Source organism: Microcoleus sp. D2_18a_B4, from assembly GCF_036702475.1.
In the GTDB taxonomy this organism is placed as follows: Bacteria; Cyanobacteriota; Cyanobacteriia; order Cyanobacteriales; family Microcoleaceae; genus Microcoleus.
The window spans coordinates 17950-67631 of sequence record NZ_JAUBTL010000040.1; the positions used below are offsets into that span (position 1 = coordinate 17950).

40 protein-coding genes are annotated in these 49682 nt (G+C 47.0%); 21 read left to right on the top strand and 19 right to left on the bottom strand.

Features of this window, described 5'->3' with window-relative positions:
- Window positions 1-134 precede the first annotated feature (134 nt).
- The 5 genes from QUB04_RS21245 to QUB04_RS21265 all read left to right on the top strand — a co-directional run bounded on the left by QUB04_RS21245 (window position 135) and on the right by QUB04_RS21265 (window position 7978).
- On the top strand, window positions 135-923 hold the full coding sequence (locus QUB04_RS21245) for an ABC-2 family transporter protein (protein ID WP_333287362.1): 789 nt from the start codon (window positions 135-137) through the stop codon (window positions 921-923).
- A 387-nt stretch (window positions 924-1310) separates the two neighbouring features.
- Window positions 1311-3875, top strand: a complete 2565-nt coding sequence (gene nirB / locus QUB04_RS21250) for a nitrite reductase large subunit NirB (RefSeq protein WP_333287364.1) — start codon at window positions 1311-1313, stop codon at window positions 3873-3875.
- Window positions 3876-4057: 182 nt separating this feature from the next.
- Complete coding sequence (gene nirD / locus QUB04_RS21255) at window positions 4058-4417, top strand: nitrite reductase small subunit NirD (protein ID WP_333057424.1); 360 nt, start codon at window positions 4058-4060, stop codon at window positions 4415-4417.
- Between the two features lie 185 nt (window positions 4418-4602).
- Window positions 4603-6729, top strand: a complete 2127-nt coding sequence (locus tag QUB04_RS21260; protein ID WP_333287366.1) for a HEAT repeat domain-containing protein — start codon at window positions 4603-4605, stop codon at window positions 6727-6729.
- Between the two features lie 166 nt (window positions 6730-6895).
- Entirely contained in the window at window positions 6896-7978 is a 1083-nt protein-coding gene (locus tag QUB04_RS21265) for a patatin-like phospholipase family protein (RefSeq protein WP_333287368.1), read from the top strand.
- 247 nt (window positions 7979-8225) lie between these two features.
- Here the strand turns inward: QUB04_RS21265 and QUB04_RS21270 are convergent, their stop codons facing one another.
- Both QUB04_RS21270 and QUB04_RS21275 read right to left on the bottom strand, forming a co-directional pair.
- Window positions 8226-9926, bottom strand: a complete 1701-nt coding sequence (locus QUB04_RS21270) for a pentapeptide repeat-containing protein (RefSeq protein WP_333287370.1) — start codon at window positions 9924-9926, stop codon at window positions 8226-8228.
- Between the two features lie 437 nt (window positions 9927-10363).
- Window positions 10364-10780, bottom strand: coding sequence for a hypothetical protein (locus tag QUB04_RS21275; RefSeq protein WP_333287438.1), 417 nt, complete (start codon window positions 10778-10780; stop codon window positions 10364-10366).
- 50 nt (window positions 10781-10830) lie between these two features.
- Here QUB04_RS21275 and QUB04_RS21280 point away from each other — a divergent pair, with 50 nt between their 5' ends.
- The 3 genes from QUB04_RS21280 to QUB04_RS21290 are packed head-to-tail and all read left to right on the top strand — an operon-like array spanning window position 10831 to window position 13023.
- Window positions 10831-10986, top strand: a complete 156-nt coding sequence (locus QUB04_RS21280) for a hypothetical protein (RefSeq protein WP_333107640.1) — start codon at window positions 10831-10833, stop codon at window positions 10984-10986.
- 49 nt (window positions 10987-11035) lie between these two features.
- The gene (locus QUB04_RS21285; RefSeq protein WP_333287440.1) at window positions 11036-12805 is read left to right on the top strand and encodes a S8 family peptidase; all 1770 of its coding nucleotides are present in this window, start codon (window positions 11036-11038) and stop codon (window positions 12803-12805) included.
- Window positions 12802-13023 carry a hypothetical protein gene (locus QUB04_RS21290; protein WP_333287372.1) on the top strand — a complete coding sequence of 74 codons (222 nt, stop codon included), beginning with the start codon at window positions 12802-12804 and terminating at the stop codon, window positions 13021-13023. The genes QUB04_RS21285 and QUB04_RS21290 overlap by 4 nt, the downstream gene beginning before the upstream one ends.
- A gap of 1373 nt (window positions 13024-14396) precedes the next feature.
- Here the strand turns inward: QUB04_RS21290 and QUB04_RS21295 are convergent.
- Together QUB04_RS21295 and QUB04_RS21300 are read right to left on the bottom strand one after the other, a co-directional pair.
- The gene (locus tag QUB04_RS21295; protein ID WP_333287374.1) at window positions 14397-15185 is read right to left on the bottom strand and encodes an SDR family oxidoreductase; all 789 of its coding nucleotides are present in this window, start codon (window positions 15183-15185) and stop codon (window positions 14397-14399) included.
- A 447-nt stretch (window positions 15186-15632) separates the two neighbouring features.
- Window positions 15633-16559 carry a nuclear transport factor 2 family protein gene (locus tag QUB04_RS21300; protein ID WP_333287376.1) on the bottom strand — a complete coding sequence of 309 codons (927 nt, stop codon included), beginning with the start codon at window positions 16557-16559 and terminating at the stop codon, window positions 15633-15635.
- Window positions 16560-16744: 185 nt separating this feature from the next.
- On the opposite strand from QUB04_RS21300, the gene murG reads away from it, so the two are divergent.
- Entirely contained in the window at window positions 16745-17842 is a 1098-nt protein-coding gene (gene murG / locus QUB04_RS21305) for an undecaprenyldiphospho-muramoylpentapeptide beta-N-acetylglucosaminyltransferase (RefSeq protein WP_445301083.1), read from the top strand.
- Between the two features lie 38 nt (window positions 17843-17880).
- On the opposite strand, the gene QUB04_RS21310 is transcribed toward murG, so the two are convergent.
- The 9 genes from QUB04_RS21310 to QUB04_RS21350 form a co-directional block, all read right to left on the bottom strand.
- The gene (locus tag QUB04_RS21310) at window positions 17881-18294 is read right to left on the bottom strand and encodes a hypothetical protein (protein WP_333287378.1); all 414 of its coding nucleotides are present in this window, start codon (window positions 18292-18294) and stop codon (window positions 17881-17883) included.
- The gene (locus tag QUB04_RS21315; RefSeq protein WP_333287380.1) at window positions 18278-18727 is read right to left on the bottom strand and encodes a type II toxin-antitoxin system antitoxin SocA domain-containing protein; all 450 of its coding nucleotides are present in this window, start codon (window positions 18725-18727) and stop codon (window positions 18278-18280) included. The genes QUB04_RS21310 and QUB04_RS21315 overlap by 17 nt, the downstream gene beginning before the upstream one ends.
- Before the next feature lie 149 nt (window positions 18728-18876).
- Entirely contained in the window at window positions 18877-19473 is a 597-nt protein-coding gene (ureG, locus tag QUB04_RS21320) for an urease accessory protein UreG (protein WP_333287382.1), read from the bottom strand.
- 2 nt (window positions 19474-19475) lie between these two features.
- Window positions 19476-19637, bottom strand: a complete 162-nt coding sequence (locus QUB04_RS21325) for a hypothetical protein (protein ID WP_333287384.1) — start codon at window positions 19635-19637, stop codon at window positions 19476-19478.
- Window positions 19634-20347, bottom strand: coding sequence for an urease accessory protein UreF (locus QUB04_RS21330; RefSeq protein WP_333287386.1), 714 nt, complete (start codon window positions 20345-20347; stop codon window positions 19634-19636). Before QUB04_RS21330 ends, QUB04_RS21325 begins: the two co-directional genes overlap by 4 nt.
- Entirely contained in the window at window positions 20344-20568 is a 225-nt protein-coding gene (locus tag QUB04_RS21335; protein WP_333287388.1) for a hypothetical protein, read from the bottom strand. The genes QUB04_RS21330 and QUB04_RS21335 overlap by 4 nt, the downstream gene beginning before the upstream one ends.
- Window positions 20552-20989, bottom strand: a complete 438-nt coding sequence (gene ureE / locus QUB04_RS21340) for an urease accessory protein UreE (protein ID WP_333287390.1) — start codon at window positions 20987-20989, stop codon at window positions 20552-20554. Before ureE ends, QUB04_RS21335 begins: the two co-directional genes overlap by 17 nt.
- A gap of 430 nt (window positions 20990-21419) precedes the next feature.
- On the bottom strand, window positions 21420-21911 hold the full coding sequence (locus QUB04_RS21345; RefSeq protein WP_333287392.1) for a DUF4168 domain-containing protein: 492 nt from the start codon (window positions 21909-21911) through the stop codon (window positions 21420-21422).
- A 282-nt stretch (window positions 21912-22193) separates the two neighbouring features.
- Window positions 22194-22451, bottom strand: coding sequence for a hypothetical protein (locus tag QUB04_RS21350; protein ID WP_333287393.1), 258 nt, complete (start codon window positions 22449-22451; stop codon window positions 22194-22196).
- Window positions 22452-22782: 331 nt separating this feature from the next.
- Here QUB04_RS21350 and QUB04_RS21355 point away from each other — a divergent pair, with 331 nt between their 5' ends.
- Window positions 22783-23208: a DoxX family protein gene (locus QUB04_RS21355; protein ID WP_333287395.1), complete on the top strand. Its 426-nt coding sequence runs from the start codon at window positions 22783-22785 to the stop codon at window positions 23206-23208.
- Window positions 23205-23720, top strand: a complete 516-nt coding sequence (locus QUB04_RS21360; protein WP_333287396.1) for a DUF4385 domain-containing protein — start codon at window positions 23205-23207, stop codon at window positions 23718-23720. The genes QUB04_RS21355 and QUB04_RS21360 overlap by 4 nt, the downstream gene beginning before the upstream one ends.
- Before the next feature lie 101 nt (window positions 23721-23821).
- Here QUB04_RS21360 and QUB04_RS21365 read toward each other — a convergent pair whose 3' ends face one another.
- The 3 genes from QUB04_RS21365 to QUB04_RS21375 all read right to left on the bottom strand — a co-directional run bounded on the left by QUB04_RS21365 (window position 23822) and on the right by QUB04_RS21375 (window position 25184).
- Window positions 23822-24289, bottom strand: coding sequence for a regulatory protein RecX (locus QUB04_RS21365; protein WP_333142865.1), 468 nt, complete (start codon window positions 24287-24289; stop codon window positions 23822-23824).
- 114 nt (window positions 24290-24403) lie between these two features.
- Window positions 24404-24814, bottom strand: coding sequence for an AbrB family transcriptional regulator (locus QUB04_RS21370; RefSeq protein WP_015177612.1), 411 nt, complete (start codon window positions 24812-24814; stop codon window positions 24404-24406).
- Window positions 24815-24905: 91 nt separating this feature from the next.
- Window positions 24906-25184 carry a hypothetical protein gene (locus QUB04_RS21375; RefSeq protein ID WP_333287398.1) on the bottom strand — a complete coding sequence of 93 codons (279 nt, stop codon included), beginning with the start codon at window positions 25182-25184 and terminating at the stop codon, window positions 24906-24908.
- A gap of 493 nt (window positions 25185-25677) precedes the next feature.
- Here QUB04_RS21375 and QUB04_RS21380 point away from each other — a divergent pair, with 493 nt between their 5' ends.
- Complete coding sequence (locus QUB04_RS21380; protein ID WP_333287400.1) at window positions 25678-25929, top strand: hypothetical protein; 252 nt, start codon at window positions 25678-25680, stop codon at window positions 25927-25929.
- A 552-nt stretch (window positions 25930-26481) separates the two neighbouring features.
- Here the strand turns inward: QUB04_RS21380 and QUB04_RS21385 are convergent.
- The 3 genes from QUB04_RS21385 to QUB04_RS21395 all read right to left on the bottom strand — a co-directional run bounded on the left by QUB04_RS21385 (window position 26482) and on the right by QUB04_RS21395 (window position 28708).
- On the bottom strand, window positions 26482-26634 hold the full coding sequence (locus QUB04_RS21385) for a hypothetical protein (RefSeq protein ID WP_333287402.1): 153 nt from the start codon (window positions 26632-26634) through the stop codon (window positions 26482-26484).
- A gap of 117 nt (window positions 26635-26751) precedes the next feature.
- The gene (locus QUB04_RS21390) at window positions 26752-28449 is read right to left on the bottom strand and encodes a CHAT domain-containing protein (RefSeq protein ID WP_333287404.1); all 1698 of its coding nucleotides are present in this window, start codon (window positions 28447-28449) and stop codon (window positions 26752-26754) included.
- A gap of 4 nt (window positions 28450-28453) precedes the next feature.
- Window positions 28454-28708 (bottom strand): hypothetical protein, encoded by a 255-nt coding sequence (locus QUB04_RS21395; protein WP_333287406.1) that lies wholly within the window; start codon window positions 28706-28708, stop codon window positions 28454-28456.
- A 1413-nt stretch (window positions 28709-30121) separates the two neighbouring features.
- On the opposite strand from QUB04_RS21395, the gene QUB04_RS21400 reads away from it, so the two are divergent.
- The 9 genes from QUB04_RS21400 to QUB04_RS21440 all read left to right on the top strand — a co-directional run bounded on the left by QUB04_RS21400 (window position 30122) and on the right by QUB04_RS21440 (window position 49269).
- Entirely contained in the window at window positions 30122-36382 is a 6261-nt protein-coding gene (locus QUB04_RS21400) for a cadherin-like domain-containing protein (RefSeq protein ID WP_333287409.1), read from the top strand.
- Window positions 36383-36489: 107 nt separating this feature from the next.
- Complete coding sequence (locus QUB04_RS21405; protein ID WP_333287411.1) at window positions 36490-36771, top strand: hypothetical protein; 282 nt, start codon at window positions 36490-36492, stop codon at window positions 36769-36771.
- Window positions 36772-37029: 258 nt separating this feature from the next.
- Window positions 37030-37983 carry a threo-3-hydroxy-L-aspartate ammonia-lyase gene (locus tag QUB04_RS21410; RefSeq protein ID WP_333287413.1) on the top strand — a complete coding sequence of 318 codons (954 nt, stop codon included), beginning with the start codon at window positions 37030-37032 and terminating at the stop codon, window positions 37981-37983.
- Window positions 37984-38102: 119 nt separating this feature from the next.
- The gene (locus tag QUB04_RS21415; RefSeq protein WP_333287415.1) at window positions 38103-41348 is read left to right on the top strand and encodes a DUF499 domain-containing protein; all 3246 of its coding nucleotides are present in this window, start codon (window positions 38103-38105) and stop codon (window positions 41346-41348) included.
- A gap of 84 nt (window positions 41349-41432) precedes the next feature.
- Window positions 41433-41858 (top strand): four helix bundle protein, encoded by a 426-nt coding sequence (locus QUB04_RS21420; protein WP_333287417.1) that lies wholly within the window; start codon window positions 41433-41435, stop codon window positions 41856-41858.
- A 306-nt stretch (window positions 41859-42164) separates the two neighbouring features.
- Entirely contained in the window at window positions 42165-42593 is a 429-nt protein-coding gene (locus QUB04_RS21425; RefSeq protein ID WP_333287418.1) for a DUF7680 family protein, read from the top strand.
- A gap of 4 nt (window positions 42594-42597) precedes the next feature.
- Entirely contained in the window at window positions 42598-42981 is a 384-nt protein-coding gene (locus QUB04_RS21430; RefSeq protein ID WP_333287420.1) for a hypothetical protein, read from the top strand.
- 245 nt (window positions 42982-43226) lie between these two features.
- The gene (locus QUB04_RS21435; RefSeq protein ID WP_333287422.1) at window positions 43227-45980 is read left to right on the top strand and encodes a DUF1156 domain-containing protein; all 2754 of its coding nucleotides are present in this window, start codon (window positions 43227-43229) and stop codon (window positions 45978-45980) included.
- Between the two features lie 151 nt (window positions 45981-46131).
- Complete coding sequence (locus QUB04_RS21440) at window positions 46132-49269, top strand: helicase-related protein (RefSeq protein WP_333287424.1); 3138 nt, start codon at window positions 46132-46134, stop codon at window positions 49267-49269.
- Window positions 49270-49682: the final 413 nt, after the last annotated feature.

Consider the following 49682-nt stretch of genomic DNA (forward strand, 5'->3'; position numbering starts at 1 on the left):
GGAACGGGCATCTTGCCCGTTGCTAACACCGAAAAATTGAACAGGCAAGATGCCTGTTCCACTAAAGTTTCAATGTTTTGTGGAACGGGCATCTTGCCCGTTGCTAACACCGAAAAATTAAATCTACAATTGATATGACAAAATCCATCAAAATTGCTAAAACTTTGCTAGTTACCTACTATGCTTATATGCTCGAATACCGGGCGGAATTGTTTTTGTGGGCGCTGTCGGGAGCTTTGCCGTTTATATTGATGGGCGTCTGGATGCAGGCGGCCGAAACTGGTCAATTTGGGCTGAATTCGATCGACTTTGCCCGTTATTTTTTAGCTGCTTTCATTGTCAGGCAAACAAATGTAGTTTGGGTGATTTGGGATTTTGAAAAGCAAGTAGTGAAAGGCGAGCTATCTAATAGATTGTTGCAGCCTCTCGATCCCGTATGGCATCACTTTGCATCTCACGTTTCCGAAAGGTTTGCGAGGCTGCCGTTTATATGCGGATTAGTGCTGCTGTTTTTTGCACTTTACCCGCAGTCTTTTTGGCTGCCGAGTTTGGGCAGGTTTTTGCTGTTTTTGTTGGTTATCGTCTTGGCTTTTTGCTTGCGGTTCTTGATACAGTATACCTTTGCGCTGTTTGCTTTTTGGCTGGAAAGGGCAAGTGCGATCGAGCAATTCTGGTTTCTAATTTACCTATTTTTATCGGGACTTGTCGCGCCCCTAGAAGTGTTTCCCGCACCCGTGCGCGAAGTAGTTTTATGGACGCCTTTTCCTTATTTGATTCATTTTCCCGCTTCAATCTTGATAGGATTACCCGTAGATGTAGGCCGCGGTTTGTTGGTGATGTTGGCTTGGGCGGCGGTATTTTTTGTGTGGAATCGCTGGCTTTGGCGGCAGGGTTTGAAGCAGTATTCGGGCATGGGAGCGTGAACTACCCAGCGCTAATGCTACAGTAATTCCTGATATGCGAGAATAGTTATAAATCAAGTGGGCATTCAACCCACTTAATTTGGGCGTTTTCATCCCCTCGCTCAACTCGTACCATTTTTGGCGCGGGACTTCCTGCTTGTTAGTTAAATAATAATTAAAAATTATAAAAGTCTAGAGTCCGTCCTAGTATAATACTAATCCTTTTGTCAAAAAGACTTAGGTGAAGCACCGTATTTACCTCGATCGCAGACCTCATGCAAAAATGCAATCGGGAGTATTCGACAATTGCATAAATCTCCATTTTTTGTATATATAAGTACAAAAGTTTACAATAAAGTCTTATATTAATTAACCCAACGACTGATAAACGGGATAAAAGAGATTCTAATGACAGCCAAAAAAAACCTCATTGTAATCGGCAATGGCATGGTAGGTCACAAGTTCCTGGAGTTAATGGTCAGCTCGGATGCTGCCAAACACTGGAATTTAATTACTTTTTGTGAAGAACCGCGCGTTGCTTACGATCGCGTAAACCTCAGCGGATTTTTCTCTGGCAAAACAGCGGGAGACTTATCTTTAGTTGCACCGGGATTTTATCAACAAAACGGCATCCAGATTCACATTGGCGACAAAGCAGTCGCCATTAACCGGGAACACAAAATAGTCTCTTCAGCCAACGGTTTAGAAGTTCCCTACGACAAAATTGTTCTCGCGACCGGTTCCTATCCATTTGTGCCATCAATTAAAGGCAAAGACGCTACAGGAACTTTTGTTTACCGAACAATTGACGACCTGGAAGCGATGTCAGATTACGCTAAAAATTGCAAAACAGGCGTAGTGATTGGCGGCGGTTTGTTAGGTCTAGAGTGTGCTAATGCTCTGCAAAATATGGGTCTAAAAACTCACGTTGTTGAGTTTGCCTCGCGGCTGATGCCCGTGCAAGTTGACGAAATTGGCGGTGCAATTCTCCGCAGCAAAATAGAAGAGTTGGGGGTTTCGGTTCACACCAGCAAATCTACAACAGAAATTGTTAGCGAAGATGGCAAAGTTACTAAAATGCTGTTTGCTGACGGTTCGGAATTGGCAACAGATATGATTGTCTTTTCTGCTGGCATTCGCCCCCGCGACGAAATTGCTAGAAGTTGCGGTATAGAAGTAGGAGAACGCGGTGGCATTTTGATTAATGATAGCTGCCAAACCTCCGATCCTGACATTTATGCGATCGGAGAATGCGCCCTGTATCAAAATCGCATCTATGGCTTAGTTGCGCCTGGGTATACAATGGCAAGCGTAGCGGCAGATATTTTGAGCCGTGTAGCGGATGACGGGCAAGATGCCCGTCCCACAAGCACTTTTACAGGTGCAGATATGTCCACTAAACTCAAATTATTGGGAGTGGATGTCGCTAGTTTTGGAGAGCCTTTTCCCAAGTCGGGCGATGCTAAAGAAATTGTTGTTGCTGACACATTCCAAGGCATTTACAAAAAATTAGTTTTAAATCAAGATGGCAGCCGGATTTTAGGCGGAATTCTCGTAGGAGATGCTTCGGCTTACGGCACTTTGCTGCAATTCATGCAAAATGAAATTGCTCTGCCGCCGCATCCCGAAGATTTGTTGATGCCACCGCGAGAAGGGGGAGCTCCGGCAGGTTTTGGAGTAGACAGTTTGCCGGATTCTGCTCAAATTTGTTCTTGCAATAATGTTACCAAAGGGCAGATTTGTGCAGCGATTCGCGAGCATAATTTAACCGATGTTGCCAGCGTCAAGAAATGCACTCAAGCGGGGACGGGCTGCGGCGGCTGCGTGCCTTTGGTGACTGATATCTTCAAGTCGGAGATGAAAAAAGCTGGGTTTGCAGTCAAAAATAATCTTTGCGAACACTTTGAATATTCTCGTCAAGAATTGTACCATTTAGTGCGTTCTCAAGAGATTAAAACCTTTGAGGAGTTGATTGAAAGACACGGCAAAGGTAAGGGTTGCGAAATTTGCAAGCCTGCTGTTAGTTCGATGTTGGCTTCTACTTGGAATGACCATATTTTAGAGAAGTCTCATGTCGGTTTACAAGATACGAACGATTACTTTTTGGCCAACATTCAACGCGATGGTACTTATTCGGTGGTGCCGCGAATACCGGGGGGAGAAATCACTCCCGATAAGTTGATTGTTTTGGGAGAAGTTGCCAGGGATTTTGGGCTTTATACTAAGATTACTGGCGGGCAACGGATTGATTTGTTTGGAGCTCGTGTGGATCAATTGCCGCATATTTGGCGTCGGTTGATTGATGCGGGATTTGAGTCTGGACACGCTTACGGTAAGGCTCTGCGTACTGTAAAATCTTGTGTTGGTAGCACTTGGTGCCGCTTTGGGGTGCAGGATTCAACGAGTTTGGCGATCGAAGTTGAATTGCGGTATCGTGGTTTGCGATCGCCCCACAAGCTCAAATCTGCTGTCTCTGGTTGTACTCGCGAATGCGCGGAAGCTCAAAGCAAGGATTTTGGGATAATTGCGACGGAAAACGGCTGGAATTTGTACGTGTGTGGCAACGGTGGCATTAAGCCACAGCACGCGGTTTTGCTGGCGACGGATATCGATAAGGAAACGCTGATTAAGTATATCGATCGATTCTTGGTTTTCTACATCCGCACGGCCGACAGATTGGAACGCACTGCTACTTGGTTGAACAAACTTGAGGGCGGGATTGAATACTTGAAACAGGTAATAATTGAGGATTCTCTGGGCATTTGTGCTGAATTAGAAGCGCAGATGGAACATTTAGTGAATACTTATCAATGTGAGTGGAAAACGACGATTGAAGACCCCCAAAAGGTGCAGCGGTTCCAGCATTTTGTGAATTCCGATTTGCCTGATCCGAGTATTGTTCGTGTTGCGGAACGGGGACAAACGCGGCCGGCTAACGAACATGAAAAGGCTCTGGCTGGAGTTTCGGAATAATCGATCCCCCCTAGCCCCCCTTAATAAGGGGGGACAAGAGTATTAATCTCGTTCCCAGGCTCTGCCTGGGAATGAATTCCGGGAGGCTCTGCCTCCTGCCGCGAGGCAAGGCAGAGCCTCGAAACCTACGTTCCCAGCCGGAGACTGGGAACGAGATTGAAGTAAAATAACAGGAAAAGAAGATGGTTCAATCATTACAAGTTTCCGATACAGTAACAACTTGGGTAGATGTGTGTTCTCTGGATGCGATCGCCCCTTATACTGGAGTTTGCGCTTTAGTTAAAGGCGAACAAGTGGCGATTTTCCGAGTGGGAAACGGAGATGAAGTTTATGCGCTTAGCAATTACGACCCGTTTAGTAAAGCTTTTGTTTTGTCGCGGGGAATTGTGGGCGATCGCAACGGCACTCTCAAAGTTGCTTCTCCCATTTACAAGCAAAACTTTAGTCTCACTACCGGGCAATGTCTGGATGATGAAACGGTAAAGATTCCTACTTTTGCGGTTCGGGTTGTAGCCGATCGCGTCCAAGTAGCTGTTAGTTAGATTCAGCGGCTTAATTGTTCGATCGCCATCCGCCACCACCTAACATTCCTGTGGGTGCTGGCGGATTTTGCGTTGGGGCCCTCCCGACTCAGTATTTTTCGTATAAAATAGAGTCGATTGGCTCCATACTCCACGCTCGCTCAAAAAAATCTCAACTAATATCCGAGCTGATGCAATGATTGTCAATGCAAACAAACTTCAGGGAGCAGGGTATCGGTATGTTGTTAAAAAAACTTGTTTCCGAAAATAATCCCCAGACTGTAGCAGAGTTAATCCATGCCCAACTCAAAATCGGTCAACTGACTTGGGGCGAACTCAACATACAAGTTTTCGGCCAGCACTGGCGGGACGAATCTTTGCACGAAGTTCTCAGAGAAATTGCAGCTAAGCTCGACAAAGAAACAGCGAGCCAAATTATAGAATATCTCACAGATCAGAACGGTCAACAAGAAAAATTTATTAATTTGTTTTTAGCAGCGCAATGCCTGTTAAAAGTTAAAAATGATGTTAATAAAAAAACAGCCAAAAAACTGTTAAACGCTTTAAAAAAGTTATCGCAATACGGTACGGGTTTCCTGATTCTTTATCAAAGCGCTCAAGAATTGCAGGAAACTTATCAAATTCGCAATCGATCGATCGCGGCGATCGCCCAAACTTGGAAAAACGACCCGCAAACCCTGCCCTGGCTGAAAATACTCGCTCACTCCACCGACTGTGGCGAAGTCCGATCCACAGCAGTCGAAGCAATAGCCCGTGGTTGGCCAGATCAGCCAGAAATTTACCTGATGCTCAAAAAACTCGCCAAATCCGATCCAAGCTGGGCAGTGCGATCGACCTGTGTGCGAGAAATGGCTTGTGGTTGGCCAGACACGAGCGATACCTGGCCGCTGCTGACTGCCCTGGCTCAGTCAGATCAAAGTCCCGCAGTTCGCACCGCAGCACTCGAACAATTGGCCTCTAATTGGCCCGATCGCACAGATACCTTGCTGCTGCTGAGAACCGCCGCCGAATCCGACGAAAATTTGGGAGTGCGAGTCGCAGCGTGGCAAGCAATAGCCAGAGGTTGGCACAGCCTTTTAGGCACGGCCTCCCTGCTCAAAAACCTTGCCCAGACAGGAAGTTCTATCCTGCGAACCGTAGCGGTGCGGGAGTTGGCAGCGGGCTGGCCCGCCGCAGCCGACGTTGGCCTGCTGCTGAAAACCCTAGCCGAATCCGACAGCAGTAAAGAAGTGCGGACAGCAGCCTTAGAAGAATTGGCTTCGCACTGGCCCGACGAACCTGACATTTACCCGCTGCTGAAGACTAAAGCCGAGTCCGACGCGAGTTCGAGCGTCCGGCGCTCAGCAGTGCAAGCAATAGCCTCTGGCTGGGCCGGGAACCCCGAAACTCTGACTTTTTTGAAAAATATAGCATTGGGCGATCGCGACGCCGACCTGCGCGAAATAGCCCTACAACAGATAGCCGCAGGTTGGCCCGACCACCCAGAAACCCTGCCCCTGCTGCAAAAAATAGCTGATTCCGAGGATTACTGGACTGTGCGGCAAGTAGTAGTGGAGGCTGTCGCCGCACTGGCGTCAGGAAGTCTCGAAGTCTTTGGCTGGTTGCAAAATCTCGCCGCGTCAGACAGACACCTCAACGTCCGAGAAACTGCGGTGGAAGAGATCGCAAAACGCTGGTCTCACCGGGGCGAAACGCTGCCTTTCCTCAAAAGCCGGGTAGAGTTGGAGCATGATTCTCACCTGCTGAGCGTGCTGGTGCGATCGATCGTGCGAGGGTGGCCCGACGACCCGGAAACCTTGTCTTGGCTGAAAATTCAGCTCGATTCTGGGGAAGCGCTGGTGCGGCAAGCAGCCGTGCTTGAACTCGCTTACAACTGGCCAGACAATCCTGAAACTTGGATGCTGCTGGAGGCTCAAGCAGAGGGCGATGAGAGTCCCGCTGTCAGGCAAATCGCTTTGCAAAAGTTAGCCCGGGGGCGAACAAATCAGTCTCAAACTTTCGAGTGGCTCAAAAGTAGAGCTCAAAAGGATGAAGATTCGCAGGTGCGGGCGATCGCCCTGGTAGAGTTAATGCGGGGATGGAAAGACGAGCCGGGAATGTTTGAGTTTTTGCGCGATCGAGCTTTGAGCGATCCTGACAATCAAAACGGTTCTTTTCCTTACAATCCCAGATTTACAGCGCTCGAAGCGATTATTGAACATTATCCCGAAAATCCGGGAGTTGTGCCGTTGTTGCGATCGCTTGCAGTTTCTGACGCAGAAGAGCAAGTGCGGGCCTTAGCGGGTCGCCGGCTACGCAGCCAAGACTGGTAATTAGAAACAATCGTCTTTTTTGATATCTGCTGCGGTTATCCGGATGATTACCTTTTTTGATGGTATATGAATTTGCTTTGGTCTAAAAGATAGTTTGCGCCGGAGCAACCAGTTCTTAGTTTCATTCGTATTGACCATTTAAGCAATATCTAAAGGAGTACGTGTAATGGGTACTAAATTTAAGAGAAGAATTCTCTCAATTGATGGTGGTGGGATTCGGGGTATTATTCCTGCGATCGTTCTCAACTACATTGAAGAGCGCACAGGAAAACGCATAGCAACAATGTTTGATTTTATTGCAGGCACTTCAACCGGAGGAATTTTAGCACTAGGTTTAACTAGAAAGAACTCAGACTCTAGCATCAATAATGAGCCAGAGTATACCGCTGCCGAACTTGTAAATTTCTATCGCAAATATGGACAAAAGGTTTTTAAGGAGAATATTATTGGGGATGTTGATGATTTGCTACAACCCACGCACAACCCAAAAGGTAAGCAAGAAGTTTTAAAGGATCTTCTAGGTGAAGCTAAGGTTGAAGATGCATTACGAGAAATTTTCATACCGAGCTATGATATCGAACTGAGAGCACCAGTTTTTTTTACAAGCAATCCGGACGCAGAGGAACCCAACAGTATTCATAGCCGCAAAGTATGTAGCGGATTCAAAATGTGGGAGGCAGCAATGGCAACTTCTGCTGCACCGACATTCTTTCCACCCTACAAACTCGAAACGGGACATAATACCGATGAGGGATATTACGCTTTGGTAGACGGTGGAGTTTTTGCAAATAATCCTTCCTCACTTGCAATGATGGAGGCGATGATTTCTTACAAGAGAAAGACTAAGGAAGAACTACACCGTAAGGATACCCTTGTTGTTTCTTTGGGTACTGGCTCAGTAACTAGGAGGTATAAGTATAAAGATGCAAAAAATTGGGGACAAATCAAATGGGCACTTCCCTTACTTAACGTTGTTTTCGATGGTCAAAGCGAATCAGTTGCGTTTCAGCTCGATCAGCTAATGGAGACTAAAGGAGACCAAGACAATAACCGAAACTACTATCGTTTTCAACTTCAATTGAGTAGGGAGAATGGTCAGGATCAAATGGACAATGCAAGTCCCAGTAATATTGATCACCTTGAGGAGCGAGCTGAAAAACTGATTGAACACAGTAAGAAAGATTTGGATAAGTTGTGTAAGCTTTTGAAGGAGGAAACTGAACTATATCCTAATCAAGCGGACAGTTAAATCGAGATACGGTGGGAGGATTTTTAATGGGGGTAAGATTTTGTGTGTATTCATTCCCACAAAAGGGCACCGCTACCCCCATTACCGAACATCGATCGCAATCCGAAGCCGTTTTCTCCCACCAAAGCAAATGTTCCCGAAAAACTTGGTATTGCTTGCCCCGCTGCACGAGGCTTGCAGTTTCCGACGCAGAAGAGCAAGTGCGGGCTTTAGCGGGCCGCCGGCTTCAAGTTTTAACAATTAACTGTTAATAATCGATCAAAAGGGTGATGGCATACCGCACCGCTTCCCCCATCATCGAACAGCGAACGCGATCGGACGCCGTTTTCTGCCACGTCAGCAACTGTTCCCGAAACACCGGGTCTTGCTTCGCCCGCTGCACGATCGCCTGACTGATGACTTTCTTTTGAATCTGCTCTGTCGGGATACCTTGCTGCTTCAAATAATCCAACAGCCGCTGCACGCTTTCGGAGAATTTATCCGGCGTCTGAGACATCAAAATAAACGAAATTTGGCGCACCATTCGCTGGTAGATTTCCTGTCTTCTGAGCAACGCCTCCTTGTGAGTCGGCTCCGCATTGTTACTAGGAACAGCCAAGTCGAGCAAACTCAAAATTTGAGCGCCCTTGGCTAAAACCTTTTCCAACATATCTGGATAAAGCTCCAAAATGCGATCGCCCAAAATCTTGCCGTTGACCAAACGGTTCGCGCTCAGCCTCAGTAAATTTTGTTCTCCTGCAGACTCAAAAAATTGAACATTCAATTTGAGTTCACGGCTTTCCAACTCCACCCGACGCAGCGTAAAAACCAAAGCCTCCCAATTAGGAGATTCAGCAAAGAACACCTTCACAGTAGAACTGTCCTCTTGATGCTGTCGCCCCAATTCCCCCGACTCAAAATCGCGATCGACCGGAAAGCGATTTGCCGCAACTTTCGCAGTATAATCAAACTCAGTAAAAACATAGCTGCAGTCAACTCTCGACAGATCGACATCTTGAACTTGCCAATTTTGAATGCAGCAACCCGTAAGCTGCGCCCCCTCCAAATTAGTCCGAATCAAACGGCACTCAATCAAACAAGCTTCTCTTAAATCTGCCTCACCCAACATCGCATCCATCAAATAAGCGCCGCTCAAATCAGCTTTCCGCAAATCAGCACTTCGCAAATTAGCTTCGCTCAAATCTGCCCGCAGCAAATACACTCCTTGCAGGTTAGCTCGCAGCAAAAGTGCCTTCTTAAAACTCGCTTTCAATAAATAAGAACCCGCCAGATTAGCTCGACTCAAATCAGCGTTATCCAGCACCGCCTCAGTCAAATCCGCCCCCGCCAGCACAGCTCGGTGCAAGTCAGCGCCTGTCAGATTTGTCGATCGCATTTGAGCGCCATTCAAGTCAGCTTCAATCAAATTTACACCGATTAAAATTGCCGATCGCAAATTCGCTTCCACCAAATGCGCTTCCCGCAAATTAGCACCCGTTAAATTAGCACCAACAAGACTGGCGCGGTTGAGATTCGCCTCCATCAATTCCGCCTCCATCAACTTCGCGCCGTCGAGTTTAGCCCCAGCAAAATTAATCTGGTCAGATTTAACTGCTTGAAGATTAGCACCGCCCAAATCCGCTTCGGGGAACGTGGCCCAATTGAGTTCTGCCGCTTCCAAACAAGCAAGGCGCAAATCGGCTTTAGCAAGATTTGCCCCGCTCAAATTTGCCCCGCTCAGATTCGCCCCAGCCAGCCCCGCACTGCGGAGATCCGCGCGCCGCAAACAAGCCCCTATCAACTTGGCATTGCTCAAAAAAGACCAGCTCAAATTAGCACCGGTCAAGTTAGCACCAGTGAGGTCTATTTCTCGCAGGTTAACACCGCTTAAACTAGCGCCACTGAGGTCTATGTGACCAAAGTTGCGCTCTCCCTGTTGATAGCGCTGTAAAAATTCTTGTGTTTGCATTCCGCAGATTGGGGGGCTGGCAATTTAGCTGTTTTAGGACGCGCGGGTCAATCGATTTTAGATTTTAGATTTTAGATTTTAGATTTTAGATTAAAGCATTGACCCCACAGATAAATTCGGGGGGCAAGTTTCATCGGATAAAGGTTTTTTATTTCTGGACGGATGAATCCGGGGGCTTGTATCCTGGATGCTTACGGTCAATAACTTGAACTGTAAGGTACGCACGGAACACGAGCGGGCTAAGCACGGGAACACTACTCCTATTACTTACTGCAATAACTCATGTCCTCCGGGTGATCCGTGCGTACTTTACTCCTATAGATGGCAGTTCAAAGGAGTTGTTGCCTAAGTTCTATTTCTACTACCAGTTTTACAGACTTTTGTAATTTCAAGTAGCCGAGTTCCTATCTGATACGCTGCCCAGCCGGAGAGTGTTTTTACCTAAAGCGCTGCAATTCTTGCTGCAAGTGTTTTCCCCATTTAGTCGCTAGAGGAATTTCTGTAAAAGGAACCTGCACCGCAGCAGCATCTTTCAACAAAAATTCAAGGGCGATTGGATTTCCCGAATTCGGCGGTGACTCTAAATCAACTGCCTGAGAGTTGACTAACAACCGCAGCGACTGCACGTCTTTTAAAGAAAAAGTTTGCAAATTTACCGGCCCGCTGCGAGTAGGTTTTCCCCAAGTTAAACTGTCTTCTTGCTGACCGAGTACAGCATAAATATCGTACTTGGCTTTAGCGAATTGTTCGGCCCAGACGCGATACGCTTCCAGCTTTTGATACTCGTTCCATCCAGCCCAAGCTAGCCCAATAAAAATTGCCAGCAGCGGCAGCCACATTAAACCTCTTTCCATGCAATACCCTTGTTGAAAATAGTCGCTTGTTCTGTTTCTCATCTTCTCTAATGATACAATTAATTGAACTCCTAAAACTTGCTCTGCAATTTCAACTAGAAATTAGAGCAATTTTTGATCTAGCAACAGCCACCGCCGAAAACTACCAAACGCCCGCGTGCGAGAACCCCACAAGTCGCAGCAAGGAAAACTGGCGCTGGCGGTGAAATTTGGGTTATTGTGGTGAACACGCCTTCCCTAAACGGACGATCGGCAATGAAAAAGTTTTTCCTTCTGTGCTTATTTTTAATCGGTCTCGGCTGGGCGATTTCTAATTTCCCAGGACTTGCTACTCAAGGCACTTACGACTCGATTGTGCTGGATTTCCGCGAAGATGTCGGTAATGCCAACATCGCCCAGCAAGTAAAGGCGATCGCCCAACAGTACCAAGTCGCACCGCAACTCAACAGCGAATTCTCAGCGGGCGACAATGTATATGTAGTTAAGGGCGATCGCACTTTGCTAAACGCCCTGAGAAAATCAAATTTGGCTAAAGATACCGAATACATTGAACCGAACTTTGTCTACAGCGCTTTCGAGATTCCCAACGACCCCATGTATACCAAGCAGTGGAATCTCCGCAGCATCAATGTAGAATCTGCCTGGAACGAAACCAAAGGCAGCGGCACAACAGTAGCGATAATTGACACGGGTATTACTCCAGTCGCTGACTTAAAAGAAACCAAATTTGTACCGGGCTACGACTTTGTAAACGATCGCGCCCAAGCCTACGATGACAACGGCCACGGTACTCACGTCGCAGGTACTGTCGCCCAATCAACTAACAACAATTACGGCGTTGCGGGCATCGCCTACGAAGCAGCTTTAATGCCGCTAAAAGTGTTAAGCGGCAGCGGTGGTGGCACGGTTTCCGACATCGCCGAAGCAATTAAATTTGCTGCTGACAACGGCGCAGATGTCATCAACATGAGTTTAGGTGGCGGCGGTGAAAGTCAGTTAATGGAAGAGGCGATCGACTACGCCCACTCTAAAGGCGTTGTCATCATCGCAGCCGCCGGCAACTCCGGCGACAGTTCCGCTTCCTATCCCGCCCGCTATCCCCACGTCATCGGCGTTTCCGCCCTCGGCCCCGACGAGGAAAAAGCCTCTTACTCCAATTTCGGCGCAGGGGTTGACATTGCAGCCCCCGGCGGTTCTGAAATGGGCAAAATCCTGCAAAGTACGATCGACCCGGAAACCGGCGCCGAAGTCTTTGAGGGCTACCAAGGCACTAGCATGGCTTCTCCCCACGTTGCCGCCGTTGCAGCCCTTGTCAAGGCTTCCGGCATCACAGAACCAGACGAAATTCGCAGCGTACTCTTGCAATCCTCGCGAACTGTCACTGAAGATCCGTTAAACCATTTTGGTTCAGGACACCTAGACGCAGCCGCAGCAGTTCAGCTAGCCCAACGCGGACAAATCAACTTCCGCGATTTCTTCCGCTGGCTGCGCGATAACGGCTATCTCAACCCCCGCTTTTGGATTGACGGCGGTGCAGTCGCCCTGTTGCCTAAAATTGCAATGGTGCTCGGTTCTTACCTGCTGGCTTTCTTTTTGCGGAATTATTTTCCGTTCCAGTGGACTTGGGGCTTTTCCGGCGGCTTGATGGCTGGTAGTTCAGGGTTCTTTTTCCTGCGGAACTTGTTTGTATTTGACTTGCCGCAGTGGCCGCTGCGGGTGATGGGCAGTTCTATTCCCGAACTCGGCGGCGCAATTAATGGCAGCAGTATGCTGAATCCCTTTTTTGCTAGCGTTTTGGTTCCTGGGATTTTGATTGCTTTGCTGTTGGGACATCAACAGTGGAAGTGGATCGCGATCGCAATTTCGATCGGTTTTGCCAGCAGTTTAGCGGTGAATGCTTTTGTGTCTCCCGCAGTCTGGGGATTGGGCACAGGTTTGGTAGCACAAACATTCTTGATTGTCAATGCTTTTCTGTGTTTCGGACTGGCGCGTTTAGCAATTAAAACAGAGGTGCGATCGGCATGAGTATTACTGTCAAGGGTGTAATTGAACGCAAAGGATTTGGCCCGGGCACTTGGGCTTTGGTGGGCGAAGATGGCGAAACTTACGAACTTAAGAATGCTTCTTCTGAGTTGAAAAAAGCTGGTTTAAAAGTCAGTGTTAAAGGTGAAGTGCGTAAGGATGTGATGACTTTTGCTATGATCGGCCCGGTGCTTGAGGTGCAGTCTTTTGAAGTGTTGTAGGTCGATCGACTAATCCAGCTTTCGAGCAAAAAAAACCCCGGCCAAAATTGGCTGGGGTTTATTAATCAGGGTGCATCTACTAATTTAATGTCCCGCCTCACATCACCTCTTTCAGGACACTTTGGCAGAATTTCCTATAATTTGTGAATCAGCTTGCGATCGCTCAAAAAAAAACCCCAAACCAAAATTGGTCGGGAGTTAATTAATCAGGGTGCATCTACTAATTTAATGTCCGGCCTCAGATCACCTCTTTCAGGACAGTGTGGCAGAATTAGCGAGAATTTGTGGCTTAGCCTGCGATCGCTCAAAAAAAACCCGGCCAAAATTGGTCGGGAGTTAATTAATCAGGGTGCATCTACTAATTTAGTCTCCGGTTCGAGGTGCATCTGTTCCGGACAGTTTGGGAAAATATTTGAGAATTAGCGATTTTGGCTGTAATACGCCAAAAAAAAACCCGGCCAAAATTGGTCGGGAGTTAATTAATCAGGGTGCATCTACTAATTTAGTCTCCGGTTCAAGGTGCACCTGTTCGGGACAGTTTGGGAAAATTTGGGGAAATTCGTGGTTTGGGGTGCGATCGCCAAAAAAAAACCCCAAACCAGAATTGGCGGGGAGTTAATTAATCAGGGTGCATCTACCAATTAAGCTTCCTGAGAATTCCAGCGCAATCCGGACAACCTCAAACTTTATTCAGCATCACCGTCAATACCGCAAAAAAAAACCCCAAACCAAAATTGGTCGGGAGTTATTTAATCAGGGTGCATCTACTAATTTAGTCTCCCGTCTCACAGCACCTCTTTCAGGACACTTTGGCAGCATTTAGGATAATTGCTGGCGAGGGCGGGCGATCGCCAAAAAAAACCCGGCCAAAATTGGTCGGGAGTTATTTAATCAGGGTGCATCTACTAATTTAGTCTCCTGTCTCACAGCACCTCTTTCAGGACACTTTGGCAGAATTTAGGATAATTTGTGGCGAGGGCGGGCGATCGCCAAAAAAAACCCGGCCAAAATTGGTCGGGAGTTAATTAATCAGGGTGCATCTACCAATTTAGTCTCCCGTCTCACAGCACCTCTTTCAGGACACTTTGGCAGAATTTAGGAGAATTTCTGGCGAGGGCGGGCGATCGCAAAAAAAAACCCGGCCAAAATTGGTCGGGAGTTAATTAATCAGGGTGTATCTACTAATTTAGTCTCCGGCTTCACAGCACCTCTTTCAGGACACTTTGGCAGAATTTAGGAGAATTTGTGGCGAGGGCGGGCGATCGCAAAAAAAAACCCGGCCAAAATTGGTCGGGAGTTAATTAATCAGGGTGCATCTACCAATTAAGCTTCCTGAGAATTCCAGCGCAATCCGGACACTTACCACTAAAAACTCAAAACTCTTTTCGGTGAACCAGAGTTGCACTAGCTTGGTCTGTCGGAACTAGCAAGATTTCGCTAATATTGACGTGGGGCGATCGCGTCGCGCAAAAATACACGACATCGGCCACATCGTCCGCAGTCAGGGGTGTCAATCCTTGATAGACATTTTTTGCTTTTTCTGAATCGCCGTGAAACCGGACATTGCTAAATTCTGTTTCCACCAAACCAGGCTCTATTTCCGTCACCCGCACTGGTGTTCCCAAAAGGTCTTGTTTTAACCCTTCAGAAATAGCTCTCACTGCTGCTTTGGAAGCGCAATAAACATTACCTTTCGGATAAGCTTGGCGGCCTGCTATTGACCCGATATTCACTACGTGGCCGCGGCCTCGGCTTACCATTCCCGGCACGATCGCACGAGTCATGTAAAGCAAGCCTTTAACATTGGTATCAATCATTTCTTCCCAATCTTGAAAGTTGCCTTCGTGCAGTTTGTCTAAACCACGGCTCAATCCCGCATTGTTAATCAGAATATCGATGTTTTTCCAGGCATCGGGAAGCGCCGCTATCGCCGATTCAACTTGAGGGCGATCGCGCACGTCCAATTCTAGCAAATAAATCTCGTTCGCCGATGCGATGGATTTTGTTTCTACAAGTTCGTTTGCTAGTAGAGCGAGCTTTTCAAGACGGCGGGCTGCTAAAATTAGTTTGGCTCCACCTTTGGCGAATATCTTGGCACAGGCTGCTCCGATACCGCTACTCGCACCTGTAATGAAAACAATTTGGTTTTGGATAGAAATCATTTTTTGTCAGTTGTCAGTTGACTGTTGGCTGTTGACTGTTGGCTGTTGACGGTTGTCATTGGTTATTTGTTAGTTTTGTTATTTGTTAGTTGTTATTTGCTATAGCCTTTATGGCTATAGTGAGGTATCTTTAATTCCTTTAATGAGATTTTTTTCTTCAAATATGTATCTCCTGTGACTAATAACCGCTAAGCTAATCCGCATTTAAATTGCATAGTAAAATAAAAATTTCCTCTTGTGGGGAGTAGGGGTTGGGCAGGAGAGCCCGCCCTCAACATACAAATTAAATGCACAACAGCTTATACCACTTACTAATCACGAATCACCAATCACCCATTACCCATTACCCATTACCCATGCCCCATGCCCCATGCCCCATGCCCCATGCCCCATGCCCCATGCCCCATGCCCCATGCCCCATGCCCCATGCCCATAACACCTATTTTATTACTTGACTACCCGCAATCGCACACTAACTGTTGCAATTCCGCCTTGTCGCATCAAAACTGCTGAAACCCACCGATTTTCTGGCGTAGCCGGAGCTTTACCTACTTTAAAAATTCCCCCGGCATTTAGCAACTCTAGCTCGACTTCTGAGGGATTAAAAAAGGTTTTTTCGGTAATGGGTTCCTCCAAAACAGTCCCTATTAAAATATCATCGCCGATCGGCTCTCGTACAATGGCATCAAAATAGTAATCTTCGCCTACCTTAACTTGCTCCGGCAAATTTACTTCAATTGTGGGAGGATTATTGCCAGAACTAAGCTGAGTTTGTTCTGCTAAAATCTCTTGACTAACTATTTTTTCACCTTCAAAGCGCTGCTGGGAACGGATGGTAGCTTTGAGAGTTAATTCTCTGCCATCCTTTTTTTGAGTGCCGGCAATTGTAGTTATGGTTTCTGCGAGAATCGCGCTACCTTCGGTTTTCCAAGATTTGATCTCGGTGCGATAATTTAAACTCGGATATCTCTCCCAGAGTTGGGTGAGGGCTTTTGCCATGCTTTGGGTGTTTAAGCCATCAGAATGAGTGAAACTCGGACTGTAAAATGCCATGACTGCTTTGACATCGCGCCGATTGGCCGCTGCGTCAATTTCTGTTAGCACTTTTGTGAGTGGGGCGGGCGCATTTGCAGGGGTTTGGGCGATCGTTTGGGGAGTCGCGGCGATCGCACCGATCGCTCTTACGGCACTCGGATGCAGCACGCCAGCACTTACCACTGTTAAACATAACAACATTTGAGCGATCGACTGCCCGCAGTTAAAGCCAAAAACGATCGCCCGTTGGCGCAGCCCTCGAAGAGGATCGGCTTTTTCGTCCCGACGGCTGGAAAAATACTGAGATGCACTTGGCACTAAATTCAAAAAATTACGCATTAGGTGATAATTTGGTTATTTGTCAGGAGTCGTGGCGCGGGCAACTGTTCGCCTGCAACGAAAACTGACAACGGAAGGACGGACACAGCACAATCTAATTTTAGATTGCTGATTGAAAATTGGCTGAAACTGCCGGAATAATAAGCATAATAATCTAAAACCTCAAATATAAAATTGATCGACCTGTGGAACTTGTACTTGTAAAAGAAACAAAAACCTTGACAAAAGCCCCCCTCCGGTTGTTGGTTGCAGCTAGCGGCACTGGTGGACATTTATTTCCTGCGATCGCCACCGCTAGTCAGTTGAACGACTGTCAGATCGAATGGCTAGGAGTCCCAGACCGCATGGAAACCGAGTTAGTTTCATCCCTTTACCCCCTCCACACGATCGCCGTTGAAGGCTTTCAGCAGCGATTTGGACTCGGTACAGTGCGAATTTTGGGCGGACTCGTCGGCTCGATCCTTCATGTGCGGAAGTTGCTCAAAGCGGGAAATTTTCAGGGAGTCTTTACTACTGGCGGTTACATCGCAGCACCGGCAATTCTGGCGGCCCGTTCTTTGGGTTTGCCGGTGATTCTCCACGAATCTAATGCCATTCCGGGGAAGGTGACGCGCTGGTTTAGTCCTTTGTGCACTGCTGTGGCGATCGGATTTGAAGCAGCAGCCCAGCATTTACCCCGCGCTAAAACGGTGGTTGCTGGTACGCCGGTGCGATCGCAATTCCTGACTCGCCAACCTCTAAATTTGCCAATTCCTGACAGCGTACCTGTTATTTTAGTCATGGGTGGCTCTCAAGGTGCTGTCGCAGTCAATCAGTTAGTGCGCGAGTGTGCTCCGGCTTGGTTTGATGCCGGTGCTTGGGTGGTTCACCTCACCGGAAATAATGACCCGGATGCTGAGAGTTTGAAACACGAGCAATATTTGTCAATGCCCTTTTACGACAATGTGGCGAGTTTGTTGCAGCGAGCAAATTTAGCAATTAGTCGATCGGGCGCGAGTGCTCTGACAGAATTAGCAGTGACGGGAGTACCTTCTATTTTAATTCCTTTTCCTCACGCCGCTGACGACCACCAAAGATTTAATGCGGAAGTATTTGCTAAAGTCGGTGCCGCCGTGGTATTCCGTCAAAGCGAACTAACAGCAGAGGTATTGCAAAGCAAAGTGTTGTATTTGTTAAGAGATTCGGAATATTTGGCAAAAATGTCTCAAGCTGCTTCGGAATTAGCCGTGAGAGACAGTACAGAACGTTTGGCAAATTTGGTCAGGGAATTGGTGGTGCGGTAGCGAAAATTGGACACCGCCACTAATTTAACGAGTTCTTTTTAATGAGGGTAAAGCGTAAAACCCCTGTCCAACCAAATAACATAAAACACAGCCCCATCCCGATAACCAACCATCGGAGCCTTCCCGCAAAACCGAAAAGCAATAAAATTTACATCATCCTTAAGATGGCTGGGAATAGGTGCTCTAATGGAACTGCGGGCTATCTTCTCGTAGCCCAATCCGTGACGGGGAGAAGCATTAATCTCACTCCAGGTAAGCTGATTTAATTTGTAGAGCGTATCTGCAAAAGCAGCCTTTTCATCTTTTGTGCATTGAGAAAGAGAGTAATCTTTATTCATGTATCGCAAAGAAAATAGAGGTGACTCCTGCTCTGGCGGTAAATCAACAATTTCTCTAGGTGAAATCCTTTTCCCTTTTTCTTGGCGTTGATTTGCCTTAAGATGCTTCTTCACAATTGAGTTGAGTCTTGAAGTATTTTTTCAGGGATTGATGAGTAATTTTTCCGCTATTTTGAGCAGCAAGTTTCCAGGGATATTCTTCGTGTGTCATGTTGCTTAACTTCCATGCAGCAAACTGCCCAAACACAGAGTAAACTTCATCAAGCAGGCTCTTAGTTTTTTCGTCGTAAATCGAAAAGTTTATATATTCTGGACATGGAATTGCACCAGTACCATACTTTTTATAGTGACGGTACAAATCAGGAACAACGGGCCCGTGAGTCCATGCTTCTATGGCTTCAGGAAATAGCGGTTCATCGTACAAAGCTAAATGAAAGCCTTGAGCATAGTAAACCAATTTCTGAAGCTTGAGATTAGATATCAGATCGCCAGCATCTTCACTTGCCTGAGCCAAAAAGTATTCGGCTGCATCATAACAACTCAGCATAACTTACTTGGTAGTCATTAAACGGCAAAACTAGAACGAGATTTTTTTGACACTCCCGCGACTCAAGCAGACTATATTTGTCTGGAGACGTTTTCACGGGTAATTGCGAGCCGTGTCACTTTATTTACATTATACTATATTTTCTCAATCTATGCCATATTTAACTTAACAAAGTTAACTACCGATTCTAATCCTTCCTTTGTCTTCAAGTTAGTAAAAACAAAAGGTTTGTCGCCGCGCATTTTTTTCGCGTCCCGTTCCATCACGCCTAAATCTGCTCCTACATAAGGTGCGAGGTCTGTTTTATTAATTACCAACATATCAGATTTAGTAATTCCTGGCCCGCCTTTGCGTGGAATTTTATCGCCCGCAGCGACATCGATTACGTAAATTGTTAAATCTACTAACTCCGGGCTAAATGTTGCCGCCAAGTTATCGCCGCCGCTTTCGACAAATACTAAATCTAAATCAGTGAATTTGTGTTCTAACTCTTCTATAGCTACTAAGTTAATAGAAGCATCTTCGCGGATGGCTGTGTGGGGACAGCCTCCCGTTTCTACGCCCAAAATTCGATCGCTCTCTAAAGCTTGACTCCGAACCAAAAACTGGGCATCTTCCTGAGTATAGATATCATTAGTCACAACCGCAATCTGGTATTGCTGCCGCAGCGCCTTGCACAAAGCATCCAATAAAGCAGTTTTCCCCGAACCAACTGGCCCAGCAATTCCTACACGAAAAGCACTCATAATTATTTTGGTAATTGGGCATCGGGCATCGGGCATCGGGCATCGAGCATCGGGCATTGGTTGGGCATAGTTTTTTCCTTCTTCCTTCTTCCTTCTTCCTTCTTCCTTCTTCCTTCTTCCTTCTTCCTTCTTCCTTCTTCCTTCTTCCTTCTTCCTATTTTCAACTCCTAAACAAGCGAGTGTACTGAGTTTCGTGCGCCATGCTAGCCAGTCCTAATCCCCAACTGCAACTACCAAGGTCATCATCTTCTAATTTTAAAACTTCTTGCGCCGTACAGCTAATTTGAAACTGCAAATCTAACAGTAACTGTTGACCGGCTGTTTGACCAAGGGGAATCAGTTTCACGCCCGCACTCGCCAAATTGGCAGCCCAACTGTACAAATATCCTAACACGGCCGCTTCCTCTTCAATCTGCCAGTTGGCGGCGGCAATGCCAAAGCCGATCGCAAAATTGCACGGATTGCCGCCCAATTCCACCAAATCTTTTACAATTGTTGTTAACCCAGAAGCAACGGGCGATTCCCTGCGGGATAGCTTCGCTTCACGCAAATCCAGCAGCAACCTGACCAAAGTCCGCCCCATTTGCCAACTTTGCAAGCGCAACTCTTCTGTTTCCTTCGCAGCAGTCGCCCAAGCATTCCAGTAATTCAAAGCCGTCAAATCCCCTATCTGTGCCGCCCTCAAAGCCCTTACCATCACAGCGGCTTCTACTCGCACAGCCCCGAATTGCAGCGAATTTTCTAACCAATTTCTCAAAGTAATCTCGCTGTCGATCGCACCGGTTTCTACCAGACTTTCGATTCCCTCAGAATAACTATAAGCTCCCACAGGTGCAAAAGCTAACTGCAACAAAGATAAAAGTTGATTGTTCACTGTTGACTGTTGACTGTTGACTGTTGGCTGTTGGCTGTTGGCTGTTGACTGTTGACTGTTGACTGTTGGCTGTTGACTGTTGGCTGTTGACTGTTGACTGTTGACTGTTGACTGTTGGCTGTTGGCTGTTGACTGTTGACTGTTGACTGTTGACTGTTGGTTACAATGCCCAATGCCCAATGCCCAATGCCCAATGCCCCATTCCTAATGGCTGTGTCCATAAGCGCCCATTTCTGGCTGAAACGGCACAATTTCCTCTGTTACTTCCAAACCCATTTTTTCGAGCATTCCCTGCAACACAGAGTCGGGAGAAAGTCTTAAATAATTATCGGCAATTTCTAAAGCTACGTGACGGTTTCCTAAATGATAAGCCGCCCGCATCAGTAGCAGCGGACTTGATGCCCGCGCTGTCAGCACCAGTTCGGGTTTTGCACTTACCAGTACCAAACAGCTACCATCTTCCGACTGCAATAAATCTCGATCGCGCAGTACCGTACCTCTGGGCAAACTCAGGTGCAGCTTTTCCCCCGTTTCTGTCTCGAATCGGTGGCGGCTGCGAGTGCGATCGTCGGCTGTCATTGGTAAAGTAAAGCTGACAACAGCATCGGGAGTTGCAGGTAAATGTTTGGTGAAAGTTAGCATTTTTATATTCTATTCCTCAGAGCCATTCACTTGACATCTAGTTTTTGAGGAATATCTTTTTTATAGCCGAAGGAATAAGGAAGACTGAAGTTCCCATCTTCAGCTCATGTTTCAGAAATTAAAAACGTTTTAATCGTCTTGGCGATCGCTATATCTCATTCCGATTTACAGCCAGTTGAAAAATATTCATCTCTCTGCCCGCTCCCGTTCTGGCCTTTTTACCAAATTTATGTTATTTTGTCAAGCACTTGATCGCAGACGATCGCTTTTTTTTCAAAAAATTTTGCCTACCGTCTAGGAACTCGAACAATTTAAATCTCCAATATATTGTTGGGGGGAGGTAGCGCTTAGGCATCCTGCCTGCCCTTAACAAGCTTTTATGGAGAAGTCTAATAGAACGGGAGAGGAAGAAAGACTCAAACCCTCAAGCTTATTGATTGCCCGCTTGTTGCAGTCGCAGCAGCTCGGCTTGAATTTGCTGTTTTACTGCCGGGTCTGCTTGCTGGAGCAAAGTGATCTGGTTGAAGCGACTAACTGTCAAACCATAGGTTTCGATAGCTTTTTTAGCTTGTTGGCAGTAATTCACTGCGATGCCACGAAAATTTCCAGACAGCCTGTTAATTTGCTGAGTTTCGTTGCACACTACTCTGGGAACCGAGCCTCCAGCCATTTTTTTAATTTCGTTATAAGCTTCCACCCGTCTGGGTTCTATTGCCAACACAGCACGAGCGTAGCTAGTAATTTCTTCGCTGCTAATCTCTTGAGCTTGGGCTGCTGCTCCGAAAACGAGGTTTGGGGATTGTCCGTACAAACCGGGCGCCCATCCGCTAGCTAAAGCTGCTGCAGAAATGATGCCTGCAAACAGCGATTGTCGCAGCATCCGGTTTAGGCGAAATTTAGAGGTGTTGGTTGAGGTGTTCATGGTCGTCGGTGATTGCTTACGTGGAGATAAAAATGACACAGCGCTTGGAGGCTCAATCTTTTTGAATAATGTGGTGGCTAAAAAGTTCCTGCCGTTGGTGACAATTTTGAATTGCACCAGGAGGGTTGGGGAGTTGCTAGCACGATCGACTTTTTAGCAAATTCGATAATTTCATTCATTCTAGCATCTGTGGGAAGTTGACAAAATTCTAACTTTAGAGGGTAATTTTAATTACAGAGCGTTCCCGCATTGCTTCTGGCAATAATTCTCAAAGCGCAAATATTAAATAATTATAAAACTTATTGACAAATTACTCGCCTTAATTATTCTAATCAAGGTACGCGCTAGCAAAGCTATCTTCCCGCAAGGGTTCGGTGAAGGGTAGGGAAGCGTCTGGAAGGCTAGGTCAAATTTAGCAGCAATCGCACTCATCAATTGCGGCGATGATTTATTTAATGTTAAGCGATGGTGCATTTGTCGATCGAGAAAATCCCCCACTGCTTTGGCTGCTGACGAAGCCACAGCCGGAACAAAAATCATGTTTTACTACCCGAAGATAGAGACAGCAACAGGGAACTAGACATTAAAATCTTGTTATCCAAATGCGCGCTAGCTGTTTTTGGCAGTCCACGCCCAGGCCTTCGATTCCAGTTCTCGCTTCCTCCTGTTTGGGGCTGTGAAAACTTGTCTGGGAGTTACCCAGAAACCTGGTTTTTCTACGAAATAAAATCGTTACAGCCACCAGCAAGAGTAGACAAACCCGGAAAGCTGGAATTTTTGGGGCTCAGTTTTATTGTCATCTATATCGCAAATAGCGAATTTTGGCAAGCATTATCGCAGCAATTTAACAATTATTAATTACCCATTGCTCATGAAAAGTCAAAAAGAAATTTGGCGAGTTATTCTTGCAGTAGCTCTCAGTATTGTAGGCGTGCTGCACTTTGCAGTACCCGCACCTTTTATCAGAATTGTGCCGCCCCAGCTTCCTTACCCAGAAGCATTGGTTTATATCAGCGGTTTTTTCGAGATTTTGGGCGGAATTGGGCTGTTAGTTCCTCCTGTGAGCAGGGCGGCGGCGTGGGGGTTAATTGCCTTGTTTATTGCCGTGTTTCCAGCTAATATCAATCAAGCCGTCAACAACATTCCGATAGAAGGGATTCCCCACAACCAATTACTCTATTGGTTGAGGCTGCCTTTTCAAGCTGTCTTCATTGCTTGGGCCTGGGTTTATACCCAACCAGACGAAGGTAAACCCCGGGCTTCTATAGTTCCAGATAGAACAGAAAATGCCCGATGAAGCAGTTCGACTACCATGCGGATTTTAAGAACATCGACTTTCGACAGCACCCGGAACTTTATCGGGTAGGGAAAGGAGAACAAGGAGTGCTTTTGGTGGAACCCTACAAAGGAGAAATTTTGCCTTTCTGGAGATTTAAGACTCCTGAAATTGCCAGGGAGTCCAGCAGCAAAATTTACTCCTTGTTTTTAGAGTATCTCGATGCCGATGATTTTGTGGGAGCCGACATGGCTCGCAAGTTCTTGCAGATGGGGTATACTCGATCGCGTCGCTACGCCAACCACAAAAGCGGTCTAAAATACCAGCAAAACCCTCAGAAACTGAAGTCTGTTGCAGAGCAAACCGCAGCTCGAAAAGATATTTTGCCCCTACAAGCAGATCCGGTGAAAGCAGAATCCGCCGCCATTTTTCAAGAAAAATGGATGCTGGCCAAAATCAATGAGAAATATCTCGATCTTTTAGCCAGACACCGGCAGATGTACGAATCTTATTTAGTCAACGCTGAGGATTGACATACATTTACGAAAACTCAGAACTTACACTTTAGCCCCGTCTGCAGCAGTGTAGTTGTGCTTGCCTATCTGGGCCGCACCTATTGGCGTGGCCCTACTATTTACTCATCTTCTTCTTCTGTTTGCCACTGTCGCCAAATTTCAAAGGCATTAAAGCCCCTGTATTGCAGGTAATTCAAGACTTTGCCCTTGGTTTTCGGATCGGCTTTACCCCAAGTATCGATCTTGTATTTCCGCATGACTTTGGCTTTTAATTCGGCCAGTTTTTCTGCTTCGGAGTCCTGATTTTCGGCAATTTCTTCTTCCCAGACTTGCTCGAACAAATCGTTGGTAATTCCTTTTTGCAGGCACTTGCGCTTGATGGCCGACTTCCCGTATTTGCCTGCACCAGAGGCGATCGAGTTTGCCACCAAGCGAGTGTCGGACTGATAGCCGCGGTCTTGAATTTGCGCGATCGCCTCCAATATTTCCTCATTGCCAAAACCTTTCTCTTGCCCCTTTTTGCGAAGTTCAGAGGCACTGTAGTCTTTGCGGGACAAGAGAAAATAGAAATAGTCAAGACAGCTCATCAGTTAAATCGAAGGGTGGCGCGCAAATACTCGTGTAGCGAATGCCAAATCCAGTCGCCTTGCTATCGGCTGACTGCATCACGCACGGCGAAGCTATCCCGCAGGGAATCGCCTCTATTCTTCTGTATCCTCCTCTTCATCATCCAATTCCACATCCGGTCTGTCCACATCGATCTGAATCAAGCGAATGTGCTTGTATCCGAGCTTAATTTCAAACTCGTCTCCCGGCTTTAATCCCATTTCTTGGGTATAATTTGCCCCGATCACGATCGAACCATTCTTGTGAACGCTAGCTCGATAACTCGCTTCTCGCCCGCGTCCGTCTGCTTTAGACTTCTCTAGCTCAATGCCCTTAGCAGCTAACACTGCATCGTAAAACTCAGCCAGATTAATCCGGGTTTCTCCACTTTTGCTGACCGTGAAGTAGCCGCAAAGCTTTGCAAGTTCTCTGCGTGGCAAATCACTGCCTTTGATTTTTTGAAGCAGACCTTTTCCTGTTAAGGGTGCTGTAGCTGTTTCTGCCATTGACCGTACCTCGCTTATTGGACTTTACTTATATCAATTACAACACATTAGATTAACTTTGTTTCACTGTCAATACTAATAATTCTGAATATTAAGATTCTGGATAAATTTCTGCGGCCTCAAGACCGGGGGTGCAAGTAAGGATGCTCGAAGGGCGATCAATTTGCCGATCGCGGCCCAAATCCTTGCGTAAGCCTCTCTTGCGATCGCGCGGGGAATTATTGTCGCAAATTAAATGCTTTACTTTTTTACAGTAAAGTCTGTTCCCTGCATTCACCAATCCCCGATTGTGTCTGTGGTCAAGGTAAAAACAAGACAGCCATGAATCGAAATACCTAGACCCCGGCCGCTGCAAATCTGCCGAAAGCATTTACCGGCGCTGGGTTAACTTTTACCTCAACAAGACGAGGCAGCACTTGTTCTCGATGTCACTGCCAGCTACTTGTAAATTCTATTTTTTGGGCTGGAAATCCCCTCAAAACCCCAAATACCAACGGGCAATCTTCTATTAAGGTGTTGGGCATATAACTTCCACAGAACGCAGTCTGGGGAAGGCAATCCGGTAAAAATTCAAGGAAATTTCACCTCTTCGTTGAACGGGTTTAAGCTAAAACCCGACTCAATGGGCGCGGCGGCAGAAACATCGGGCAGCCACTAAGAGGGGAATAGTTTTGGGAGCATCTCAATGAAAGCAGCCCTCCGCTAGAAATTGGAGTTTTGAGGCAGGAGGCAGGAGGCAGGAGGAAGAAGGAAAGGGGAAGAAGGAAAGAGGAAGAAGGAAGGAGCCAGAAGAAGGAAGGAGTCAGAAGAAGTATTTTTACAAATATGAGATGCTCCCATAGTTTTGATCGGGCGAGATTGCTTTGCGACTCTTAACACTTCGCCAGGAATCAGTAGATTTCTACGGGGAACTCGGGAAAATCTTCCTCCTCCGGCCCCAAGCCAGAGAATTTGAGGTTACTTCCACAGGGGAATTGAAAAAGACCGAGTTAAATGCACCACAGCTTAAATGTTTGATGCACTACAAATTAGCAGCGGTTCCCGACATGGAGTTTGCATGGAAATGTATTGGTTTCCACTCGTGGCCTGTAAACGGCCATACTCTCAAAATTTAGGCACCAACTGGAGGGGCCCGTCAATCGATTTGAGATTTTAGATTTTAGATTAAAGAATTGAAGCCTTGACCCCACGGATAAATTCGGGGGCTCCTTTATCGGATACAGGTTTTTTATTTCACCGGTCCTGAGTCTGCTTTCGGAATGAATCACGTGGCGGGTATCCTGGATGCTTGATTGTCAAACTCACAGCCGCTTCCATAATTAATTATTGTGAAATAAGCGCGCTGAGGGTGAGGACGTTCTTAATTGTGGCAACTCTGGCTTTTATTGTCTTGTGCCGAATGACGAATGCTCCTGCGGCCGAATCAGCCCGCTCAAAAACGCATACAAGCCACCGACTCCTGTCGTGGAGAGATCAAAATTTTAGAGTCTTGTTCCTGTTCCCAGATTTATCTGTGGAGTAAAATTAAAATCTCAAATCCTTCGACTCAGGGCTCAAGCCGAAGTCTAAAATCTCAAATCGACTGACTAATTTTATATTAAGAGTCCCGGACTTACTTGCTCGACGAGAAACCCGGTTTCTTCCTCGATGCTTGGTTGGGCTGCTGCTTATTTTCGGTAAAAACCGGCTGGATGAACGTAAGTCCGAGATTCGATCGAGCAGCATACTTTCGATCGCTTTGCCAGCGGCAGCCGATCGCGAATGGCCAGCAAAAACCCCACCCAGTTTAGAGCCAGGCCAAGAGGGTCTAAATTCAGCATTGCAGTGGGCGAGCGCTTTTAGGAATGAAAAATAAATAAGGTGACTAATAGAGCAATAGTTGACCTTGGATCAAGGCTTCTGGGGTTTAATTGTGCAAGTTATTAATTTTTCATTCCTTAGTGACGTTGTTGCAGGTAATTGTGCGACAGGGGAGTCCGTACCGCCGGCAGTAACTCTTCTGGTTTCGGGTCTCGCCCTTTCGAGTACCGCCACCCAAAAAAGCCAGCACTTAAAGCAACGGGCAATAAGCAAAGCATCAGGGCCACAGATTTTTTGAACCCCGGTTTTGTTAACGGTTTCTGAGTCGGCGCAGCGGCGCGAGTTGCTTGGATCGCCGCACACTCAGAATGAGGAATAGAGGACGGCGAAGCCGTCGGTGAGTTCGGTGAATTAGTAGCATCGGGTCGATCGTTCTGGTGAACCCAATCCCTGCGATCTTTTAATTGGTTGGGATATTCCCAGACTTCGCCGTCAGAATTGCCTGACTCATGCGATCTATTGGCTGGGATTGGGGGGTATTGGGCGATCGCCGAAACCGAAGACGCAGCCCTCCATTCTGTACCCGCGAGCGCCGGTTGCGTTCCCGACCCGATTATGTGCACCATAGAACCGGAGGTCGCGCTGTGGGCTGGGGCGCCGGTCAGATAGCCGTCAAAGTCCGGGTGCTGGTAGAGAATCGGCAAAGCCCAGTATAGCTGGTGAGAACCGTAGGCAGAAATTAGCCCAGCTCTGGCCCGGCTCAGGCTGAGATCGACTGGATAGCCTTGATTGAGGTTGCGGTAAAACAACCGTGTCAGAGTTAGGGCTACATCGTCGGGGATGCTTTCTGCCATTGCTAGCACTGCCGGAATGCCCCGCTTCACTAGAGCTTCGGTTAAGTTCCGTTCCGGGCTGTCGTCCGCGAGGTCTGAGGGGTCGCCGTAGGCGCCGCGGCAGGAGTTGAACACGGCCATCTGAATACCGTTGTTAACGAGCAATCCAGCTAAGTCGTCGCCACTGAGGGTTTCGGTTAAGCCGGTGCGGCTGCTGACTAGGTAGAGTTCCCCACCTCTGGAACCTAAGTTGCTGTGGCCTGCGTAGTGCAGGACTTGGTAGTGTCCTTGTTCTAGGGCTTGGGTAAGTTGTTCTCGATCGGGCTGTTCGAGAATAGTCAGTTGAATTTCCGGGCAATGGGGGCTGTTTTTGAGAGGATGACCGGTGCGGTTTTGGAGTTCTTGTTGCAAATGGAGCACTTCTCGCTTAAGCTGCAAGCTGTCTCGATCGCTCGGAGAGGCGATCGCCATTAAAATTTTTAGTGGCCCGCTACTAGGCAGTATCCGGGTTTGTTTGAACAAACTTGTACCTGGTTGGTAGCGGGAAAACACGACATCGGTGCCAGTTGCCAAAGGGCGATCGCCCGCGTGCAGCACTTCCCACGGCAGCCGCGGCAGGCGCCGGCCTTTGAGTCCGAGTCGCAGTTGCAGCACTTCTCGGCGGTGCTGGGCGATGCCTTGAGCGCAAGTCCAGCTATCGCGCAAGTTTCCTTGAAACAGCCCGCTGTATAATTGTTGTCCGAGCGCTACTAAATTCGGCACTGAGTTGGGTCCCGAACGGGAGCCCCCGCGACCAGCAAAACTGGTTCCCTGTACTGCTTTTCCTTGGAGCAAGCCCACCAGCGGGTCGTTCATCAGTTGAGCAGACAGTGCAAGCCATTCGTCGATCGGCCAGCGGACTTGTTGTTCGGCTAAGGGTACACCGGGTGCAACCCTTTCTGTCCGCACTAGATATTCGTCGTCCCCAACGGGAGTGACTGAGAGTTGAAATTCCTGGCTCACGGATTTAGCGCCCTCCCGCCTTAATTCTGAATTTGCCTGCGTTTTTGCGGCTAGCAATAGCGATCGGCAAAATAATTTTTACTCTTTGAATCAAAGTTTTTGAATGCGCTTCCCCCGATCGGGCGATCGCTAGCGTCATATATATTTGTTCAAACACTTTGAGGATATAAAAGTTGTACTTTAATAACAGTTTATTAGTTTTGATTGCCCTGTGGCTCGGTGAAAGCCGAATTTTCTGCAATCTTTGTATCTTTAACATTTTGCACCTCTACCGCAGACCCCTTTAGATTCGTCGTGAACTTGAGTTTCTCATTGCTGAGTAAAGTTAAATTGGAGGCACTTTACCAGGCGGATCTCTCGTTCTTATTAAAATTACTTCGGCTCACGCCAACCGGTTTCAGGGCAATATCGCAGGAAAAGTTGAGTATTTTATTTTTTTTGGCGATCGGTCGATCGGTCTTTAGGGCTTATCCTGTACCACCAACCCCCCATGTGTAATCTTGATTTTGTGTCAATTAATTAATTGGTCAGCCCTGGGTTCTCATCCGTAAGCCCTCCGCCCTCATCCTTAAGACCTCAGTGGCGATCGATAATCGATAGTTGACCATCGATAATTACTAATAACTTATTGCTAATTTTCCGCTTTTATGATATATAAAACTTTTAATTTAACTCTCTTAATCTAGTTAAAGTTAAGCAGCAAAAATAAACTTAACCCGCCAAGAACTCTCAACAATACAAGGCAAATCAAATTATTCCGGTACTCTCCAGCAACCACCATTTTTGGCATCTAGAGGATTACGCCTCATCAGGCCGGTTTCTCGGAGAATTATTGGATTTGGTAGCGAAGTCTCTACAAAGGAATAGGGTTGGGCAGCCGCGCCGTGGGTCGTGTCCGCTCAAAATGCCGAGCTTGCAACTGTCACCAAAAACGACTCCTGCGTTACGTACTATTTTTGGCGAAACTTTACAATCTTTCTTAAGATAGATATATTTTGGCAGAGTTCTTAGTATTAATCTGAAAACAAAATTCTCAGTTCGCGATGTTTCCTTAAATCGAGAGAAAATTTTGCAACTAAAAATTAGAACAAATATTTGGCCGGGCGAATTATCTAAATTTCTAATTAATCATCGGGAACTAAAATTAGGAGGGTGCGGTCGTTTAGTCAAGAGATTCAAATCCTAGGTCAGGGAAGGATTTGTCAAAGCTGGGAGTGTTACAAAACTTCAATACACCCAGCCTAGATAGGAAAAAAAGCAAGGGTAGAATTTGGGGGATAGAGGTTTTGGGTAGTTATTTAGGAGTTGTCAGTTGCGAGTTTAAATTCAGCTAATTCACTGTAGAAATTACGTAGAGAATCTACAAGAATGGGCGCTTCGGCGCAGCTTACGGTAGAAATTACGGAGAACATCTCAAATGCTCGGCGCTTCGGCGCAGTAATTACAGTGTAGGTTGCGGATCAATTAATTTTGGTACGCAATTGCAGAATATAAAACTCGCAACAGAGCGAAAAAAACCTTGCCGTTTAAGTGGCATCTATAATAGTAAAAATGAGGAAACCAGCTCCTCTAGCAGGCGAAAGCATGAAGTTTAAAAAAAAATCTTCTGCAGCCTCCTGTTTGCTGATAAATTGATTCTAAGAAGCTTACCATTTTTTGGGAAATATCAACAATGGATGAACTAACGTTGGAAGAACTGAGAACACTTTCTCCCGCTCAAAATGAAACAGAAAATCCTGAGATGACAGAGCCAGATCCCAAGGTTACTACACCGATCCCCACCGATGACGGGGTGAATTTAGGCAACAACAGCCCTCCAAATTCCGCTCCGGACTTACGCGACTTAATTCAGGTAGCGCTCACCGAAAACACCGCCGACATTAACGCCTTATTTCCGGATCAGTCTAACGCTGCACCCGAAACAGGTGCTACTGATGACAGCCAAATGGCGGAATCTACCGGCGTACCAGAAGAAGGTGTGGGCGACGATGATGACGAGGACTTCGACGATGATGACTTCGAGCCCCGCCGCCGAACCGTCATCGGTACTGATGACGATGACCTCATTGTCGCCACCGGCGAGCAGGATAAGATATTCGGCAAAAGAGGCAAGGACGAAATCAAAGGAAACCGTGACAAAAGAAATCAAATCTTCGGCGGTAAAGATGACGATGATTGCGAGGGCGGCGATGACGACGATGAAGTAAGGGGCGATCGGGGCAACGATACCGTCAGGGGTGGCCAAGGCAACGACAGCCTTTTTGGCGGTAAAGATAACGACAGCCTTTTTGGCGGTACCGGCAACGACACCTGCGAAGGCGATGACGGCGATGACTTGGCCCACGGCAACGAAGGAGATGATGACGTTGACGGCGGCGCCGGCAACGATACCGTCTACGGCGGCAAAGGCAACGACGATTGCAAGGGCGACGAAGGCAACGATGTCGTCAGGGGCGATCAGGGCAACGACGATTGTGAGGGCGGCGCAGGCAACGATAGCATTAACGGCGGCAAAGATAACGATACCGTTAGGGGCGGTGTAGGCAGCGACAACTGTGGAGGCGACGACGGCGACGACAACGTTAGCGGCGGCGACGGCAACGATACCGTTAGCGGCGGTGCCGGCAACGACCAGTGTGGAGGCGACGACGGCGACGACAGCGTTAGCGGCGGCGACGGCAACGATACCGTGATCGGCGGTGCCGGCAGCGACGTTGGCAGCGGCGACGAGGGCGACGACAGCGTTAGCGGCGGCATCGGCGACGATACCCTGATGGGCGGCGACGGCAACGACGCTTGCATGGGTGACGACGGCGACGACAGCGTGATGGGCGGTGCCGGCGACGACAGCGTGATGGGCGGTGTCGGCGACGATACCCTCGTTACTGGCGACGGCAATGACGTGGCAGGCGGCGGCGACGGCGACGACAGCGTGATGGGCGGCGGCAACGGCGACGATACGCTGATGGGCGGCGACGGCAACGATACGCTGATGGGCGGTACTGGCAACCATACCTGTGTCGGCGGTGCTGGAACTGACGTTTATGTCATGAGTAACAGTCCCTCTGGGGGACAAGCTGTCATCACTGACTTCGCAGACAACGAGGATAAATTTCTCCTGTTTGGCGACTTGAACTTTAGCAGCTTGACCTTTATACAAATCGGTGTCAATACCGAAATTCGGGTCAATAACTTCGCCTTGGCGCTATTGTTGAATGTCAACGCAACGCTTATCACTGCTGCCGACTTTTTGGGAGTTGATCCTCAAACTCCAACTCCAACTCAACCTCAACCTCCAACTCCAAATCAACCTCTCACTCCGATTTTTAACCCTCCGCAACTGGAAGTTAGTGAGACCCTGATTGCTGGTTCCAGCGGCCAGGAGCAAACTATTACTCCTGAGTTGTTGCGTGTTTCCGATACCGGGCAAGGTCCTGGCGGCATAACCTTCACGCTAACCGAGCTGCCCCCTGCTACAACCGGGCAACTATTTGTTAAGGGAGTCGCCGTAACACAAACGGGCGTTACCTTCACTCAAGAAGACATTAACGCAGGCAGGGTAACTTTCAGAGCGGCAGTAGGTTTTTTCGGTGCGGCTACTTTTGGTTTTCAAGCTACCAACGGCCAAAGAGCTCTCACCGGCAAAACTTTTAGCTTGAAAATCGAGCAAGATTCCTTTAATTTTGCTGGCAATCCACAAGGTCAAGTTATTGCCGGTTCTGCGACGCTCCCTAACAACATCGTAGGCAGCGAGGGTGACGATAACATTACAGCCGGTAAAGGCAAAGACACAATCATCGGCGGCAAAGGCAAGGACACAATTAAAGGCCGCGATGGCGATGACGATATCGACAGCGGCGATGACGATGATGATATCGAAGTCGGCCTAGGCAAAAACAAAATAAAAACAGGCCAAGGCAACGACAAAGTTAAAGGTGGCAATGACAATGACGATATCGATGGCGGCGATGACAATGACAATATCGAAGCTGGCGGCGGCGATGACACCGTAATAGGCGGTGCTGGGAATGACACATTAACAGGAAATGAGGGCAATGACACGATCGAAGGCAGCGAAGGAACCAATATTCTAACTGGGGGTAATGGACAGGATCGCTTTGTTTACCGCGCTTCCCGCCAAGAGAGTCAAACAGTTGTAGAAGCTGACTTTATTACTGACTTTAATGTCGATGAGGATCTTTTAGAGCTTTCTACGGCAGCTTTTGGTAATCTCAGCGTTTCTAGCTTGACCCGACTGGAGATTACTGCTACTTCTACTGTTGGGTCGATCGGCAGCGCTAATTTTCTCGACTTCACCGCGGATATCACTGTTCGCAGCATCGCGACTTTGCAAGTGCGGTTTGCAGAGTTGGGCGGCAACCCAGACGTGCCTATTTTCTGTCAGTTTATAGATGCCGAGACCGGTCGTTTGGTGCTGGTATATGGTGTTGGGGCGCGCTTGGACATTGTGACCAGTTTCTCGGTGGACGTTCGCCTGACTGTCAATAACTTTGTCTTCACGGGCCCGCCACTAAATATTCCTGTCGGTACTGCTGGTGCTGACAATGTGGATTTCACTACTTCTCCGGCCCCAGTTAATTACGATGGTTTAGCAGGCGATGACAAGATTGTCGGCAGCAATTTTAACGATAGCCTCAAGGGCGGCGACGGCAACGATACCATCACCGGCGGCCTCGGTTTGGATGTCATCAGCGGTGGCACTGGTGCGGATCTGTTTGTTTACAGGACAACTAAAGAAGGCGGCGATAAAATTTCCGACTTTACTGTTGGGGTAGACAAATTCGAGTTTAGCGCGAGCGCTTTCGGCAATTTGACTACGACTAACTTTGACGGTGTTAGCGGGGTTTCTCCTGACATTACTGGCAAAGAGTTAGTGATTTTCACAGGCGGCAGTTATGCCTCTTTGCAAGATGCACAAGCTAAAGCCCTGGGCAATTCTACAACTGCTGGTTTCTTCGCCTTTACTAATGCGTCGAACGAAACAGAGTTGTATTTTGACTCGAACGGTACGGTGGCCGGTGGTTCTACCTTGATTGCGAATCTGGGTACTGCTGCTAGCAATCTGGGAACAGCGGACTTTGTATTTACAGGTACGATCGCATCTCCTGCTGGTACTACTACCAACTCAGGCAGCATTGTCGATTTAACTGCTGCAAATGCGGGTACTTTCGCGACAGCCGCATTTAACAACTTCGGTTCTGGTGCTGGCGGTTACAACTTCACCACTCCTGTCTTATTTACGGGCAATGACAGTGCTAACAGCGTCACCGGTACGGAATTTGCTGACATCATCAACGGTGGTGGCGGTGCAGATATTATCGACGGCGGCAGCGGTGCTGACATCCTCAGCGGCGGCAGCGGTGCAGATATTCTGAGTGGCGGTGCTGCTGCGGATCTGTTTGTTTACAAAGCAGCAGGTGAAGGCGGCGATACAATTACTGACTTTACCTCCGGGGTAGACAAATTCCAGTTTGTCAGCGGTGCTTTCGGCAATTTGACTACGACTAACTTTGACGGTGTGAGCGGTTCAACTCCTGACATTACTGGCAAAGAGTTAGTGATTTTCACAGGCGGCAGTTATGCCTCTTTGCAAGATGCACAAGCTAAAGCCCTGGGCAATTCTACAACTGCTGGTTTCTTCGCCTTTACTAATGGGTCGAACGAGACTGTGTTGTATTTTGACTCGAACGGTACGGAGGCGGCTGGTTCTACCTTGATTGCGAATCTGGGTACGGCTGCTAGCAATCTGGGAACGGCGGACTTTGTATTTACAGGTAGCATCACCTCTTCTGATACTGGTACTTCTCCGACTGGTACTACTACGAGCTCCGGCAGCGTTGTCGATTTAACTGCTGCAAATGCGGGTACTTTCGCGACAGCCGCATTTAACAACTTCGGTTCTGGTGTTGGTGGCTACAACTTCAGCACTCCTATCTTATTTACGGGCAATGACAGTGCTAACAGCGTCACCGGTACGGAATTTGCTGACATCATCAACGGTGGTGGCGGTGCAGATATTATCGACGGCGGCAGCGGTGCTGACATCCTCAGCGGCGGCAGCGGTGCAGATATTCTGAGTGGCGGTGCTGCTGCGGATCTGTTTGTTTACAAAGCAGCAGGTGAAGGCGGCGATACAATTACTGACTTTACCTCCGGGGTAGACAAATTCCAGTTTGTCAGCGGTGCTTTCGGCAATTTGACTACGACTAACTTTGACGGTGTTAGCGGTTCAACTCCTGACATTACTGGCCAAGAGTTAGTGATTTTCACAGGCGGCAGTTATGCCTCTTTGCAAGATGCACAAGCTAAAGCCCTGGGCAATTCTACAACTGCTGGTTTCTTCGCCTTTACTAATGGGTCGAACGAGACTGTGTTGTATTTTGACTCGAACGGTACGGAGGCGGCTGGTTCTACCTTGATTGCGAATCTGGGTACGGCTGCTAGCAATCTGGGAACGGCGGACTTTGTATTTACAGGTAGCATCGCATCTTCTGATACTGGTACTTCTCCGACTGGTACTACTACGAGTTCCGGCAGCGTTGTGGATTTAATTACTAATCCCGGTACTTTCCCAACAAGCGGAGTTAACAACTTCGGTTCTGGTGTTGGCGGTTACAACTTCACCACTCCTGTCTTATTTACAGGAAGTGCGACAGCTAATAACGTCACCGGCACTGAGTTTGCTGACATCTTGAACGGCGGATCGAGTGCAGATATTATCGACGGCGGCAGCGGTGCTGACATCCTCAGCGGCGGCAGCGGTGCAGATATTCTGACTGGCGGTTCAGGTGCGGATCTGTTTGTTTACAAAGCAGCAGGTGAAGGCGGCGATACAATTACTGACTTTACCTCCGGGGTAGACAAATTCCAGTTTGTCAGCGGTGCTTTCGGCAATTTGACTACGACTAACTTTGACGGTGTTAGCGGTTCAACTCCTGACATTACTGGCCAAGAGTTAGTGATTTTCACAGGCGGCAGTTATGCCTCTTTGCAAGATGCACAAGCTAAAGCCCTGGGCAATTCTACAACTGCTGGTTTCTTCGCCTTTACTAATGGGTCGAACGAGACTGTGTTGTATTTTGACTCGAACGGTACGGAGGCGGCTGGTTCTACCTTGATTGCGAATCTGGGTACGGCTGCTAGCAATCTGGGAACGGCGGACTTTGTATTTACAGGTACGATCGCACCTTCTGCCAATGGTACTTCTCCGACTGGTACTACTACCAGCTCCGGCAGCGTTGTCGATTTAATCACTAATCCCGGTACTTTCCCGACAAACGGAGTTAACAACTTCGGTTCTGGTGTTGGCGGTTACAACTTCACCACTCCTGTCTTATTTACAGGAAGTGCGACAGCTAATAACGTCACCGGCACTGAGTTTGCTGACATCTTGAACGGCGGTTCTGGGGCCGACATTTTCGACGGCGGTTTAGGTAACGACAGCATCTCCGGTGGCGCTGGTAACGACAGTCTCTTCGGCGGTGGCGGTAGCGATACTCTCAACGGTGACGAGGGGAATGACACTTTAATCGGTGGTTTGGGAACCAATGTTCTCAACGGTGGTGCTGGTGCGGATCAGTTTATGTTCCTCGGAACTACTGCTGGCGGCGGGGATGTAATTACCAATTACAGCATTGCTGACGATCAAATTAGCATCTCCAACACTGGCTTTCAAATCGGAACCGGAGCTGCATTTGTGACTCAGAGTTTCTACGCTTACAGCAGCACAGTGTCTGATGTAACTGTGTTTGAAGCAAATTTAACCCAGCCGTCGTTCATTGCTCTCTACGACGGTTTGTCTACTAAACTGTATTACGATAGCAACGGTTCTACGGTTGGTGGTAACAGTTTGTTTGCTACTGTCGATGTCAATTTGGGATCGACCGGTAATACTGAATTGTTCTTGTTCTAAACGGCAAGAATCCTAATCGGGATATCGGTACGGTTAGGGACACAGCCATGCTGTGTCCCTACAAGATACGGGTAAGGACACAGCCATGCTGTGTCCTTTTTTTGTAATTGTTAAACAATTTAGTCGCTATTTTTTGGGTAGGAAATGGCATTGCCGTCTCCTCTTTTGGGTTGTTGTCGATGGTTGGAGTCGATCGCACTCGCGAGGGCAATTTCACCATCCAATCCGGTTTATTTTACCCGTTACCCGAAATCAGGACACGTCGCCGTGCTGTTTCCCTACAATTAATCGGGCGGTGGTTAAATTTGTATTCACAGTCCTGGACGCACTTCGACAAAGAAACCGGGTTTTTTACCTCATCTTCGAGTGCGAACGAAGTATTTTCGTAAAAAAACCCGGTTTCTGGGCCCCATGCGTCACTCCTAATTGATTAATCCCTCTCCTGTGCAAGTACAAACCTCACTTTACTTTTTGATAGTAAATTGTCATAACTTTGATTTTAGTCAACAGCTTTTTTGACAATTAAGCGCAACAATTAATAATTATTAGCCCCCAAATATCATAAAAATTTATAATTTAATGGTAGGAGTGAAGCGGGCAATCCCCACCCTACAAATAGAGTCCTCGATCGCCCTAATCTAAAATCTATGAGTTCCCAAAATCCTTTATCAGTCTGTTTCGCGGATGTGGAGGCGGCGGCAAATCGCTTGCAGGGCAAAGCTTTCAAGACGCCGGTGCTGACTTCGGAAACTTTCAACAAACAGACGAATTCTCAGGTATTTTTCAAGTGCGAGAACTTTCAGCGCACGGGTTCGTTTAAATTTCGGGGTGCTTGCAATGCTTTGATGCAGCTATCTGAAGCTGAAAAACGGCGGGGAGTGCTGACTTTTTCTTCGGGAAATCACGCGCAGGCGATCGCCCTTGCGGCACGGTTGCTAGAAATTCCTGCTACTGTTGTCATGCCGGCAGATGCGCCAAAAGTCAAGCAAGAGGCGACTCGTGGCTACGGTGCAGAGATTATTTTGTACGATCGCACTCAAGTTTCTCGCGAAGAGTTAGCCACTAAAATTGCCGAGGAGCGACACTTGACAATTATTCCTCCTTATGATAATGCGTGGGTGATTGCGGGACAAGGTACGGCGGCGCTGGAATTAATCGCAGAAGTTGGGGAGTTGGATTTGCTGTTAGTTTGTTGCGGTGGCGGGGGTTTGCTGTCGGGCTGTGCGATCGCAGCAAAAACTTTGTCTCCGCAGTGTAAAGTAATAGGAGTAGAACCGGAGCAAGCAGACGATGCGGCGCGATCGTTCCGCACGAAAACGCTACAAACTGTTACTAACCCGGATACGATTGCTGATGGGGCGCGCACGCCATCTTTGGGGAAATTAACTTTTCCTTTGGTGCTGCATTATGTTGATGATATGGCAACTGTTTCCGAAGAGGCAATTCGCAGTACAATGTTTTTTATGTGGGAACGGATGAAGATAGTTGTTGAACCGACGGGAGTGTTAGCGGCGGCGGCTTTGTTGTCAGGTGTGGTGCAGGCTGAAAATGCTAGAGTTGGGGTAATTGTCAGCGGGGGAAATGTCGATTTTAGTCATTAGTTATTGGATATCGGAATGATTTAACCGCAGAGAACGCAGAGAGCACAGAGGGAGACAAGTGAGAGATGAATAATTCCGATGAAGTGCGGAATTGATATTATTAGTTAAGGATCTTTGATATGCTGCCATTAATCTTTGATACTTGCGTGCCCAGAGATGAGATTTTATCGGGAGACTTGTCTCTAGATTTATTTGCAGCAAAATTGCGGCTGGTAGTGGAAGGAACTGCACCTCAAGTTTATCAAGATGCCAATAAATTCTTTGCCAATACCTTCGCCACTGATGGCATTAAAACCCTAATCCGGGAAGTTTTTAGCCGCTTGATGAAGCAAAGCGCCGGGGCTGGGGTGGTTCGTTTGGAAACGAGTTTTGGGGGCGGCAAAACTCACGATGAAATTGCACTCTGGCATATCTGCAAGCAAGGGCGAGAAATTCACGGATTGGAACGCTTTACAGATATTAGCGTGATTCCCGATCGCCCGATCGCCGTTGCAGCCATCGACGGTCGAGATTTAGACCCAGAACAAGGAGTTTATCACTCGGACAGCGGCTTGACAACCTACACTCTTTGGGGCGAAATTGCTTACCAAATTGGCGGGATTTCAGGCTATCAGTTACTGCAAGGTAGCGATAAAAGCGGTGTCAGCCCCGGTACTTCGGTGTTAGAACGGTTGACGGGGGGACAACCGACTGTGATTATTTTAGATGAAATTGCGCGGTACTTGCGATCGGCAAAAGCGAAGCAAATTGGCAGAAGCGATTTAGCCAAACAAGTGGTAGCTTTTCTATTTTCCCTGATGGATTTGGCGGCAGCCTGCGATAATTTAGTATTGGTTTATTCCCTCGCCTCGACAGCAGATACTTTTGCTGAAGAAACGGCTGAATTGCAAGAAACGATGCGCGCTTCCGCAAGACAAGAAAGGGTGTTGAGTCCTTCTACAGATATCGAAATTTACAACATCGTCAAACAGCGCGTGTTTGACAGAGTTAGCGAGGAAGCGGCGCAAAAAGCGGCATCGGAATATTTGGCGGCTTATCGCAATTGCCGCGTTAATTTGCCCGATGGGTGCAAAGATGCGTCATACTCAAAAGCGATCGCCCAAAGTTATCCGTTTCACCCGGAATTGTTCAATCTTCTTACTAAAAAAATTGCTTCTATTCCCGAATTCCAGAAGACGCGGGGCGCTTTGCGATTGTTCGCGCAAGTGGTGCGGCATTTGTGGGAAAATCGCGACGGTTGGATGCCGATGATTCACACGCATCACATTCCCATAGGGATGGATGGCGAAATTACTAACGATCTTACTTCTCGGTTGCAACGATCGCCCCTGCGGAATGCGATCGGCGCTGATATCTACAATCCCGATGGTAGACCGGCTTACGCACAATTGCAAGACGGGGAATGGATAGCTGCGGGAAAACCGCCGTTTTCTACTTGGGTAGCCCGATCGATCTTTTTGCATTCTCTGACTCAGGGAAATTCTTCGGGTATTCGGCTGGCTGAGTTGAATTTGTCGCTGCTGACTCCTGGGGTTGACAGCGGTTTTGTCGATCGCGCTTTAGAAAGATTGACTAAGGTAGCCTGGTATTTAGACTCCGATCCGGTAACATCTTTAGCCAGGTTTAAAGAAGAACCTTCGATCAACAAAATTATCACCGAGGAGAAGGAACAAGTTGGGAGGGGATGCGCGAAAGATGATTTGCGAACTCGCCGGGATAGCATTTTTGCCAAGAAATTCTTTACCTTAGTTTCTAATATCGAAAGTCCCGGAAATGTAGACGATAACCCGGATGATGTGGCGTTGTGCGCGATCGACTTTGACGATGCGACGGTGAATGCTTCTACCGACGCAGCCCCGGAATTAATCGAGAGAATTTTTAACAATAGCGGCGAATCGGGGAAGTTTCGCACCTACCGGAATCGGTTGTTATTTTTGGTGGCAAATCGGCTAGAATTAGAAACGGCGATCGACAATGCCAGAGAATATAAAGCTATTCAAAATATTCTCAAAAGTCAGAATCGGCTGGCAGATTTATCGGGAAGCCAGCAGAAGCAATTGAAGGAACGGGAAGGGGCGAAAGATATAGCTGTGAGAGTATCTTTGACTAATGCTTACCGCCATTTATTTTATCCGTCAAATGACCAAGTAAAAGCACCGAAAGGATTGATGCACTACACTCTTACCGCGCAGGATGCGAGTATGGTGAAAGGCAAAAACAACCAGCAAGATGTGATTCTTAAAGCCCTCAAAGATTGCGGCAAGATTCGCGCGGAAGAAGCTAAACCTTTCGCCCCGGCTTTTATCCTGCAAAAAGTGTGGCCTGCGGGGTTGGATAATTGGACGACGAAGGCGCTGCGCGATGCTTTTGCTAAGGATTTGAGTTTGAATATTCTCCTTGACGCGGAAGTTTCGATGCTGCGGGAGACGATTCGCGACGGTTTGAAAATGGGCAGTTGGGATATGAAAGTCGGGGAGAGACTATTTATCAAAACCGATGATAGTACGCTGACACTGCCGGAGACGATCGAATTTAGCGATCGCGCCTCCCTATACAAGCGCGGCATTCTCGAACCTCCAGCGCCCAAAGAAGTGGAACTCAGCGCCCAATTGATGCCCAGTAGTGCGGGCGTCTCGCCTGCAACTTCCGTTGACGTGCGTGTCAGGTGGAAAGCGAAAGGAGCACTGACGGTTAGTTTGTATCAAAATGATAGTTTAGTGCCGGGAAATTTCTTCCCTTCCGATGAGTATGACGCCACCATTGTTAATAACAGTATTTTTCGTGTGGTGGCCGATTACGGTAACGGTGAGACAGCAGAAAAAACAACCAATGTCAATCTAAATCCTCAAGTTCCTAGCGCGCGAGATGATGATAGAAATTCTCCTTATGTGGTGGAAACGCTACAGCCGAGTTTGTGGGAGGCGAAACCGCCGATTATCCAAATTGACGGCACGATTAATGCGGTATTTGCGGGATTGGGCGATCGCATTAGCGACTACAAAGTGCAAGGCATCGAAGTGCTAGAATTGTCGGTGGATCAAGTAATGGATTATCGTAAATTGGGAACAGCAATTGCCCTATTACAGCGGTGGCAACCGCAAATCGACCAAACCGTAACCATTAAAACCGACGACCAATTTGTGCGGTTGGAATATCAAGGGGCGTTGCGGGGATTTCAGAGCTTTTTCTCGACTATCAACACTTTGTTGAACAGTCCCGACGCGCAAGCCACTGTTAGTTTGAAAATCATCTTAGAATTCAAGCCAGCTTTGCCAGCAAATGCCTCGGACATTAATAGTATAAAACAAACGCTCGATCGCAATCCTGTAGAGCGTTTAAATTTAATGGCAAGGGTGATATATTGAGGAAAGGAGTCAGGAGTCAGGAGTCAGGAGTCAGGAGTTAGAAAGGAGAATTTAGGAGTCAGGAGTTAGAAAGGAGAATTTAGGATGAAACTCGAACCAGCCAAAAATTTTCAAGATTTAATTGTGTGGCAAAAATCTCATAAATTTGTTTTAGGAGTTTATAAGTTTACCAGTAAATTTCCTACTAGCGAACTGTATGGATTAACTTCTCAATTTAGACGCGCCGCAGTATCTATTGCTGCTAATATAGCTGAAGGATTTAAAAAACAAGGTCTGGCTGATAAAATGCGATTTTTAAATATCGCACAAGGTTCTTTAGAGGAATGTCGATATTATTTAATCCTATCTGAAGACCTGAATTATGGGAATTCTCAGTCTTTAATCTTAGACATAGAAGAAGTTAGTAGATTGTTAGACTCCTACTATAGTAAAATCAGAAGTCGTAGAGATAATAATTCAGGATTAAGCAAAGGGACTTCAGGATTCAAGAGTCAGGAGTCCGAATTTTGAATTCAGGAGTCAGGAAGAAGAATTCAGGAGTCAGGAGTCAGGAGTCAGGAGTCAAAACTCAGGAAGAAGAATTCAGGAGTCAGCATTTTTACTCATCCCTTCTCGTGACTTCTTTCTCCTAACTTTCTTCTTCCTTCTCGTGACTCCTGACTCCTGACTCCTTTTTCCTAAATTTCTTCTTCCTTCTCGTGACTCCTGACTCCTGACTCCTTTTTTCTAACTTTCTTCTTCCTTCTCCTGACTCCTGACTCCTGACTCCTTTTTCCTCCTCCTGACTCCTGACTCCTGACTCCTTTCTCCTTTCTTATGCAAGAATTTCAATTACGAGTTTTGCCGTTAGATCATAACAACTTCGCTTTGGAACTCTATCAATGTGCTTACAAGAAAGCCGGAGAGAAAAAACGTCCTGCTGCTAAAAAATTGGGGCGACTCAAAGGAAATGCTCTGGTTTTGGCGAGACAAACAATTTATGCAACTCTCAAAGCGAATAATTACGACCCGAAAACTTTATCTCAGCAGCGACAAACTCCTTATATATTATCAGAAGAATCTGGGGTGAGTTTGGCGATTTTATTTCAATCGCTGCAACCGCTATCGAAAACCGAACGAATTGCGAATATTGCCGAAGGGATTATGGCGATGAGTAATGAAGAGGCACATTATTGGTTCGGTAAAATTGCCAATGGCAATCGTTCAAATGCTTTGAAAGCCTTGCGAATTTTATTGGGAGATTAATCTGATGAAAGTTGCGGATTTGTCTAATGAAACTTTAGACAAAATTAAAACAGTGCGGTGGGATCGAATTATTGAGAAGCACGAAGGGCCCGCAAGATGGGAGTCGGAGTTTAGATACCGCGAACCAGAATTTATCGAGATTGAGGGGCGGTGGGTGTTATTGCCTGTTGAAGCATCTCGTCACCAAAATATCACGATTTTGCGGACAATTTGGAGCGCGGATGGCAACTCGCTGACTCTGTTTCTTAAGGATACAACTTTTGATGATGATATGTTTGTATCGGGATATATGGCTGTGTGCGATCGCCCAAAAGGAGAAGAGTTTTTCTTGGCAGTATTGTACCACGAATGGTTTATCATTGAAAAAGCAGAGCTATTTGAAGATTAATCTATAAATTTTTGGGATAATACCAATGCACATTGCAGTTTGGAATTAATCCTTTTAGGGGCTGGCTAGCAGCCACAACCCGGAGATCCCCCCTAGCCCCCCTTAATAAGGGGGGGACAAGATTTCAAGTCAAAGTCCCCCTTATTAAGGGGGATTTAGGGGGATCGAAGATGGTGGTACTTCACAAATAACAAATAACCAACAACCAACAAATCATGCGCCCTCACCTCTTCATCGAGAAAATTATGCCCGTAAATCTGCTAAACGAGCAGGTTTATTACGAACACGGCGGCAATCCATTTAAAGGATTGCATCGCTGGTATTCGCGCAAACCATTATCGTTTTCTCGCGCTTCGGTGTTGGGGTCGATTTTACCCGCAGATATCTCTTTAGAAGAGTTTGAATATTTGCTGGGATTGGAACCGGGGAAGGAAATTAAACTCTACAAAACTCCCCCGTCTTCGGTGCGAATTAAAAAGGTTCATGACTATTGCGAGAAGGTGTGGGGGAATCGCACGCCGACGATTTTAGATGCGTTTGCGGGTGGGGGAAGCATTCCGTTTGAGGCGGCGCGGTACGGGTTGAATGTGTTGGCGTCGGATCTCAATCCGGTGGCGGTGGTGACGATGAAGGCGGCGATGGAATATCCGCTGAAATTTGGCCCGGATTTGCAGGAGGATATTGATAAATGGGTGAAATGGGTGGGGGATGAAGCCCAGAAAAGATTAACTGAATTTTTCCCATCTTTACCGGGGGAAACTGTGCAGAATTATTTGTGGGCTCATACGGTGGTTTGTCCGAGTTGTCAGTCGGTTGTGCCGTTGAGTCCGAATTGGTGGTTATATAAGCGGCCCGAAAAGCAGAATTTACATAAATGGTGTGCGGTGAAACCTATTCCTAACTTGGAACAGAAGCGGGTTGATTTTGAGTTTTTGAAGGGGAAGAAAGGCAAAGAGACGACGATTAAAACGGATGCGGGTGAGTACGATCCGAGTGTTTATAATACGATTAGCCGAGGTGTCGGGAAATGTCCTAATTGCGATACTGTGATTGAAGATGATGTAATCAAATCTCAAGCTCAATCAGGATTACTTGGACATCTACTTTATGCGGTTGCTTACAAACAAGGGAAAGGTAGTTTAGAGTTTAGAATTCCAGAAAAACTTGATTTACAAGGATGGAAGTTAAGCCAACAATATTTCTTTGAAAAATTACCGAAATTGCAAATAAAAAATTTAATACCCGTCGAATATATTATCAACGATCACGGTCAAATTCTTAATTATTGTCAGCAATGGTTTCAAATCTTTAATACTCGTCAGCTTTTAACGCTTGTCACTTATGTAGAAATTATCAACGAAGCTAAGGCGCTGCTACAGGCTGAGTATGAATTGGAGAAGGTAGAGGCGATCGTAACTTATCTAGCTTTAGTATTAGATAGATGTGTTGATAGAAATTGTAGATTATCTATTTGGCATACAGCTAGAGCATCAGTTGAAAGAGCATCAACACAACACGCTTTAAATTTAACATGGAATTATCCAGAAATAAGCGGGGCTGGTGAGTTATGGAATTCCTGTGCTGATGCTTTTGCGTCAGAATATAAAAGCCTCTGTGCTTTATTCGGCACAAAACCTCATTCAACTGGCTTACCCGGCATCGAACAATACGACCCAAAAACCATCCAAATAGAGACTGCATCCGCCGATAGTCTCTACCATATACCCGACAAATCCGTCGATGCCATTATCACCGATCCGCCTTATTATGGAACCGTTCCGTATGCCGATCTTTCCGACTTTTTCTACGTCTGGATGAAGCGCACATTAGGCGATATTTTCCCCGATTTATTCTACTCAGAACTCACCGACAAAGATAGAGAAGCCGTCGCCAACCCGTCGCGCTTCCGTAACATGGGCACATCACCCGACGAACTCGCCAAACAAGATTACGAAGCAAAAATGGCGCTAGCTTTTAGCGAATATTACCGAGTTTTGCGCGATGACGGCGTGATGACAGTCCAATTCAACCATAAAGAATCCGGCGCGTGGGACGTACTCACAAAATCCCTCATTGATGCCGGTTTCGAGATTACCGCATCCTGGGCCGTCAGTACCGAAAACCCGCAAAACTTGCACCAAGCGCAGAAAAACTCGGTTTCTAGTACAGTGCTCCTCATCTGTCGCAAACGCGATGCTAACGCCGCCCAAGCTTGGTGGGATGATTTGCGCCCGGAAGTCGCCAATCTCGTCGAACAACGCGCCCCGGAATTTGAAGCCAACGACATCAAAGGTATCGACCTTTATTTAAGCGCCTTTGGCCCGGCTTTAAATGTGTTCAGCCGTTCCTATCCCATCCTCGACAGCAGCGGCGAAGAAGTGCGCCCGGAAGTTGCATTTGCTGAAGCCAGAAAAGCCATTGCAAACTATCGCTTCCGCAAACTTGCACAAACCGATACAGCCGGATTTGACGCCCTGACGCAGTGGTATTTCCTGGCGTGGGATGCCTTCGGCGCTGTCGAGTTCCCCTTCGATGAAGCGCGACAACTCGCCCTCGCCGTCGGCGGTTTCGATGTCGTAGATTTAGCAAAAAAATACAAACTGATTGACTCAGTTAGCGGCACTTGCAAATTTTTGACACCGAAACAGCGACTGAAAAAAGGAGCTTTTTCTGTCAATCCGCAAGATTTTTCCATTACCTATTTAGTCGATGGATTGCACGCGATTATCGGTTTGTATCAGGAGGACGGAGATATTCAAATCGTGCGCGAGTTTATGAAAAAAACCGCTTTGACTGATAACGATAATTTCATGCGGGCGATAGAGGTGGCGCTGAAAGTGATTCCGCGTATTGGGGATGAGAAGAAACGCATCCCGGAGGAGAAGGCTTTGTTAGATTTGTGGTTGGCGATGGATGAGATTAAGGCCAAGGTTATTTATCAACAGATTCCACTTCCGTTTGAGGGACAGTTGAGTTTAGATTTGAATGTAGGTGGTTGAAAGAATGAGAGAAGAGATCCCCCCTAGCCCCCCTTAAGAAGGGGGGGACAAGAGTTTAATTCTGTAGGGGCGGTGCCCCCGTGCCCGCCCCCTTCTTAAGGGGGATTTAGGGGGATCGAAGATTGTGGGACATAACAAATAATCTAATAACATGAATTTAACGGATTATCCCTGGCGCATCAGCTATTCTAGCAACGAAAATAACCCGATCGCCGATTTCTACATTCCCGCGCTAGAATGTGCTCTACAGTACGATCGCAAATCCGGCTTTTTCAACAGCGCCATCCTCAGTAAAGTAGCGCAGGGATTGGGCGCGATGCTGCACAATCAAGGGCGGATGCGGTTAATCATGGGCTGTCAATTCAGCCCGCAAGACTTGCAAGCTATCCAACAAGGTTACGCCCTCCGAGATGCAGTTACCATGCGCCTCGATACCGATTTACAGCCGCCCAAAACCTTCGCCCAACTCAAACATTTTGAAATCCTCAGTTGGCTGATTCAAAACAGTTATCTGGATATTAAAATCGCCGTTCCCCTCAAATCTAACGGCTTACCAATAGATACTGAAAGTTTACTCGATCGCCAGCATATTTTCCACGAAAAAGTCGGCATTTTCACTGACTGTAACGGCGCACAATTAGCTTTTAGCGGTTCCAATAACGAATCTCTCAGCGGTTGGGAAAGCAACGTTGAATCTTTCCACGTTTATTGTGCTTGGGAAGGCGGCAGAGATGCAGAACGAGTTTCTGAAGAGATTTTTCGGTTTGAACAGTTATGGAACAATTTATCGCCGAATGTGCGCGTTTTTGAAGTGCCGGAAGCGGTGAAAAATAAGCTGCTCAACTACGCGCCCAGCAGTAAACCTGTGTGGAATCGGGAGGAAGGTTCGGCAACGGATTTTGTAACGGATGTAACGGATGTAACGGATGTTAGGAGTCGGGATTTAGGAGGAGTTGTTGGGGATTCTGAACTATTCCTAGATTATGCTAAATTTGAACCGCTTTTCAATTTGTACGCATCACCAACTTGTCTCGATTATTGTTTAACATCAATTCCGATTAAACCTTGGCCGCATCAGATTAAGATATTGCGTAGAGTGGCGGCTAATTTTCCGAAAAGTTTCTTAATTGCGGATGAAGTTGGATTGGGAAAAACCATCGAAACTGGGTTAATTCTGCGTTACTTACTCGTCAGCCAAAAAGTTAAGCGTGTGTTAATTTTAGCACCAGCCAGCATTCAGCCGCAATGGCACGAAGAATTGCGCGAAAAATTCAATCTGCACTTTTGGAGTTACAGCAAAGGTGAATTAAAAAATTCCTATGGGGAGAGGAGTCAGTCAGGGGAAGAAAATATTTGGAATTCCCAGAATTTGATTTTAGCATCATCTCATTTAGTCCGTCGGAGCGATCGTACAAAACAGCTTTTAGACGCGCAACCGTGGGATTTGGTGATTCTGGATGAAGCGCATCACGCCCGCCGCCAAAGCCCGCAAAACCGCAAGGAAACTCCCAATCGCTTGCTACAGTTAATGCAGCAGTTGCGAGAAAAAAGTCGATCGCTATTGTTATTATCCGCCACGCCGATGCAGATTGATGCGATCGAAGTTTTCGATTTATTGCACCTTCTCGGACTGCGGGGACATTGGTCTTATGGTGAGAATTTCTGCAATTATTTTAGCACACTGTCCGACAAACCCGATCGCCAAACCTTGAATTTTTGGCAACTGATGTCTGTGGATTACTTCCAGCAAGGAGGTTCGCCCTGTGCTCGGTTGCAGCAATATTTACAGAAGGGCGATCGATTGCTATATTATAAGTTGCGCGATGTCTGGGAAAAAAACCAGCGAGTCAACCCAAAACAAGTTGCTGAAGACACGGATTTTATCGCCGCTTCCCGCCAATATTTGACAGTGAATACTCCCCTGAAAGATTTGATGTTCCGCCACACCCGCGACACCTTGCGCCAATACTATCAGCGGGGATTGTTGGATCGCGATATTCCCCACCGCGCAGTCAGAGACAATGCGATTACATTAGAAAATAACCGCGAGGTGCCACTTTATCTCGCCGTCAGTAATTACGTGCGCCACTTTTACAATCTCGCGCAAAAAGACAACCGCAAAGCGTTAGGATTTTTGATGACTCTTTACCGCAAACGCCTGACAAGTTCCTTTTATGCGATTCGCGAATCCTTACAGCGCCGCCTCGAAGGAATTAGCATTACTGAGGATGATTTTCACGATTTAGATGATGCCGATGATGTGATTCTGGAAGGAATGGAATCTTATTTTGAACCAGCCGATCCTGAAGAAATTAAATATTTAGAAGATTTACTTTATCAGTTTGAGAATACTGGCGAAGATAGCAAGCTTTCGCATTTTATCACAATTTTGCGTCAAGAACTAATCCAGCGCGAAAGTGCGATCGTCTTCACGCAGTACACCGACACAATGGATTATCTCAGAAGTGCTTTACAACAATTATATGGTGTTCAGATTGCTTGCTATTCCGGGCGTGGCGGAGAATTGTATCAAAATGGCCAATGGCGAATTTTTCCCAAAGAACAAATCAAAACCAAATTCCGAGAAGGAATCATCAAAATTTTACTTTGTACCGAATCCGCATCAGAAGGGCTAAATTTGCAAACTTGCGGCGTTTTAATCAACTACGATATGCCTTGGAACCCCATGCGAGTCGAACAACGCATCGGCAGACTCGATCGCATCGGACAGATTTATGATACCGTCAGAATACACAATTTTTACTATGACGGAACAGTTGAGGCGAAGGTTTACAAGAAATTGCGCGATCGCATCGATGCTTTTCAAACCGTAGTCGGCAATTTGCAACCGATTCTCGCAACAGTTCCCACTTTCATCGAACAGGCTGTGATGAGTGCAGATCCCGAAGAAGAGGGCGTTTTGTTGGGAGAGTTCGATCGCATTTTAGACGCGCCGCCTCGCGGCCCTGCCCTCGATGAAATGGTAGAGATGGATGTAGAATCAGACTTGCAAGAAATCCGTCAACCTCTGCCACCGACTTCTCTGTTTCCTGAAACCATCGAAAATTTGTTTGTCAATTCTTTGATTTTAAAACAGATTGGCGCTATCTTCGATCGCTCTGAAAATCGCACTTGGCATCTCAACTATAAAAGTCGCGATTATGCTGTAACATTTTACCCGGATATCTTTGACGAAAATGCTTCACTGCAATTGATGAGTTTTGGCAATCCGTTGTTTGAAGAAATGCTAAGTGCGATCGGGAGCATCTCACTTTTGCAGCCAAGCTAGAAATAGGAGTTAGGAGTCAGGAGTCAGGAGCCAGGAGAAAAGAGTCAGAAGGAAGAAGGAAGGAGCCAGAAGAAGTGTTTTTACAAATATGAGATGCTCCCAGTGCGATCGCCCTTGTGCCAAACTGTGCTTAATCGAATATTTTTAGCTTGTTTCACGAGTTTACGCTATAGCAACCTTCTCGGCAGTTAAGACATTAATGATTTCTTCCACCCTTAATAACTAAGCATCCTGAGTCCTGACTGCTGAGTCCTGACTCCTGCTATACTTTCAGCTAATAGTTAAGCATCCTTATCCTGACTCCTGACTCCTGACTCCTGACTCCTGACTCCTGACTCCTGACTCCTGCTATACTTTCAGCTAATAGTTAAGCATCCTTATCCTGACTCCTGACTCCTGACTCCTGACTCCTG

Bases quoted from the DNA above. Each gene is read 5' to 3' on its own strand.
- QUB04_RS21365 (WP_333142865.1), bottom strand. From the start codon at position 24,289: ATGAGCTGTCTTGACTATTTCTATTTTCTCTTGTCCCGCAAAGACTAC.
- nirB (WP_333287364.1), top strand. From the start codon at position 1,311: ATGACAGCCAAAAAAAACCTCATTGTAATCGGCAATGGCATGGTAGGT.
- QUB04_RS21315 (WP_333287380.1), bottom strand. From the start codon at position 18,727: ATGCTGAGTTGTTATGATGCAGCCGAATACTTTTTGGCTCAGGCAAGT.
- QUB04_RS21375 (WP_333287398.1), bottom strand. From the start codon at position 25,184: ATGCTTTCGGCAGATTTGCAGCGGCCGGGGTCTAGGTATTTCGATTCA.
- QUB04_RS21285 (WP_333287440.1), top strand. From the start codon at position 11,036: ATGAAAAAGTTTTTCCTTCTGTGCTTATTTTTAATCGGTCTCGGCTGG.
- QUB04_RS21245 (WP_333287362.1), top strand. From the start codon at position 135: ATGACAAAATCCATCAAAATTGCTAAAACTTTGCTAGTTACCTACTAT.
- QUB04_RS21295 (WP_333287374.1), bottom strand. From the start codon at position 15,185: ATGATTTCTATCCAAAACCAAATTGTTTTCATTACAGGTGCGAGTAGC.
- QUB04_RS21385 (WP_333287402.1), bottom strand. From the start codon at position 26,634: ATGCTGAATTTAGACCCTCTTGGCCTGGCTCTAAACTGGGTGGGGTTT.
- QUB04_RS21425 (WP_333287418.1), top strand. From the start codon at position 42,165: ATGCAAGAATTTCAATTACGAGTTTTGCCGTTAGATCATAACAACTTC.
- QUB04_RS21350 (WP_333287393.1), bottom strand. From the start codon at position 22,451: ATGATTTTTGTTCCGGCTGTGGCTTCGTCAGCAGCCAAAGCAGTGGGG.
- QUB04_RS21270 (WP_333287370.1), bottom strand. From the start codon at position 9,926: ATGCAAACACAAGAATTTTTACAGCGCTATCAACAGGGAGAGCGCAAC.
- QUB04_RS21395 (WP_333287406.1), bottom strand. From the start codon at position 28,708: ATGTTAAAGATACAAAGATTGCAGAAAATTCGGCTTTCACCGAGCCAC.
- QUB04_RS21440 (WP_333287424.1), top strand. From the start codon at position 46,132: ATGAATTTAACGGATTATCCCTGGCGCATCAGCTATTCTAGCAACGAA.
- QUB04_RS21400 (WP_333287409.1), top strand. From the start codon at position 30,122: ATGGATGAACTAACGTTGGAAGAACTGAGAACACTTTCTCCCGCTCAA.
- QUB04_RS21265 (WP_333287368.1), top strand. From the start codon at position 6,896: ATGGGTACTAAATTTAAGAGAAGAATTCTCTCAATTGATGGTGGTGGG.
- QUB04_RS21280 (WP_333107640.1), top strand. From the start codon at position 10,831: ATGATACAATTAATTGAACTCCTAAAACTTGCTCTGCAATTTCAACTA.
- QUB04_RS21275 (WP_333287438.1), bottom strand. From the start codon at position 10,780: ATGGAAAGAGGTTTAATGTGGCTGCCGCTGCTGGCAATTTTTATTGGG.
- QUB04_RS21410 (WP_333287413.1), top strand. From the start codon at position 37,030: ATGAGTTCCCAAAATCCTTTATCAGTCTGTTTCGCGGATGTGGAGGCG.
- QUB04_RS21345 (WP_333287392.1), bottom strand. From the start codon at position 21,911: ATGAACACCTCAACCAACACCTCTAAATTTCGCCTAAACCGGATGCTG.
- QUB04_RS21415 (WP_333287415.1), top strand. From the start codon at position 38,103: ATGCTGCCATTAATCTTTGATACTTGCGTGCCCAGAGATGAGATTTTA.
- QUB04_RS21360 (WP_333287396.1), top strand. From the start codon at position 23,205: ATGAAGCAGTTCGACTACCATGCGGATTTTAAGAACATCGACTTTCGA.
- QUB04_RS21335 (WP_333287388.1), bottom strand. From the start codon at position 20,568: ATGGACACAGCCATTAGGAATGGGGCATTGGGCATTGGGCATTGGGCA.
- QUB04_RS21430 (WP_333287420.1), top strand. From the start codon at position 42,598: ATGAAAGTTGCGGATTTGTCTAATGAAACTTTAGACAAAATTAAAACA.
- QUB04_RS21260 (WP_333287366.1), top strand. From the start codon at position 4,603: ATGCAAACAAACTTCAGGGAGCAGGGTATCGGTATGTTGTTAAAAAAA.
- QUB04_RS21420 (WP_333287417.1), top strand. From the start codon at position 41,433: ATGAAACTCGAACCAGCCAAAAATTTTCAAGATTTAATTGTGTGGCAA.
- QUB04_RS21370 (WP_015177612.1), bottom strand. From the start codon at position 24,814: ATGGCAGAAACAGCTACAGCACCCTTAACAGGAAAAGGTCTGCTTCAA.
- nirD (WP_333057424.1), top strand. From the start codon at position 4,058: ATGGTTCAATCATTACAAGTTTCCGATACAGTAACAACTTGGGTAGAT.
- QUB04_RS21290 (WP_333287372.1), top strand. From the start codon at position 12,802: ATGAGTATTACTGTCAAGGGTGTAATTGAACGCAAAGGATTTGGCCCG.
- ureG (WP_333287382.1), bottom strand. From the start codon at position 19,473: ATGAGTGCTTTTCGTGTAGGAATTGCTGGGCCAGTTGGTTCGGGGAAA.
- ureE (WP_333287390.1), bottom strand. From the start codon at position 20,989: ATGCTAACTTTCACCAAACATTTACCTGCAACTCCCGATGCTGTTGTC.
- QUB04_RS21435 (WP_333287422.1), top strand. From the start codon at position 43,227: ATGCCCGTAAATCTGCTAAACGAGCAGGTTTATTACGAACACGGCGGC.
- QUB04_RS21300 (WP_333287376.1), bottom strand. From the start codon at position 16,559: ATGCGTAATTTTTTGAATTTAGTGCCAAGTGCATCTCAGTATTTTTCC.
- QUB04_RS21355 (WP_333287395.1), top strand. From the start codon at position 22,783: ATGAAAAGTCAAAAAGAAATTTGGCGAGTTATTCTTGCAGTAGCTCTC.